Annotated in this window: 35 protein-coding genes and 2 pseudogenes; 17 read left to right on the forward strand and 20 right to left on the reverse strand. The window is 73.5% G+C overall.

Going from position 1 to position 40943, the window contains the following annotated elements:
• Positions 1-198: 198 nt before the first annotated feature.
• Positions 199-3378, reverse strand: a complete 3180-nt coding sequence (locus AB0K37_RS16635; protein ID WP_363981215.1) for a BTAD domain-containing putative transcriptional regulator — start codon at positions 3376-3378, stop codon at positions 199-201.
• Between the two features lie 135 nt (positions 3379-3513).
• On the opposite strand from AB0K37_RS16635, the gene AB0K37_RS16640 reads away from it, so the two are divergent.
• Positions 3514-4938 (forward strand): MFS transporter, encoded by a 1425-nt coding sequence (locus AB0K37_RS16640; RefSeq protein WP_363981218.1) that lies wholly within the window; start codon positions 3514-3516, stop codon positions 4936-4938.
• A gap of 12 nt (positions 4939-4950) precedes the next feature.
• On the opposite strand, the gene AB0K37_RS16645 is transcribed toward AB0K37_RS16640, so the two are convergent.
• Positions 4951-5793: a hypothetical protein gene (locus AB0K37_RS16645; RefSeq protein ID WP_363981221.1), complete on the reverse strand. Its 843-nt coding sequence runs from the start codon at positions 5791-5793 to the stop codon at positions 4951-4953.
• 66 nt (positions 5794-5859) lie between these two features.
• Between AB0K37_RS16645 and AB0K37_RS16650 the strand changes: the two genes are divergently transcribed.
• From AB0K37_RS16650 to AB0K37_RS16670, 5 genes are all read left to right on the forward strand, one after another.
• Positions 5860-6228: a DUF3054 domain-containing protein gene (locus AB0K37_RS16650; RefSeq protein WP_363981223.1), complete on the forward strand. Its 369-nt coding sequence runs from the start codon at positions 5860-5862 to the stop codon at positions 6226-6228.
• Positions 6229-6363: 135 nt separating this feature from the next.
• Entirely contained in the window at positions 6364-8013 is a 1650-nt protein-coding gene (locus AB0K37_RS16655; protein WP_363981226.1) for an AMP-binding protein, read from the forward strand.
• A 56-nt stretch (positions 8014-8069) separates the two neighbouring features.
• Positions 8070-11087 carry an AMP-binding protein gene (locus AB0K37_RS16660; protein WP_363981229.1) on the forward strand — a complete coding sequence of 1006 codons (3018 nt, stop codon included), beginning with the start codon at positions 8070-8072 and terminating at the stop codon, positions 11085-11087.
• 99 nt (positions 11088-11186) lie between these two features.
• Positions 11187-12539: a cytochrome P450 gene (locus tag AB0K37_RS16665; RefSeq protein ID WP_363981232.1), complete on the forward strand. Its 1353-nt coding sequence runs from the start codon at positions 11187-11189 to the stop codon at positions 12537-12539.
• A 2-nt stretch (positions 12540-12541) separates the two neighbouring features.
• A complete protein-coding gene (locus AB0K37_RS16670; protein WP_363981235.1) occupies positions 12542-13351 on the forward strand; it encodes an SDR family oxidoreductase in 810 nt (269 codons plus the stop codon).
• On the opposite strand, the gene AB0K37_RS16675 is transcribed toward AB0K37_RS16670, so the two are convergent.
• A complete protein-coding gene (locus AB0K37_RS16675; RefSeq protein ID WP_363981238.1) occupies positions 13348-14208 on the reverse strand; it encodes an oxygenase MpaB family protein in 861 nt (286 codons plus the stop codon). The two genes, AB0K37_RS16670 and AB0K37_RS16675, sit on opposite strands and share 4 nt — an antisense overlap.
• Before the next feature lie 102 nt (positions 14209-14310).
• Here AB0K37_RS16675 and AB0K37_RS16680 point away from each other — a divergent pair, with 102 nt between their 5' ends.
• Both AB0K37_RS16680 and AB0K37_RS16685 read left to right on the forward strand, forming a co-directional pair.
• Positions 14311-14928: a helix-turn-helix domain-containing protein gene (locus AB0K37_RS16680; RefSeq protein WP_363981241.1), complete on the forward strand. Its 618-nt coding sequence runs from the start codon at positions 14311-14313 to the stop codon at positions 14926-14928.
• Positions 14929-15177: 249 nt separating this feature from the next.
• Entirely contained in the window at positions 15178-16650 is a 1473-nt protein-coding gene (locus tag AB0K37_RS16685) for a carboxylesterase/lipase family protein (protein ID WP_363981244.1), read from the forward strand.
• On the opposite strand, the gene lhgO is transcribed toward AB0K37_RS16685, so the two are convergent.
• The 3 genes from lhgO to hisN all read right to left on the reverse strand — a co-directional run bounded on the left by lhgO (position 16647) and on the right by hisN (position 18966).
• The gene (lhgO, locus tag AB0K37_RS16690) at positions 16647-17837 is read right to left on the reverse strand and encodes an L-2-hydroxyglutarate oxidase (protein ID WP_363981247.1); all 1191 of its coding nucleotides are present in this window, start codon (positions 17835-17837) and stop codon (positions 16647-16649) included. The genes AB0K37_RS16685 and lhgO overlap by 4 nt on opposite strands.
• A 25-nt stretch (positions 17838-17862) precedes the next feature.
• Complete coding sequence (locus AB0K37_RS16695; RefSeq protein ID WP_141577897.1) at positions 17863-18054, reverse strand: hypothetical protein; 192 nt, start codon at positions 18052-18054, stop codon at positions 17863-17865.
• Positions 18055-18162: 108 nt separating this feature from the next.
• Entirely contained in the window at positions 18163-18966 is an 804-nt protein-coding gene (gene hisN / locus AB0K37_RS16700) for a histidinol-phosphatase (protein WP_363981251.1), read from the reverse strand.
• Positions 18967-19101: 135 nt separating this feature from the next.
• Between hisN and AB0K37_RS16705 the strand changes: the two genes are divergently transcribed.
• Positions 19102-19950, forward strand: a complete 849-nt coding sequence (locus AB0K37_RS16705) for a hypothetical protein (protein WP_363981254.1) — start codon at positions 19102-19104, stop codon at positions 19948-19950.
• Here the strand turns inward: AB0K37_RS16705 and AB0K37_RS16710 are convergent.
• Both AB0K37_RS16710 and AB0K37_RS16715 read right to left on the reverse strand, forming a co-directional pair.
• Positions 19947-21434 (reverse strand): FAD-binding oxidoreductase, encoded by a 1488-nt coding sequence (locus AB0K37_RS16710; RefSeq protein ID WP_363981257.1) that lies wholly within the window; start codon positions 21432-21434, stop codon positions 19947-19949. The genes AB0K37_RS16705 and AB0K37_RS16710 overlap by 4 nt on opposite strands.
• Positions 21435-21566: 132 nt before the next feature.
• Positions 21567-21686 (reverse strand): annotated as a pseudogene (locus AB0K37_RS16715) (IS5/IS1182 family transposase); the annotation flags it as partial.
• Positions 21687-21801: 115 nt separating this feature from the next.
• On the opposite strand from AB0K37_RS16715, the gene AB0K37_RS16720 reads away from it, so the two are divergent.
• Positions 21802-22725 (forward strand): zinc-binding dehydrogenase, encoded by a 924-nt coding sequence (locus tag AB0K37_RS16720; RefSeq protein WP_363981260.1) that lies wholly within the window; start codon positions 21802-21804, stop codon positions 22723-22725.
• On the opposite strand, the gene rsgA is transcribed toward AB0K37_RS16720, so the two are convergent.
• The 5 genes from rsgA to AB0K37_RS16745 all read right to left on the reverse strand — a co-directional run bounded on the left by rsgA (position 22722) and on the right by AB0K37_RS16745 (position 27533).
• Positions 22722-23726 carry a ribosome small subunit-dependent GTPase A gene (gene rsgA, locus AB0K37_RS16725; protein WP_363981303.1) on the reverse strand — a complete coding sequence of 335 codons (1005 nt, stop codon included), beginning with the start codon at positions 23724-23726 and terminating at the stop codon, positions 22722-22724. The genes AB0K37_RS16720 and rsgA overlap by 4 nt on opposite strands.
• A gap of 17 nt (positions 23727-23743) precedes the next feature.
• Positions 23744-25015, reverse strand: a complete 1272-nt coding sequence (gene aroA / locus AB0K37_RS16730) for a 3-phosphoshikimate 1-carboxyvinyltransferase (protein ID WP_363981263.1) — start codon at positions 25013-25015, stop codon at positions 23744-23746.
• A 59-nt stretch (positions 25016-25074) separates the two neighbouring features.
• Entirely contained in the window at positions 25075-25800 is a 726-nt protein-coding gene (locus AB0K37_RS16735) for a zf-HC2 domain-containing protein (protein WP_363981266.1), read from the reverse strand.
• Positions 25797-26288 (reverse strand): sigma-70 family RNA polymerase sigma factor, encoded by a 492-nt coding sequence (locus tag AB0K37_RS16740; RefSeq protein WP_218826252.1) that lies wholly within the window; start codon positions 26286-26288, stop codon positions 25797-25799. The genes AB0K37_RS16735 and AB0K37_RS16740 overlap by 4 nt, the downstream gene beginning before the upstream one ends.
• Before the next feature lie 210 nt (positions 26289-26498).
• Positions 26499-27533 (reverse strand): DoxX family membrane protein, encoded by a 1035-nt coding sequence (locus AB0K37_RS16745; protein ID WP_363981269.1) that lies wholly within the window; start codon positions 27531-27533, stop codon positions 26499-26501.
• A 52-nt stretch (positions 27534-27585) separates the two neighbouring features.
• Here AB0K37_RS16745 and AB0K37_RS16750 point away from each other — a divergent pair, with 52 nt between their 5' ends.
• A complete protein-coding gene (locus tag AB0K37_RS16750; protein ID WP_363981272.1) occupies positions 27586-28380 on the forward strand; it encodes an SOS response-associated peptidase in 795 nt (264 codons plus the stop codon).
• A gap of 154 nt (positions 28381-28534) precedes the next feature.
• On the opposite strand, the gene AB0K37_RS16755 is transcribed toward AB0K37_RS16750, so the two are convergent.
• Positions 28535-29329: a methyltransferase domain-containing protein gene (locus tag AB0K37_RS16755; RefSeq protein ID WP_363981307.1), complete on the reverse strand. Its 795-nt coding sequence runs from the start codon at positions 29327-29329 to the stop codon at positions 28535-28537.
• Between the two features lie 191 nt (positions 29330-29520).
• On the opposite strand from AB0K37_RS16755, the gene AB0K37_RS16760 reads away from it, so the two are divergent.
• The 5 genes from AB0K37_RS16760 (at position 29521) to AB0K37_RS16780 (ending at position 34808) form a co-directional block, all read left to right on the forward strand.
• Positions 29521-30306: a sigma-70 family RNA polymerase sigma factor gene (locus AB0K37_RS16760; protein ID WP_363981275.1), complete on the forward strand. Its 786-nt coding sequence runs from the start codon at positions 29521-29523 to the stop codon at positions 30304-30306.
• Positions 30303-30623 carry a mycothiol system anti-sigma-R factor gene (rsrA, locus tag AB0K37_RS16765; RefSeq protein WP_363981278.1) on the forward strand — a complete coding sequence of 107 codons (321 nt, stop codon included), beginning with the start codon at positions 30303-30305 and terminating at the stop codon, positions 30621-30623. The genes AB0K37_RS16760 and rsrA overlap by 4 nt, the downstream gene beginning before the upstream one ends.
• Before the next feature lie 19 nt (positions 30624-30642).
• Positions 30643-31569 (forward strand): NAD-dependent epimerase/dehydratase family protein, encoded by a 927-nt coding sequence (locus AB0K37_RS16770; protein ID WP_363981281.1) that lies wholly within the window; start codon positions 30643-30645, stop codon positions 31567-31569.
• 550 nt (positions 31570-32119) lie between these two features.
• Positions 32120-33469, forward strand: a complete 1350-nt coding sequence (locus tag AB0K37_RS16775) for an HD-GYP domain-containing protein (protein ID WP_363981284.1) — start codon at positions 32120-32122, stop codon at positions 33467-33469.
• A 10-nt stretch (positions 33470-33479) separates the two neighbouring features.
• Positions 33480-34808: an HD domain-containing phosphohydrolase gene (locus tag AB0K37_RS16780; RefSeq protein WP_363981287.1), complete on the forward strand. Its 1329-nt coding sequence runs from the start codon at positions 33480-33482 to the stop codon at positions 34806-34808.
• 50 nt (positions 34809-34858) lie between these two features.
• Here the strand turns inward: AB0K37_RS16780 and AB0K37_RS16785 are convergent.
• Positions 34859-36541, reverse strand: a pseudogene (locus AB0K37_RS16785) (cytochrome c oxidase assembly protein); the annotation flags it as partial.
• 142 nt (positions 36542-36683) lie between these two features.
• Here AB0K37_RS16785 and AB0K37_RS16790 point away from each other — a divergent pair.
• A complete protein-coding gene (locus tag AB0K37_RS16790; RefSeq protein ID WP_363981290.1) occupies positions 36684-38087 on the forward strand; it encodes an SPFH domain-containing protein in 1404 nt (467 codons plus the stop codon).
• Here the strand turns inward: AB0K37_RS16790 and AB0K37_RS16795 are convergent.
• From AB0K37_RS16795 to AB0K37_RS16815, 5 genes are read right to left on the reverse strand one after another with little or no spacing between them, the layout of a single operon-like run.
• The gene (locus AB0K37_RS16795) at positions 38056-39252 is read right to left on the reverse strand and encodes a cytochrome P450 (protein ID WP_363981293.1); all 1197 of its coding nucleotides are present in this window, start codon (positions 39250-39252) and stop codon (positions 38056-38058) included. The genes AB0K37_RS16790 and AB0K37_RS16795 overlap by 32 nt on opposite strands.
• A complete protein-coding gene (locus tag AB0K37_RS16800; protein ID WP_363981296.1) occupies positions 39249-39845 on the reverse strand; it encodes an ATP/GTP-binding protein in 597 nt (198 codons plus the stop codon). Before AB0K37_RS16800 ends, AB0K37_RS16795 begins: the two co-directional genes overlap by 4 nt.
• Positions 39823-40179: a DUF742 domain-containing protein gene (locus tag AB0K37_RS16805; RefSeq protein ID WP_345184993.1), complete on the reverse strand. Its 357-nt coding sequence runs from the start codon at positions 40177-40179 to the stop codon at positions 39823-39825. The genes AB0K37_RS16800 and AB0K37_RS16805 overlap by 23 nt, the downstream gene beginning before the upstream one ends.
• Positions 40176-40610, reverse strand: a complete 435-nt coding sequence (locus tag AB0K37_RS16810; RefSeq protein ID WP_345184995.1) for a roadblock/LC7 domain-containing protein — start codon at positions 40608-40610, stop codon at positions 40176-40178. Before AB0K37_RS16810 ends, AB0K37_RS16805 begins: the two co-directional genes overlap by 4 nt.
• Positions 40607-40759 (reverse strand): hypothetical protein, encoded by a 153-nt coding sequence (locus tag AB0K37_RS16815; protein ID WP_363981300.1) that lies wholly within the window; start codon positions 40757-40759, stop codon positions 40607-40609. Before AB0K37_RS16815 ends, AB0K37_RS16810 begins: the two co-directional genes overlap by 4 nt.
• Between the last annotated feature and the right edge of the window lie 184 nt (positions 40760-40943).

The following is a 40943-nucleotide window of genomic DNA, read 5'->3' on the forward strand; positions in this document are numbered from 1 at the left end:
GCTCCTCGGCCCCCTCCGGCTCCGCTCCTCGACCTCCTCGGGCTTCGCCCCTCGTTTCCCCTCGGGCACCGCTCCTCGGCCCCCTCCGGCTCCGCTCCTCGACCTCCTCGGGCTTCGCCCCTCGTTTCCCCTCGGGCACCGCTCCTCGGCCCCCTCCGGCTCCGCACCTCGTTCCCCTCCGGCTTCGCGCCCCCGGGGTCAGGGGGCGGGGGTGGTGGTGCGGCCTTCCTGCAGTTCGGCGTTCAGGGTCTGTTCGCCTAGGGCGGCTTGCAGCGCCTTCATGGTGCGGTCCACGTCGGTGCCGGCGGCGCTTGGTCCTGGAGCGCCCGTCGCTTCCCTCGCTGCGGTGGCCGCGCCCAGCAGACGCGCGGCCCGGTGGTGCTCACCCGCCAGCGTGTGGGCGGCCGCCAGCCCTTCCAGGGCCAGCGCCGCCGCCCGCGGGTCGCCGGTGCGGCGGGCTACGGCCAGGGCCTCCAGGTGCGCCTCGCGGGCCCTTCCGGCGTCGCCGCGCTGCTCGGCCACGAAGCCCAGTTCGGACAGGGTGAGCGCTACCCCGGGGTCGAATCCGACGCGCCGCTGCCAGTCGAGCGCGTCGCGCAAGAGCTTCTCCGCCACGTCCAGCCGTCCCTGCCGCCGCGCCCCCATCGCCAGGCCCAGTTCGGCGAACACCTCTCCGGGGCGGTTGCTCTGCTCGGTCGCCAGCCGCATGGCCTTCTCGTGGAGCCGATCCGCCCCGGCGAGGTCGCCTGTCATCATCGCGATCCTGCCTAGCCCGGACAGCAGGTACGAGACCTGCGTCCAGATTCCGAGGTCCTCCGCCAGCCGCAGCCCCTCGCGGAGCAACCGGGCGGCGCCCTGGAAGTCGCCGCGGATCTCGGCGAGCCTGCCGCGCAGGTCCGCCGCCCTCAGCCGGCCCCAGCGGTCACCTAGCGCGTCGAAAAGCGCCGCGCCCTGTTCCGTGTGGCGCGCGCAGGCGGCCAAGTCTCCGCGGAGCAACGCGTAGTGGGCCAGCGTGGTCAGCGCGGCCGCCGTGCCCCAACGGTCCCCGGCCCCGCCGAAGGCGGCCAGAGCCCGTCGCGCCAGTCGTTCGCCGGTGGCCGAGTCCGCGCCGCCCAGCAGGATCTCGGCGAGGAACCACTCCGCTCGGGCCCGGCCGTCCGGGTCGTCCAGGCGCTCGTAGGGTTCCAGCGCCGCATCGACCTGCCGCGTCCGGTCGATGCCGTGGCGGCCGAGCATCTCCATGCCCGTCCGCCACGCCCCGGCCGCGGCCCGCGCGGAGGACGGCGCCGTGCCGTCGAGCGTGAGCGCCAGATCCAGCAGGCGGCGCCCCTCGCTGAGCCGGCCCCGCAGAAACCAGTACCACGCCATCGCGTTGACCAGGCGCAGCGCGAGATCCGGACGGTCGTGCCGCACGGTGCTCTCGATGGCGGCGCGCAGATTGGCGTGCTCCAGGTCCAGGTGCTGGAGCCAACGCCGCTGGTCGGGGCCGCGGAGTCGCTCCGCCGCCCGTTCCGCGAACCCGGCGTAGTACCCGTCGCGCCGGGCTCGGGCATGCTCGCACTCGCCGGCCTCCCGCAGGCGCTCGGCGCAGTAGGCGGCGACGGACTCCAGCAGCCGGTAGCGGTGACCGCGCACGTCGTCGGACACCACGACCATGGAACGGTCGACCAGGCGGGACAGCAGCTCCGCGACGTCCTCGACCGCCACCCCGTCCCCGGCGCAGACCGCCTCGGCCGCCTCCAGCGAGCAGCCGTCGGCATGCACCGACAACCGCCGCAGGACGGCGCGCTCCGGCCCGGACAGCAGGTCCCAGCTCCAGTCGATCGCCGCGCGCAGCGTCCGCTGCCGCCGCGGGACGTCCCGACGGCCGGCCGACAGCAGCCGGAACCGGTCGTCCAACCGGGCCGCCAGCTCGTCCGCGCCGAGCGCGCGGACCCGGGTGGCCGCCAGTTCCAGCGCCAGCGGGATGCCGTCGAGGCGGCGGCAGATCGCCGCGACGGCGCGGGCGTTGCCGGCGGTGAGAGCGAAACCGGGAGACGCGGCGGCGGCACGCGCGACGAACAGCCGGACGGCGCTGGACCGGCGCAGGGCCGCCGGGCCCGACTCCTCCGCCTCGCCCGGCGGCTCCAGCGGCGGCACCGACCAGATCGCCTCACCGCCGACCCCCAGCGGTTCCCGGCTCGTCGTCAGGATCCGCACCTGCGGCGCCGCCGCCAGCAGCCGGTGCGCCAGATCCGCCGCGGGCTCGATCAGGTGCTCGCAGTTGTCGAGCACCAGCAGCAGCCGTCTGCCGCGCAGCGCACAGGCGACCCGGTCGGCGGCCGGGACGGCTCCTCCACCAGGGCCCCCCGCGGCGTCATCGCGGACGCCGAGCGTGGCGGCGACCGCGTCCGCCAGCGCGTCCGGCCGGTCGTGACCGCCGAGCCCGACCGACCACACGCCGTCCGGAAACGCGTCGAGGGCCCGGGCGGCGATCTCCAGGGCCAGCCGGGTCTTGCCGACCCCTCCCGGCCCGGTGAGCGTGACGAGACGGTACCGCTCCAGCAGCGCCCGCACCTCGCGGACCGCCTCCTCGCGGCCGATCAGCTCGCCGGGCGGCGCGGGCAGGTTGGTCCGAGGACGCTCGGGGGCCAGCTCCGGGTCCCGGGTGAGGATCGCCTGCCGGAGATCCGCCAGCTCGGGGCTCGGATCCAGACCCAGATCCTCGCGCAGGCGGTCGCGCAGCTCCCCGAAGCTGTCCAGGGCCTCGTTCTGCCTTCCGGCGCCGTACAGAGCGCGCATGAGAGCGGCGTGCAGCCGTTCCCTGAGGGGGTGGCGGGCCACCAGGTCGCGCAACTCGCCCACCAGCGCGCTGTGCTCGCCCAGGGCGAGCCGGGCCTCGACGAGATCCTCCACGGCCGCCAGCCGCTGCTCTTCGAGGCGGATGACCGCGGCGTGCGCGAACGGCTCGTCGCCGAAGGGGGCGTAGGCGGGACCCCGCCACAGGGCCGACGCCTCGGTGAGCAGCGCGGCCCTGGCCCGAGGGTCGGCGGTCTCCCTCGCCCGTGCCACGAGCGCGGCGAACCGGCCCGCGTCCACCGTCTCGGGATCGACCCGCAGCAGATACCCCGGCGGCTGGTACACCACCAGATCCCTGCCGCCCGGCTCGGCGTCCTCCAACGCCCGGCGCAACTGGGACACCTTGACCTGCAGCGCCCCCGCCGCGTCCGCCGGACGCCCCGGCCCCCACAGATCGTCGATCAGCCGGTCCGCCGACACCGGCCGCCCGTCCTGGAGGAGCAGATCGGCCAGCAGCGCCCGGACCTTCAGTCCCCGGACCGCGACCTGGGTGCCGTCGGCCGTCCAGACCGCCAGCGGTCCGAGCACCCCGAAACGCATGATCCCCACGATAACGCCCTGACCGGCGCCTACGACGGCGCGCGGAGGACGGTAGGCGGAGGGAAAGCGGGCGGTAAGCGGCCCGCCGCATAGTCGGGCGACGGCACAAGAACCTCCTACCGAAGAAGGTCCACCATGCGTTCCGCGCCCAGGCCGGGATTGAGCCTGGCCCTGCTGGCGTTCTCCAGCCTCATCACCTCGCTCGACTTCACCATCGTGTACGTGGCGCTGCCCGACCTCGTCCGCGACGTCGGCTTCTCCGAGGGCTCGGCCCAGTGGGTGATCAGCGCCTACGCCGTGTTCTTCGGCGGCTTCCTGCTGCTCGGCGGCCGCTCGGGCGACCTGCTGGGACGCCGCCGCATGTTCGTCCTCGGCATGGTCGCGTTCGGCGGCGCGTCCCTGCTCGGCGGCCTCGCCACGTCCCCGGGCACGCTGGTCGCCGCCCGCGCGATCCAGGGGGTCGGCGCCGCGATCGTGTTCCCCGCCACCCTGGCGCAGGTCAACACCATGTTCGCGGAGGGCCGCGAACGGCTCAGGGCGCTCGGGGTGTGGGCCATGGCCGGCGCCGGAGGGCTCAGCGCCGGAGCGCTCCTCGGCGGCGTGCTGACCCACGCGTTCGGCTGGGAGGCCGTGTTCCTCGTGAACGTGCCGCTGGTGGCCGCCGCGGCCGCCGCCGCGTTCCGGCTGCTGCCCGCGGACGGTCCGGTCGACCGCGGCCGCGGGTACGACCTGCCCGGCGTGGTGACCGGCACCGCGGGCGCCACCCTCCTCGTGTACACGATCGCCGAGGTCCCCGAGACGGGCTGGACCTCCTCGGAGTTCGTCATCGGGGCCCTGCTCGCGCTCGGCCTGCTGGCCGCCTTCCTCGTCGTCGAGGCGCGCAGCCGCAGCCCGCTGATGCCGCTGCGCCTGCTGCGCGACCGCGACCTGGCCCCCGCCCTTGTGATCATCTTCGTGTTCGGGGCGACCATGCAGAACGTCGTGTACTTCCTCACCCTGTACTTCCAGGACGTGCTGGGCTACACGGCCCTGCGGGCCGGGCTTGCGTTCCTCGGCCTGTCCGCGGTGATCGCCCTGGGGAACTTCGCCGCCGGGCGGCTGATGCTGCGCATCGGCATCCGCGGCACCCTCATCACCGCGCTCCTGCTCGGGGCCGCGGGAAGCGCCCTCCTGGCGGCCGGGATGGTGGCCGACGGCTCCTACTTCACCGTCCTGGCCGGGATCGCCGTGTACGGGATGGGCATGGGCACGATCTACCCCACCCAGTTCGCCGCCGCCGCCACCGGTGTGGACGCGCGGGAGCAGGGCATCGCCGGCGGCATGGCCAACACCGCCATGCAGATCGGGGTGGGCGTCGGCCTGGCCGTGCTCGTCGGCGTCGCGGCATCCGGCAGCGGCGCCGCCGACGGCCTGCGCGCCGCCGTCGCGGTGTCGGCCGCCCTGACCCTGGTAGGTGTCATCGCGGCCCTCGCCCTTCCCGGCCGCCCCGCCGGCGGGCCCAGCGGGGAGGTCTCCGGGGGTGCGGCGACATCACCGGCGCCCAAGGTCGGCACGACCTGACGTACGGGCGGCTTACGCGGGCCTTGGCATCCGCACGATCGCATCCGGATTCATCGGCCACTCCGCGGTGGTGAGGCTCAGGCGGTCGTCGTAGGGGAAACGGTCGTGCTCGTCGCGGGGGAGCGCGGTGCGGACGAAGCAGCGGTGCAGCAGCAGCTCCCGGCGCTCGTCCAGCGGGGCCTCCTCGGCCGGGCGGTTCGCCGGGCGGTGCGGAGGGTCCTCGCCGATGTCGATCACGCCGTCCCAGTTGAGGTGCAGGCCGTCCCCGTCGGCGTAGAAACGGTGGAAGCTCGTCCGCCACTGCGAGTTGGAACCCCAGCCGTGCGACAGGTCGTCGGTCGGGCGCGGGTCGCGGCGGAAGGCGAAGTACAGCGTCGAGGTCGTGGCGACCGCGGCGTCGATCAGGTGCCGCGGCGCCCGCACCCGCACGCCGGCGCGGCTGAACAGCAGGTCACCGAACCAGAAACCGGGCCACAGCACCTCCTCCACGGTGACGTGCGTCGCGTCCGGATCCTGCACCACGGCGGAGATCTCGTGGTGGAACGGGGAGAACGCCTCGGCGTGCTCGAACGGGGTCAGCCCGATCTCGGTGAAGAAGCGCGTACGGGTGGCGCCGGCCTCGATCAGGTAGTCGCCGACCCGGCTCAGCGCGTACAGCTTCATGATCCGCCACAGTTGCTCGTCGTCCCCGGTGTAGCCGCCCGGCGGGATGCGCTCACGCTTGCGCAGGGGCGCCAGCGCGGCCAGGTGGGCGGCCGCGGCCCGCCGCCGGCCCGCCAGGAACCGGTGAGGCTCGCCGTCGTGGTCCAGCAGATCCTCGTAGAGGCGGCGGAAGTAGGCCCAGTCGAGGTCCATCGCGCGATGATGGCGCGACCGCTCCCCGGCGGCAAGAGCGCAGGCGAGGGCGCTTAGCCTGGAGGGGTGCGGAAGGTCTTGGGCGGGGTCGTCGACGTTCTCTGCGTGCTCGTTTTCGTCGCCATCGGGCGCGCTTCGCATGAGGAGGCGGCCAGCCTGGGCGGGTTCCTGTCCACGGCTTGGCCGTTCCTCGTGGGGCTCGGCGTCGGATGGGGGCTTCTCCGGGCCTGGCGGCGGCCTGAGGAGGTCTTTCCGGCCGGGGTCGGGATCTGGGTCTCGGCCGTGGCCGTGGGAATGGTGCTGCGGGTCGTGTCCGGGCAGGGCACGGCCCTCGCGTTCGTGATCGTGGCTACGGTGTTCCTCGGCGCCGCGCTGCTCGGGTGGCGGCTCGTGGCCCGGGTGGCGGCGGCTCGGAAGGTGTCCGCCTCCGGGTGAGAGGGCCTGGAGGACGCCCCGGAATGACCGGGCGGTCTCTTTGGCTGATCGAACCGGTTGACGACGTCGCGCCGCCCTGGTGAAGTTACCCGCGGGTTATGTACGGGCGCGAGCCTTTCCTGTGAAGGGGACACGATGCCATCTGCGCTGCGCGACTGGCTGGACAAGCCGAACACCGGACGCGGCGTCCACCTGGCGGCCGACGACGGCGGCTGGGAGTTCCGCGACTACGGTGAGCTGGCGTCGGCCGCGCGGCGCACCGCGGGGGCGCTGATCGAGGAGGGCGTCCGGCCGGGCGACGTCGTGTGCCTGATCCTGCCCACGGACTTCACCTGCGTCGAGACGTACTTCGCGGTGTGGGCCGCCGGCGCCACGGTGTGCCTGATCACTCCGCCGCTGTTCCAGGACGGCGACGACTACGTCGCGCACGTGGCGGCGATCCTGCGGCAGGCGTCGCCGGCGCTGGTCGTGGCCTCCGACGGGCTGGCCGACTACGCGAAGCGGGCCATGGCCGGCGCCGGGCTGGACGGGGAGCCGTGGCGGCCCCGGAAGGCCGGCGAGGAGGCCGAGGTCCGGCCCGCCGGCGAACTCGCCCTGCTGCAGTTCACGTCCGGGTCCAGCGGCTCGCCCCGGGGCGTCATGGTCACCTGGGAGAACCTGGAGGCCAACAGCGATCTGATCGCGCGGGAGGCCGGCTACGAGGACGGGGACGTGGTGGCCTCCTGGCTGCCGCTGTACCACGACATGGGGCTGATCGGCTGCTTCCTCACGCCCATCGCGCGGCAGGGGACGCTGAAGCTGATGCGGCCCGACCACTTCATCCGCGACCCGGCACGGTGGCTGCGGTGCTTCGGGGAGGCGGCGCACACGGCGGCTCCGCCGTTCGCATACGCCTACTGCGCGCGGCGGGTCAAGCCCGAGCAGCTGGAAGGGCTCGACGTGTCCGGGTGGAAGATGGCGCTGATCGGCGCCGAACCCATCGACCCCCACACGCTCGAGGTGTTCGCGCAGCTCATGGAGCCGTTCGGGTTCTCCCGGACGATGTTCAAGCCCGCCTACGGGATGGCCGAGACGACGCTGCTCGTCACCATGGACGACGTCCCGCGCAACCCCCTGGCGGTCCGGCCCGACCCGGAGGCGCTGGCGTTCGGGCAGGCCGTCCGGATCCTGGAGCAGCACCCGCTCGGACCGGAGTCCCTCGGCGCCAAGGCCGGCTGGGTCGTCGGCTGCGGGACGCCCGAGGACGACGTGCCCGTCGCCATCGTCGACGACGAGGGGCGCGAGCTGGAGAGCGGCCTCCTCGGCGAGATCGTCGTGGGGGGACCGTCGGCGTGCCCGGGGTACTTCGCGGGGGCCGAGGCCAAGTCGACCCGGTTCATGGACGGGAAGGTCTACACCGGCGACGCCGGGTTCTTCCACGAGGGGCAGCTGTTCGTCCTCGGGCGCATGGGCGACAGCATCAAGGTGCGCGGGCGCTCGGTCTACGTCGAGGACCTCGAATCCAAGATCGCCGAGGTGAGCGGGCTCGGGAAGGGCCGCATCGTCGTGGTCGGCGTCCCCGGCGCCGGGCGCAAGGGGCTCGCGCTGTTCGCCGAGACGCAGGACGAGGCCTGGATCGGCGGGGTGCGCGAGATGCTGCGGCGGCGGCTCGGAGACGACGTGGAGCTGACCATCGTCGTCGGCACCGGGCTGATCCAGCGCACCTCCAGCGGCAAGCCCCGCCGCAGGTACATGTGGGAGAGGCTGCAGGGCGGCCACCTGGAGGGCGCGCGGATCATCAGCTGATTGCTAAAGCCGGTGATAACAGGACAACATGGCGTTGACGCTGTGAGAGGGCCAAGATGCCGGCTGTTGCCAAGACGCTCCTGAAGCTGGGCTCCCGCCTGGGTTCCACCGCCCAGAACGCCCTGGAGGTCGCCCGGTTCGGAGGGTTCGACACCGACGAGGACGCCTCGCCCTGCGAGGTGGTGACCGAGCAGCGCGTCTACCGGCTGCGGCACTACTTCCCCGGCGCGGGCGGCGGGCCGGTCGTGCTGCTCGTCCCCCCGCTGATGATCACCGCGGAGGTGTACGACATCTCCTCGCGGGTCAGCGCGGTGCGGGTGCTGCGCGACCTCGGCGTCGACCCGTGGGTGGTGGACTTCGGAGCGCCCGAGCGCGAGCCCGGCGGACTGGAGCGGACGGTCAGCGACCACGTGCTGGCCGTCAGCGACGCGGTGGACCGGATCCGGGAGGCCACCGGGCGGGACGTGCACCTCGCCGGGTACTCGCAGGGCGGCATGTTCGTCTACCAGGCCGCCGCGTACCGGCGCAGCGAGGGCATCGAGTCCGTGGTGACGTTCGGGAGCCCGGCCGACACCAGCGTCGGGCTGCCGTTCGGGCTGCCGAGCTGGCTCGCGTCCGAGGGCGTCGAGCGCATCCCCGACGCCCTGCTCGGCGGGTTCGCGGTGCCGGGCTGGGTCACGCGGCTCGGGTTCCAGCTCCTCAGCCCCGTGAAGTCGGTGCGCTCCCGGGTCGACTTCATCCTCCAGCTCCACGACCGGGAGCGGCTCGCGCCCCGGGAGCGCCAGCGCCGGTTCCTGGAGCGGGAGGGCTGGGTGTCGTGGCCCGGGCCCGCGCTGGCGGAGTTCATCCGCCAGTTCATCCAGCACAACCGCATGCTGACCGGCGGGTTCGTCATCGGCGACCGGCTCGTCACGCTCGCCGACATCACCTGCCCCGTCCTGACGTTCGTCGGGGAGGTGGACGAGATCGCGGCGCCGCCGATGGTGCGCGGGATCCGCCGCGCCGCGCCGCGCGCCCAGGTGTACGAGGCGTCCCTGCGCGCCGGGCACTTCGGGCTCGTCGTCGGCAGCCTCGCCATCGCGCGGACGTGGCCGGCCGTCGCCGCGTGGGCGCGCTGGCGGGACGGCGAGGAGGAGCTCCCCGAGATCGTCGTGCCCGTCGCCGGGGACGAGGAGGCCGCGACCGCAGGGCTCCCGGGCGGCCCCGCCGGGTACGGCCTCCAGCTCGCCATGGGCGTCGGGGCGAGCGCCGCCCGGTCGGCGTACCGGACGGCCTCGCGGGCCGTGCACGGGACCCGCCAGCTCGGCGGGGAGGCTGCGCAGAACCTGCCGCGCCTGGCGCGGCTGGAGCGCATCCAGTCCGACACCCGCATGTCCATGGGGCTGCTGCTGGACGAGCAGGCCCGCCGCATGCCGGACGAGGTCTTCTTCCTCTACCAGGGGCGCGGGCACACCCACGACGCCGCCAGGCGCCGCATCGACGCCGTGGTCCGCGGCCTGATCCACATCGGGGTGCGGCGCGGCGACGCGGTCGGGGTGCTGATGGGCACCCGGCCGACCGCGCTCGCGCTCGTCGCCGCGCTCAACCGGCTCGGCGCCGTCGCGGTGCTGCTGCGGCCCGACGGCGACCCGGCCGCCGAGGCCCGGCTCGGCCAGGTCACGCGGGTCATCGCCGACCCCGAGCACGCCGCGGCCGCCGCGAGGCTGGAGGACGTGCCCGGCTACCTGCTGGGCGGCGCGGGACGCGGCGAGCGCGGTCCGCTGATGGACATGGAGGCCATCGACCCGGACCGGGTCGAGCTGCCCGGCTGGTACCGGCCCAACCCGGGCCGGGCCGGCGACCTGGCGTTCGTGGTCTTCCGCGGTGACGGGGACCAGCTGCGCGCCAGCCGCATCACCAACCGGCGGTGGGCCCTGTCGGCGTTCGGGACGGCGTCCTCGGCCTCCCTGTCCTCGTCCGACACCGTCTACAGCCTCACGCCGCTCCAGCATCCGTCCGCGCTCCTGATGAGCCTCGGCGGAGCCGTCGCGGGCGGTGCGCGACTGGCGCTGGCGAGCGCTCACGCCGATCCCGGGGGGAGCGGGGGGTCGTCCCCCCACAAGGAGTACGACCCCGAGACGTTCTGGGACGAGGCGCGGCGCTACGGCGTGACCGTCGCCTCCTACACCTGGACGCTGCTGCGCGAGCTCGTGAACGCGCCGCCGAACCCGGCCGAGCGGCACCACGCCGTCCGGCTGTTCATCGGGTCGGGCATGCCGCGCAACCTGTGGCTGCGGGTCGAGGAGCGGTTCGCGCCCGCGCGGGTCCTGGAGTTCTACGCCTCCACCGAGGGCGAGTCGGTGCTGGTCAACCTGAGCGGCAAGAAGCCCGGGTCGCTCGGGCGGCCGCTGCCGGGCAGCGCCGGGGTGCGCCTGGCCCGCTACGACCTGGAGAACGGCCGGCTCGCCGAGGGACCGGACGGGTTCGCCATCCCCTGCGAGCCCGGCGAGATCGGCATGCTGCTCGCCCGGGTGCGGCTGTCGGCGATCGGGTCGGCGGCCCGCCCCGTGCGGGGCGTGTTCCGGCCCGAGGACGCCTGGACGATCACCGGGGACCTGTTCCGGCGGGACGCCGACGGCGACTTCTGGCTCGTCGGCCGGGAGACCGAGCTGATCCGCACGGCCGACGGCATCGTCCCGCCCGGCCCCATCCGTGACGCGCTGGGCGACCTGCCCTACGTCGACTCCGTCGCCGTCTACGGGATCCCGGTGGGCGACACGGAACTGGCCGCGGCCGCCGTCAGCCTGCGGGCCGCCCAGGGGGTTCCCGCCGAGGGCGCCGTCAAGCCGGTGGACCTGTCCGAGGCGCTGCTGCGGGTGGAGCCGGGGCTGCGGCCCGCGATCGTGCGGATCGTTGACGAGGTGCCCGTCACGGCGGGCCGGCGGCTGCGGACGGCGCCCCTGCGGGACGAGGGAGTCCCCAAGGCGGGGGACGGGCGCGCCTTCTACCGGGACAAGGCGGGCGCGTACCGGCCGCTGACGGACGCCGCGAGGCGGCGGCTCCTCAAGGCGCCGCCCGCCCGCGAGGCCCGCTGACGCCCAAGTCACCGCCGATAAGTCTGGACTTACGGGCGGCCGTTGCGTTAGAACAAAGCAACAGATTTCGCGCATTTGTTGCACGCGTCCGGAGGGGTCATGACGAGTGTTCTCGCGCCGCCGCCGCAGGGCAGCGACCTGAAACCGGTGCCCGGCGTCCCCGGCGTCCCCTACATCGGCAACACGCTCGCGGTGATGCGCGACCCGATCGGGATGGCCCGCAAGCGGTACGCCGAATACGGCCCGGTCGCCTGGGGATGGCTGCTCGGCCAGCGGATGGTCACCGTCCACGGCCCCGAGGCCGCCGAGGTCGTCCTGGTCAACCGGGACAAGGCGTTCGCGAACGGACCCGCGTGGAGCTACTTCATCGGCCCGTTCTTCAACCGCGGCATCATGCTCCTGGACTTCGAGGAGCACCTGCACCACCGCCGCATCATGCAGCAGGCGTTCACCCGCCCCCGGCTGCGCTCCTACATGGACGCGATGGCCCCCGGCATCGTCAGGGGCGTGGAGTCGTGGAGGCCCGGGCAGGGCTTCAAGGTCTACGACCACATCAAGAAGCTCACGCTCGACCTCGCGGTGGACGTCTTCATGGGCGTCGAACTCGACGACGCCGAGCGGGCGCGGGTCAACGGCGCGTTCATCGACGCCGTCCGGGCAGGGACGGCCTACGTCCGCTTCCCGGTGCCCGGCCTGCGCTGGCACAAGGGCCTCCAGGCGCGCAAGGTGCTGGAGGAGTTCTTCTACCGGCACCTCCCCGCCAAGCGCGAGGGCGACGGAAGCGACCTGTTCTCGGCGCTCTGCCAGGCCGAGACCGACGACGGCGAGCGGTTCACCGACGAGGACGTCGTCAACCACATGATCTTCGCGCTGATGGCGGCGCACGACACCACCACCATCACGCTGACGACGATGGCCTACTACCTGGCCAAGTACCCCGAATGGCAGGAGCGGCTCCGCGAGCAGTCCCTCGGGCTCGGCAAGGAGAGCCCCGGCTTCGACGACCTGGACGCCTTCACCGGCATCGACATGGTGATGAAGGAGTCGATGCGGATGGTCACGCCCGTCCCGGCGCTCCCGCGCAAGGTCGTCAAGGACACCTCCATCCTCGGCTTCCACGTCCCCGCCGGAACGACCGTCGTGGTGCCCATGCTCAGCAACCACCACATGGCCGACTGGTGGACCGATCCCGACGAGTTCGACCCCGAGCGGTTCTCCCCGGAGCGCCGCGAGGACAAGGTCCACAAGTACGCCTGGGCTCCGTTCGGGGGCGGCGCGCACAAGTGCATCGGGCTGCACTTCGCCGGGATGCAGGTCAAGACGATCCTGCACCAGATGCTCCTGCGGTACCGCTGGAGCGTGCCCGCGCGCTACGAATGGCCCCTGGACACCACGTCCCTTCCCTCGCCCAAGGACGGGCTCCCCGTCCGCCTCGACCGACTGGAGCAGTGAACATGAGCAAGGTCGTCGCCATCACCGGGGCCGCGCGGGGGATCGGCCTCGCCACCGCCCGCGCCCTCAAGGCCAGGGGCGCCACCGTCGTCATCGGCGACATCGACGAGACCGCCGTCAAGGAGGCCGCCGAGTCGCTCGGCGTCACCGGCCTCGCCCTGGACGTCACGTCCCGCGAGTCGTTCACCGCCTTCCTCGACAAGGCCGAGGAGGCCGCCGGCCCCCTCGACGTCGTCGTCAACAACGCGGGGATCATGCCGATCGGGCCGGTCACCGACGAGAGCGACGCCGACGCCCGCCGCTGCATCGACATCAACGTGCACGGCGTGATGCTCGGCACCAAGCTCGCCCTCGACCGGATGCTGCCGCGCGGCCGGGGCCACGTCATCAACATCGCCTCGCTCGCCGGCGTCATGTTCACCCCCGGCCTCGCGCTCTACAACGCCAGCAAGGCCGCCGTCGTCGGGTTCACCGAGGCGACCCGGCTGGAGGTGGCGGACCGGGGCGTGCACGTCAGCGCCGTCCTGCCCACCTTCACCAACACCGAGCTGACCGCCGGGACGCGCAGCCCGAAGGGGCAGAAGAACTGCGAGCCCGAGGACATCGCCGCCGCCGTCGTCGACCTGATCGGCAGGCCGCGCCCGCAGGTCGCCGTGCCGAAGAAGCTCGGCACGCAGGTCCGGCTCGGCGCGCTGCTGCCCGAGCGGGTCCGGCAGGCGACCTCCCGCCGCCTCGGCCTCGACAAGATCTTCCTGGAGTACGACCCCGAGGCGCGCAAGGGCTACGACGCCCGCATCCGGTCGGGTTCCTAGACCGCTCCGGCCCGCCGCGCCCTGCGGAAGGCACGGCGGGCCGGCGGCAGGTAGCGGACGGACTCGGGCAGCAGCGGCCACACCCGTCCCGCCGCGCGGACGGCCGCCGCGAACCGCCGGTGGCGGCGCTCGTCGGCGGCGCTCCACGGCAGGTCGAGCAGCTCCCGCATGCGCGGGTGCATCCCGCCGACCGTGATGAACCGGGCGACCGCGTTCAGCGGCGGCGACACCGCCCGCCACACCGGCGCCGGCACCCTGGGCGGCGCGGGCAGCCCCTTGGTCACGTACCCGACGCCGTACCGGGCGGTCCTGTGCGCGACGATCTCCTCGTCCAGCATCCGCTTCCAGTACGCCTGGAACGCCTCCCAGTCGTCCGGCATGGCCCGGTCGCTGACCCCGTACATCCGGAACCAGGTCTTGGACTCCTCGTAGATCCGGCGCTTCTCGTCCTCGCCGAGCGGCCGGATGAAGGTCTCGACGCCGTAGAGCATGTTGTCGAGGAAGGTCGCGTGCGCCCAGTAGTAGGTCTCGGGATCGAGCGCGTGGTAGCGGGAGCCGTCCGGCATCGTGCCCTTGATCTCGCGGTGGTAGTCCCGCACCCTGCGGCCCGTCTCACCGGACCGCTCCCCGCCGTACACGGTGTTCAGGATCGGGCCCGCGGACCGCTTGACCCGCGCGAACGTCTCGGTGAAGAACACCGAGTGGTCCAGGACGCCCTGGCCGAGCGCGGGGAGCATGTTCTGCAGCACGCCCGCCCGCGGACCGACGAGGAGCATCCGAGTGTCGCCGAAGTACCGCCAGGTCAGCGAGCCGGGCCCGAGGGGGGTCGGGGTACGCGCGTCGGCCTCGTCCGTCATGTGCACCGCCGGGGATCGGAACGGAACTACAGAACGACGATCATTGTAACTGTGTCCCATCCGGTGGCGGGGTGCCGGGCGCCCGGCGGCTAGGGTGCGGACATGACCACGGACGCGACCATCACGCAGAGGCTGCGGGACCGGCTGGCGGCGCCGGACGCCGGCGCCGACGACCTCGACACCCGCATCCTCGACGCCGCGCTCGCGGAGTTCGAGACCTACGGCCTGCGCCGGGTCAGCGTCGAGGACGTCGCCAAGCGGGCCGGGGTCGCGCGCACCACCATCTACCGGCGGTTCACCAACAAGGACCAGCTGGTCCAGGCCGTGATCCTGCGGGAGTGCCGCCGCTTCCTCACCGCCATCGCCGACGCCACCGAGGACCTCGCCTCCCCCGAGGACGCCGTCGTCGAGGGCTTCGTGGTCGGCCTGCGCAACGCCCGCACCCACCCGCTCATGACGCGCGTCCTGCAGAGCGAGCCCGAGGCGTTCCTGCCGCAGCTCAGCATGAACGGCGGCGCGGTGATGCTCGCGGCCCGCGACATCCTCGCCGACCGCCTCCGCCGCGCCCGCCCCGGCGGCGCCGAAGACCACGACACCGTGGCCGAGGTACTGCTACGGGTCGCGGTCTCGCTCCTCCTCATCCCCGGCGGCGGCCTCGCCCTGAACGACGAGAACGAAATCCGCACCTTCGCCCGCGAATACCTGACACGGTTGTGTTGATGGCAGTGCTCTCCTCCTTCGGGCCTTGAGGGCCCTCCATCGTCGAGCACTGCGGGTGGTCGCTGGCATCGCTTCGACTCGCCTTGCGGCTCGCTGCGCGATCAGGTTCTCGCTTCGCTCGAACCTGCCTTCGGACGCGATCGCAACCGTTGGGGTTGTCGCGTGGTTGCGGTGGTGGCTGAGGTGGTTGCGGGGGTGTGTCCCGTAGGCTCTGGTTGTCGAATTTCGTTCTAGAAGCGGAGGTGCGGCATGGCGGCGGTCGTGCAGACGTCCTACGGGAAGGTCCGAGGCGCGGTACGGGACGGTGTGACCGCCTTCCTCGGGATTCCCTACGCCGCGCCGCCGTTCGGGGCGAACCGCTTTCAGGCGCCGCGCCCGCCCGAGCCGTGGGACGGGGTCCGCGACGCCGTCGAGTACGGGCCGACCGCACCCAAGCCCGGCTATCCACGGGTGTTCGCCGCGCTCCTGCCCGACCCCGCCATCCCGGGTGACGACTGCCTCAACCTGAACGTGTGGACCCCCCGCCTCCCGGACGGCGAGGCGGGCCTTCCGGTGATGGTGTGGATCCACGGCGGCGCGTTCCGGAACGGGTCGGGCGCCGTCCCGGTCTACAACGGCCACAACTTCGCCCGCGACGGCGTCGTCTGCGTGACGATCAACTACCGGCTCGGCGTCGAGGGCTTCGCGTACCTGCCCGGCGCTCCCCTCAACCGCGGGCTGCTCGACCAGATCGCCGCGCTGGAGTGGGTCCGCGACAACATCGCCGCGTTCGGCGGCGACCCCGCCAGGGTCACCGTGTTCGGCGAATCGGCGGGCGCGATGAGCGTCACGACCCTGCTCTCCCTCGACCTCGGCCTCTTCCACCGCGCCGTCGCGCAGAGCGGCGCGGGCAGCATCGCCCAGGACCCGGCCGACGCCCTGCTCGTCACCAAGGAGATGGCGGCCCGCCTCGGCGTCGAGCCCACCGCCGAGGCGTTCGCCGCGCTCGACCCGGCCGCGGTCATTCCCGCCCAGAACGCGGTTGCCGCCGAGGTGGCGGCGCTGCCCGACCCCGGCCGCTGGGGCGCCACCACGGCCGCGGGCGGCATGGCGCTCACGCCCGTCCTGGACGGCGAGCTGATCACCCGGCGCCCCGAGGACGCCATCGCCGCCGGAGCCGGGCGGGACGTGGACCTGCTCATCGGCTACACCACCGAGGAGTTCCGGCTCTTCCTGATGCCGACCGGGGTCGCCGCCGGCCTCAACGACGAGCTGGTCGCCGCCGTGGCCGCGGGCATGGGCGTCCCGCCCGGCCTGCCCGCCGCCTACCGCGCCCACCACCCGGACATGGCGTCCGGCGAGCTGCTGGCGGCGATCATCACCGACAGCCTGTTCCGCGTCCCCGCCCACCGCGCCGCCACCGGGCACGCCGACTCCGGCGGGCGCACCTGGATGTACGAGTTCGCGTGGCGGTCGCCGAACCACGACCTCGGCGCCTGCCACGCGCTGGAACTCGGCTTCGTGTTCGACAACCTCACCGCCGAGGAGGAGGGCCTCACCGGCCCGAACCCGCCGCAGGCGCTCGCCGACCGGATGCACCGCGCCTGGACCCGCTTCGCCGTCGACGGCGACCCCGGCTGGGAGCCTTTCGAGCCGTCAAGCCGCGCCGTGATGGTCTTCGACGACCCCGCCGACGAACTCGTCCACGACCCCCACAGCCACGACCGCGAACTCTGGGACTAGTGCAGCCCTTTTACTACGTGTTCCGCTATGGCTAGGGAGGAGGTGGCGGCGGGGGAGGGGGCGTTGCGGATGGTGGTGATCGGGCCTAGGCGGCCGATGCGGAAGTCGTCCACGAGCGTGCCGTCGGGGTCGACCGCCTGGGCGCGGACGCCGGCGGGTGCCGGGACGACGTCGGCCGTCGTCAGTTCGGGCACGAAGCGGCGGGCCTCGGCGACGAACGCCCGCCTTACCGCCGACCCGTACAGCTCCCGCGCTCCCGTGCGCCAGTGCCGCCGGGCCAGGCGGCGGAAGCCGGGCCAGCGGAGCGCCTCCCACAGGTCCGCGGGACGGACGTCGCGCCGTCGGTAGCCCTCCCTCGCGAGGGCGAGGACGGCGTTCGGGCCGACGTCCACGCCGCCGTCCACGCGCCGGGTGAAGTGGACGCCGAGGAACGGGTAGCGCGGGTCGGGGACGGGATAGATGAGGCCGCGCACGAGATCCGTCCGGGACGGGACGAGCCGGTAGTACTCGCCGCGGAACGGGACGATCGCCGGGGCCGGGGAGTCGCCCGCCAGCCGCGCCACCCGGTCGGACTGGAGGCCGGCGCAGACCACCAGCCGGTCGAAGGCCAGCTCCTCGTGCGGGGAGGCGACCGTGACGCGGTCGCCCGCCCGGCCGATCCGCACGACCTCGAAGCCGAGCCTGACCTCGCCGCCGCCGTCCGCGACGTCCGCCGCGAACGCGCGCGCCACCGCCGGGAAGTCGACGATCGCCGTGGTGGGGGAGTGCAGGGCCGCCACGCCCGCCGCGTGCGGCTCGATCTCGGCCAGCTCGCCGCCGGTCAGCCGCCGCAGCCCGGGGACGCCGTTGGCCGTCGCGCGGCGCTCGATCTCCTCCAGGGCGGCCGTCTCCGCCCCGTCGCGGGCGACGACGAGCTTGCCGCACTCCTCGTACGGCAGGTTCCGGTCCGCGCAGAACTCCTTGAGCAGGCCGATGCCGCGCCTGCACAGGGTCGCCTTCAGCGACCCCGGCGCGTAGTAGAGGCCCGCGTGGGCGACGCCGCTGTTGTGGCCCGTCTGGTGGGCCGCGACGCGGTCTTCCTTGTCCAGGACCGTCACTCTCAGCCCGGGACGCTCCAGCGTCAGCCTGCGCGCGATCGCCAGCCCGACGATGCCCGCGCCGACGACGCCGACCCGTGTCTCCGCCACACCCGCACCCTAGCGGGGGCGCGGCTCAGCTCCCGAGGCGCTTGCGCCCCTGCGCCCGCACCCGCTTGCGCTGGGACGGGTCGAGCATCATGTACCCGACGAGCGGCGCGCCGAGGACGCCGAGGATGATCAGCGCGCTCAGCCACCACGGGAAGACGAACAGGGTCAGGAAGCCGACGACGACGCCGCCGATCACAAGCTTGGTCTGGGTCGACATCTCGCACCTCCGTTGGACGGACCGCCCACTTGTAGAACGGCCGTCGAGCGACCGCTGTTCCACGATATGTCGCGAGTCGGCCCGAGCGCCATGCCGGAAGCGCCCCGGTCAGATGCGCAGGGACAGCTGGCCGCCGCCGAGGGTGCGGAGGACCTCCGCGTGCAGCTTGCCGTTGGTGCACACGACGCTGCCGCCGTCCGGGCCGGGCACGCCGGACAGGTCGGTGAACATGCCGCCCGCCTCCTCCACGATGACCTGGAGGGCGGCGAGGTCCCACAGGGACACCTCGGGCTCGGTGGAGATGTCGACCGCGCCTTCGGCGACCATCATGTGCGACCAGAAGTCGCCGAACGCCCGCGTCCGCCACACCGAGCGGGTCAGTTCGAGGAACCGGGGCAGCCGGTCCTGCTCCTCCCAGCCGCTCAGGCTGGAGAAGGACAGGGACGCGTCGGACAGCTCGCCCACCGACGAGACGCTCATGCGGGACGCGCGGGTCAGGCTGCGGCCCGTCCAGGCGCCGCCGCCCCGGGCCGCCCACCAGCGGCGGTTCAGCGCGGGCGCCGACACCACCCCGACGACGATCTCGTCGTTCTCCATCAACGCGATCAGCGTGGCCCACACCGGGACGCCGCGCACGAAGTTCTTCGTCGCGTCGATCGGGTCGATGATCCAGCAGCGGTTGCCGTAGCCGGTCCTGCCGTACTCCTCGCCGAGGACCGCGTCGCGCGGGCGGGCCCGCTTCAGCGTGCCGCGGATCTGCTCCTCCACGCTCCGGTCGGCGTCGCTGACCGGCGTCAGGTCCGGCTTGGTCTCGACGTCGAGGTCGAGGGCGCGGAAACGCTTGGTCGTGATGTCGTCGGCCCCGTCCGCCAGCACATGCGCGAGACGCAGGTCATCGGAATAGCCCGCCACGGCGAGCCACGCTACCCTGATCACCGCCCGTCGCGACACACGTACCCGGGCCGTTCCGGCGTTTCGGGCGGCCGGGATCGGCGCGCCGGGCGCGATGTCCCGCTTCCCGGCGCGGGTGGTGGCAGCATGGGGGCCATGGCGCACGATCTCCCCGAGTGGGTGGCCGAGCTGACCGATCCCCGCCGGGCGGAGACGCTCGACGAGCTCGCCGACCGCCTCGTCCCCCTGGCCGAGCACGCCATCGACGTCTCCCGTCGATTGCAGGCGCAGCTCAACGAGCTCAACGACCCGTTCAAGCGCGAGGCGCTGTACGGGCGGGTGGAGCGCCTCAAGGCCCGCGTCGGCGAGGCCATGGAGGAGATCACCGCGGAGATCGCCGCATCCGGGGAGGAGCGCATCGAGCGGGTCTTCGCCGACTGGACGGACCGCGCGGGCCCCGCCGGCGACGGCGCCCGGGGGCGGGAGATGCGGCGCCGCCTCGACCGCGACGTCGTCCCGGCGCTGTCCCGGCAGCAGCAGGACGTCGCCGAACGGGTCGCCGAGCGCACCTCCAAGGCCCTGGAGGAGGCGACGCAGCTGCTGCTCACCCGGGTCGAGGAACTCGCCAAGGCGGTCACCGACCTGATCCACGACGTGCTCCCGCTGGCCCGCGAGGGACTGACGCTCGCCAGCCGGATCTCGGCCCTGTCCGGCCACGCCCGCAAGGCGGGGCGGGGGCCGGTCCCGGCCGAGCTGAAGGACGCCGGAGCAGAGACGTCCCGGGCGTTCGACGAGGCCGTGGCGCGGCTGGAGCTGGAGTGGTCGGCGCTCGGCGCCCGCTCCGCGACCGTCCGGGCGGCGCTGCGCGGCGCGGAGGAGGCCGCGTTCAGCCAGGTCACCGAGGAGATGACCCGGTGCGTGGAGCAGCTCGCGCCGCGGCACGTGCAGGCGCTGAACGAGGCCGAGGCCAAGGCGCGCAGCCTGTTCGAGGAGTCGCGGGGCTAGACGGCCTGCGGGAAGCGGAACAGGCGTCCGGGGTCGTGGGCCGCCTTCACCTTCCTGAGCCGGTCCAGGTTGGGGCCGTAGTAGGCGCGGGCCCAGTCCTTCAGGCCGGCGTCGATGTAGTTCACGTAGGCGGCGCCTCCCAGGTGGGGCTCCATCGCGGCGTGCGTGGCCGACAGCCATGCGTCGTCAGGCGCGAGGTACTGGACGCAGAAGAGCCCCTTGCGGTGCGGGAAGGCCGTGTCGCCCGGCCCCACGCGGGCGATCGCGGCGCCCATCGCATCCATGAGGACCGAACGGTTCCGGACGTCGTTGCCCTTGTCGAACCGGTCGAGCAGGGCGCTGATCGCGTCGTCGGGCAGCGGCCTGTAGGCGATGTGCGACTTCCCGGAGTATTCGGTGCGGGGGAAGGCGCCGCCGGGACGCTGCCCCGGCATGGCGCCCCGCCCGTGGCATTGCTCGATCGACTGCCCGGCGCAGCCTCCCATGAACTTCATCGCGTCCATGTAGGACCGGCTCTGTGCGGTGGTCGAGGCGGGATCGGCGCCCACGGCGGCCGTCAGGCGTTCCATGTGGCCGTCGGCGCCGGCGAGCGCGAGGCCCGTCACCTCGACACCGGGAGTGCCCTGGTCGGGGGCGGTGTCGAGGTGCAGGCTCGTCCAGACCTCGCCGGGCGCTGCCGGTGCCCAGCGCTGCCAGCCGCGCACCACGCCGGCCGCGTTCCGCCAGGGCCAGCGCATGCTGAACGGCGTCACGTCGCCGACCTCGTGCGTCCGGAACGTGAACGCCACCGCCACGCCGAAGTTGCCGCCGCCTCCGCCCCGGCACGCCCAGAACAGGTCCGGGTTCCGCTGCGCGTCGCAGGTCAGGACCCGCCCGTCCGCCGTGACGACCTGGACCTCCTCCAGGACGTCGCACGACAGCCCGTACGCGCGGGACGTCACGCCCAGCCCGCCGCCCAGCGTCAGCCCCGCCACGCCGACCGTGGGGCAGCTCCCGGACGGGACGCTCACACCGTCGCCGGCGAGCCCGTCGTAGAGGTCGATCAGCCGGGTCCCGGCCCCGACGGCCGCGCGGTCGCCGTCGCGCTTCACGTCGTCCATGGGGGAGACGTCGACCACGAGGCCCGGGCCCGTCGACCAGCCCGCGTAGCTGTGCCCGCCGGACCGCACCGCCACCGGCATCCGCTTCACCGTGGCGAACGCCACGCATTCCGCGACGTCCTGCGGGGTCTCGCAGTACGCGACGCCTGCCGGGCGGACACGGTCATAGCGCGGGATGTAGAGGCGCCTGGCCTCCTGGTAGGACGCGTCGGACGGGCGGACCAGCTTCCCCTCCAGGCCGCGTTCCAGAGCGTTCCAGTCTGCGGGCCCGGTCGGCATCGGCCTCGGCGGCGCGGACGGAGGCCGGCGCGGGCGCTCATCGGAGCACCCGGCGACGCCGAGCCCGCCTAGGGCCGCCGCCTTGAGCATCGCTCGCCGCTCCATGCGGCCATTGTCGCGCTAGATCACCCTTTGGCGGACGGAACCCGCGGCGCCGCGGCCTAGGTCGTGTCCGGTGGATCATGCGTTGATCCAGAGCAGGGCTGTGACCAGGACGCTTCCTACGCGCTGGTTGCGGGCGAGCTTGTCGAACCGGGTGGCGATGCCGCGCCAATGCTTGAGGCGGCCGATGCGGCGTTCGACCACGTTGCGGAGAGCCGGGTCGAACACCGGAGGCCGCCCGCCGCGCGGGCCGCGGTTCGTCGGCGATTGCGCCGGAGAGCGCGAAGTTACGTCTATCAATAGATTATCCTCAACGAAACTATCTGCTAAGGTCCTGAGTGTTCTAGTCGTTGACTGCTTGGAGATGGCCATGTCCACTCGTGCCCTCATCGTTGACCCCTCCGCTCCTGAGCACATCGGGTTCGGGACGCTCCCCGAGCCCGTTGCAGGGCCGGGACAGGTGCTCATCGAGGTGTCACACGCTTCGCTCAACTACGCCGACCTCAACAACGCACGCAACGGACGCATCCCCGCCGGGGCGCCGGTGGGGTTGGACGCGGCCGGGATCGTTCTGCAGGCCGCGGCGGACGGCTCGGGGCCCGCCGCGGGATCGCGCGTCGTGCTGTTCGCCGACGGAGCGTTCGCCGAAAGGGTGGCTGTCGACACCTCCGCGGTGGCTGAGGTTCCCGACGGCGTCGACCCAGCCCAGGCTGCGGCCCTGCCGACCGCAGGACTCGCTGCGCTGCGCTCACTGCGCGCCGCGCATACCGGGCCTGGTAAGCGTGTGCTGGTGACCGGCGCTTCGGGGGGCGTGGGGCGGTACGCTGTGCGGCTCGCCTCCCGCGCCGGGGCACACGTCATCGCGTCGGTCGGTTCGCTCGCTCGCGGCGACGGCCTCGCCGAAGCGGGTGCCGATGAAGTAGTCGTCGGTCTGGACGACATCAGGGAACCTGTCGACATCGTCGTGGAGACCGTCGGCGGCCCCCATCTGGTCACGGCCTGGCGACTCCTCGCACCGGGCGGCAACCTGCAGTCGGTCGGCTGGACTTCGGGAGCGTCGGCCGTCTTCCCGCCCTATGCGACCGTCGGTCCACCCAAGACCCTCACGTCCTACGTCAACGAGTTCGCGGCCGCCGATGACCTGGCCGAGCTGGTGCGGCTCGTGGCCGACGGCGGGTTGGTCCCGGAGATCGGCTGGCGGGGCTCATGGGAGCGCTTCGCCGAGGCGGCCGACGCGCTGCGCAGCCGCCGCGTGGCAGGCAAGGCGGTCTTCGATCTTCCCTCCCACCGCTAGTCGGGCTCGCCCTCGCGGGCGGCGAGAAGGCGGCGCAGGGAGTCCAGGCGGGCCCGGCTGGCGTGGCCCTCCTCGACCCAGCCGTCCAGGCCGCAGTCGTCCTGGAGGTGGTCGCAGCGGGGCGGGCAGCGTTCGGCGGCGCCCTCGGCGAGGTCGTCGAACGCGCCGAGCACGTTCTCCGGGTCGACGTGCGCGAGGCCGAAGCTCCGCACGCCCGGGGTGTCGATGATCCAGCCGTCGCCGCCGGGCAGCTCCAGCGCGAGCGCCGAGGAGGAGGTGTGGCGGCCCCGGCCGGTGACGGCGTTGACGTGGCTCACCGCGCGTTCGGCGTCCGGGACGAGGGCGTTCACCAGCGTCGACTTGCCGACGCCGGAGTGGCCCACGAGCACGCTCGTGCGGCCGGCGAGGCGGCGGCGCAGCTCGTCGAGGTCGCCGCCGCGCTCGGTCACGACATAGGGGACGCCGAGCGGGGCGTACTCGGCGACCAGGGCGTCCGGGGACGCGAGGTCGGCCTTGGTGAGGCAGAGCAGCGGGGCCATTCCGGCGTCGTAGGCGGCGACGAGCTGCCGGTCGATCATGCGGGGCCGCGGCTCGGGGTCGGCCAGCGCCGTCACGATGACCAGGCTGTCGGCGTTCGCGACGATGATCCGCTCGAACGGGTCGGTGTCGTCGGCGGTGCGGCGCAGCGCCGAGGTGCGCGGCTCGACCCGCACGATGCGGGCCAGGGTGTCCTGGGCGCCGGTGACGTCGCCGACCAGCGCGACGCGGTCGCCCACGACGACGCCCTTGCGGCCGAGCTCCCGGGCCCGCATCGCGGTGACGGCGCGCTCGTCGCCCGTGCCGGGGTCGGCCAGGCACCGGTACCGGCCGCGGTCCACGGCCGTCACGAGCCCGGGCGAGGCGTCCTCGTGCGCGGGACGGCGGCGGGTGCGCGGCCGCGACCCGCGGCGCCCGGGCCGCACCCGGACGTCGTCCTCGTCATAGTCGTGTTTTCGTGCCAGTGGTCCGTTCCCTGCTGTCAGGCGGACGCCAGCATCGACGTCCACTGCCGGGTGAAGTTCGGAAGAGTCTTGCCGACGGTGCCCGGATTCTCCACTTCGATGCCGGGAACGGCCAATCCGAGCAGGGCCGCCGCCATCACCATCCGGTGGTCGTCGTAGGTGCGGAAGACGCCGCCGCGCAGCGGGCGCGGGCGGATCTCCAGGCCGTCGGGCAGCTCCCGGACGTCGCCGCCCAGCCCGTTGATCTCGGCGACCAGCGCGGCGAGCCGGTCGGTCTCGTGGCCGCGCAGGTGCGCGATGCCCGTCAGCCGGGACGGCGAGCCGGCCAGCGCCGCGAGGGCCGCGAGCACCGGCGTCAGCTCGCCGACCTCGTGCAGGTCGGCCTCCAGGCCGCCGAACCCGTCCCCGCCGCGCACGGTCAGCCCGTCCGGCCCGCGGGTCACCTCGGCGCCCATCGCGGCGAGCAGGCCCCGCAGCGCGTCGCCGGGCTGGGTCGTCTCGGCCGGCCAGTCCGGGACGGTGACGCGGCCCCCGGTGACCAGCGCCGCGCCGAGGAACTGCGCCGCGTTCGACAGGTCCGGCTCGATCATCACCTCGCCGCCGCGCAGCGGACCGGGCGCCACGCGCCAGACGTTGTGCCGCGCCTCGACCTCGGCGCCCGCCGCGCGCAGCATCTGGACGGTCATCGCCAGGTGCGGCGCCGACGGGACCGGCGGCCCCTCGTGCCTGACCTCCACGCCCTTGTCGAACCGCGGCGCGGCCAGCAGCAGCCCCGACACCAGCTGGGACGACGCCGACGCGTCGATCGTCACCCCGCCCCCGGCGACCGAGCCCGAGCCACGGACGGTGAACGGGAGCGCGTCGCGCCCCCCGTCGTCGATCTCGGCGCCGAGGGCCCGCAGCGCCGTGATGATGGGGCCCATCGGCCGCTCGCGGGCTCGCGGGTCGCCGTCGACGAACACCTCGCCGGACGCCAGGGCGGCGACCGGCGGCAGGAACCGCATCACCGTCCCCGCCAGCCCGACGTCGACGCGCGCCGGGCCCTCCAGGCGCCCCGGCAGCACCTGCCAGTCGGCGGAGTCCTCCCCGATGCCGGCGCCGAGCGCGCGGAGGGCGCCGGCCATCAGCTCGGTGTCGCGGCTGTGCAGGGGCCGGGTGATGCGGGTGGGCGCCTCCGCGAGCGCGGCGAGGATCAGCGCCCGGTTGGTCATCGACTTCGAGCCGGGCAGCGGCACGGTGGCGTCCACCGGGGCATGGGCGACCGGGGCGGACCAGTGCGGAGAGGACATGCCCCAAGGTTATCGGGCCGTCGACGGAGGGAGCGGGGCGATCGGGCGGCCCCCCGCGATCAGAGAGGGATCGTCAGGAGCGTTCCGCCGCCGTCCAGGCGGACCTCGAAGTGGCCGATCTCCTGGCGGCTGAGCCCGGTCCCGCCCTGCATGACGAGCGGCTTGGGCTGGTCGGGGACGCCGTAGCCCTTGTCCGGGACGCTCCACCCGGCGACGACGCTGCGCTCGCCGGTCCGCGACACCGCCTCCAGGTGGCACTTCAGCGGCCCCCGGACGCCCTTCAGCTCCAGCCCGACCTGCGTGCCCCAGCCCTTGTCGACCAGCGCGACCGTGCCGGACGCGCCCGTGCTCGCGTTGGCCGCGTGGAACTTCTGGCCGGTGAGGGCCTGCGTCACGGGCGGTTTCGGGGCGGGGGCCTCGTCGTTCACGGCCGCGCCGATGCCGATGCCCGCGGCGAGCGCCGCGGCCGCGGCGGCCGTGCCCGCGAGGTACGCGCCGCGCCGGAACCGCTGATCGGCCCGCCGCCTGCGCCGCATCATGTCGATCACCGGCGCCGGGGGCGCGGACGGCTCGCCGGCGCCCTCCCATCCGGGCCCGCCCGGGACCGGCCCGGCCGCCGCGGGCGACAGCCCGGCCAGGGCGCCGGCCGCCCCGGACAGCTCCCTGAGCTCGGCCTGGCACGACCCGCATCCCCGCAGATGCGCCTCGAACGCCAGACGGTCGCCCTCTTCGAGAAGGCCCAGCGCGTACGCGCCGACATCGGTGTGCTCGACCTGGGAACTCATGACGTCACACCCCTCTCCTCCAAGGCGACCCTCAAAGCGCGCAACGCGTAGTACACGCGGGACTTGACCGTCCCCACCGGGATGCCGAGGTGCTCGGCGGCCTGGTTCACCGTCCGGTCGCGCAGCACCGTCTCCGTCAGCGCCTGCCGGTGCGCGGGGGAGAGCGACTCCAGCGCCTCGGTCACCACGACCTTGCGCAGCAGCGCGTCCATCTCGTCCGCCATCGGGAGGTTCTCCAGGGGCCCGTCGCCGACCTCCGGCGGCCTGACCTCGCGCTGCCGCCGGTTGTCGATCACGATACGCCGGGAGACCGTGGCCAGCCACGGCATCAGCGAGGACGTCCGGTCGTCGAGCCGGTCCGCGCTGCGCCAAGCCCGGATCATGGTCTCCTGCACCACGTCCTCGGCCCACGGGCGGTCACCGCCCGTCAGCCGCAGGACGAACGCGAGGAGGGGCCGATGGTACTCGCGGTACAGCTCGGCCGCCATCTCCTCGTCGGCCGCGGTCTGCGCGGCCCGCGCCGCGCCGGGGCGGCGGAGCAGGCTCCGCAGGCCGCCGCCGGGGCGGCCGGTCGATCCGGGAACTGCCATGGCCGGGGCGTCTCCGTCGTGCTGGAAGGGCGGTCATCTGGCAGTACGGGACCGCCCCGGCCTCTGGTTCAACGCCCTTGAGACTCTTTTAAGGTTCTCTTCGGGAAGTCAGCGTTTGACAGCGTGCAGAGCCTTGCCCGCCTGCGCGGCGGTTCCGGCCTTGACCACCCGGCCGGCCTTGGCGGCCTTCGCCGCCTGTGTCGCCGTCCCGGCCTTCACGGCCTGGCCCGCCCGCGCGGCCTTGCTCGGCTTGGAAGCGCGGCCGAGCTTGAACGCGCTCCCCGCGGCCAGGGCGCCCTTGAGCGCCCCGCCTGCCCTGCCGCTTTTCTTCCTGCCCCGGGCCTTACCGGCCTTCTCGGCCGCCTTGCCCGCCATGAGGGCGCCGCCCGCGCCCGCGCTCCTGAGCGCGCCGCCGGCCTTGCGGGCCGCCTTGCCTCCGGCCTTGCCGCCCGCCTTGCCGGCCTTCAGCGCGCCGCTCGCCGCCCCGGCCGCCGTGAGCGCGCCGCCCGCCTTGCCACCCGCCTTGCCCAGCCGGAACATGCCGCCGGACTTGGCGGACTTGGCGCGGCCGGACGCCTTGGCGGCCTTGCGCCCGCCCTCGGCGCGGGCGACGCGAACCTGCCGGGACGCCTCGCGGCGCGCCTCCCGCAGCGTCGCGGCGGCCTCGCGGCGCATCGCCTTGGCCTCCGCGCCGCTCCTGATCTGCGTCTCCCGCACGGCGCGGCGCAGCTCGGCCGTGCGCGGCGCGCGGCGGGGCTCGGTCGCCACCATCAGCAGCGCGCCGAACATGCCGGCGTTCTTCAGCAGGTGGGAGCGCTCGTTCGCGCGGCGTTCGGGGTCGTCCTCGGTCCAGTAGCGGTGCTCGGTCGCCAGCGCGGGGACGAGCTGGGCGGCGAGCACCAGCGTCGTGAGCCGCCGGAACTTCCCGGTCAGCAGCAGCGCGCCGGTGCCGAGGCTGAGCGCGCCCTGCAAGCGGACGAGGGTCTCGGGGTCCTTCGGCAGCCAGTCGATCCGGTCGGCGACCGGCTTGACGGCCGGGCCCACCCGCTCGGCGCGTTCGCGCGGGTCGCGGAGTGCCTCCAGGCCGGTCATGATGTACGGCGCCGCCACGAACGGGCGGGCCAGGGTCGTGAAGGGTCGCATAGCCCGCTACATGCCCAGCGCGCCGCGCCTCAAGCGCGGCAGGATGGGACCCATGTGCGGACGCTACGCCACCTCCCGCGCGCGGCAGGAGCTGCTGGACGAGTTCCAGGTGCAGCTCGACGCGGCGGACGGGGACATTCAGGCCGACTACAACGTCGCTCCCACCAAGCAGGTCCCGGTCGTGCTCGACCGGCGGCCGAAGGACGAGCCCGACGAGGCGGCCGCGGTGCGCCAGTTGCGCACGGTGCGGTGGGGGCTCGTGCCGTCCTGGGCCAAGGACCTGTCCATCGGGTCGCGCATGATCAACGCTCGGGTCGAGACGGTGCACGAGAAGCCGTCCTACCGCCGGGCGTTCGCCAGGCGGCGCTGCCTGCTGCCCGCCGACGGCTACTTCGAGTGGTACACGCTGCAGGACCAGGGCGACGGGGGCGACCCGGCAGAGGGGGAGAAGAAGGCGAAGAGGAAGCCGCAGAAGCAGCCGTACTTCATCCGTCCCAAGGACGGCGCGGTCATGGCGATGGCGGGCTTGTACGAGTTGTGGAAGTCACCCGAGGACGAGTGGGTGTGGACCTGCACCGTCATCACCACCAACGCGCCGGACGACCTCGGCCGCATCCACGACCGGATGCCGATGGTCGTCGAACCGGACCGGTGGGACGCCTGGCTCGACCCCGCGCTCACCGACACCGAGCAGGTGCGCGGCCTCCTCGTTCCCGCCATGGCCGGGACAATGGACGCCTATCCCGTCTCGAAGGCCGTCAACAACGTGCGGAACAACGGCCCGGAACTTATAGAACCGGCAAATTCCGGGGATGGTTCCGGCAACCATTCCGAGGGGCTCTTCTGACGCGGGGCCGCGCCGGAGGGGCCCGGCGCCATTCCGCTCGGGGAGCGCCCCGGGCGCGACAATTCCGCCACCGGCAGCGTGACCGCGTGACGGCGTGACGGCGTGACGGCGTGACGGCGTGACGGCGTGACGGCGTGACGGCGTGGCGCGCCGGCTAGCGCAGCCGGGCGCTGGCCAGGAGGTGGATGCCGAGCGACTCGTCGGTCTGGCGTGCGCCCATCTCCGTGCGGACGAGTCGCTGCAGCGCCCGCGGGGACTCGCCGAGGACGTGCTCGACGGTCGAGGGGGACAGCACCGTGCGCGGCCGGATCCACTCGACCTCCAGGCCGGCGTCGGCGAGCAGCTCGCGGAGCTGGTGCGAGGAGAACGAGCGGGTGATCGTCCCGTCCGGCCAGGGCACGAGGACGACCTCGGCGCTGGGGACGTCCGACAGGTGCGCCCAGTAGTTGCGCTCGGCCAGCAGCGCCATGCCGAGGGTGAGGGAGTCGACGCACAGCAGGACCCGGCCGCCGGGGCGCAGCACGCGGGCGATCTCGCTGATCGTGGCCTCGGTGGCCAGGTGCCGCGACAGCACGCGGTTCTCGGCGATCACGGCGTCGACGCAGGCGTCGGCGAGGTAGGACAGGGTGCCGGAGTCGGCGACCACCGGGACCGTGGGGGCGGTCCGCCCCGCGCCGCCGGGGCGCCCCGGCGCCGGACGGCCCCGGCGTTCGGGGTCGCGCACCTCCAGCACCGTGTGGCCCGCCGCGGCCGCGCGGGCGGCGCTGTGCCCCTGCCCGCCCGAGATGTCGAGCACGCGGGACGGCCTGCGCGGCAGCCACCGGGCGAGCTGGGCGTCCGCCACCGCCTCGTAGAAGGTCCAGTAGCGCGCCAGGGAGTCCCCTGACCCGTCACCGGAGGTGTCCCGCAGGCTGGCGATGGTGGGCTCGGAAGGTTGCGCCGAAGGCACCGAGTGCACCAATTGCTCCTGTTCTAGCCGTGTATGTCACATCTTTCCCCGTCCGGGGCCGGTCATCACCCTGAGTGAGGGACGGGACCCGGCGACACGGTCGCGGCGCGCCCGCCCCCGCCCGGGAATCGGCGGGGGCGTTCCGGTGTTGCACCCTCTCACAGAGCAGCGAAAGCGGAGGTGCGAGCCGGATGACCACAGCCGTCGCCGATCAGCAGCGGAGAGCCGGCACGGCGGCGCCCCGCGGCGACGCGCGGGCCCCCGCCCGCGTCGGAGGGCCGCGCGGACCGATATCGTCTGTGGGGTCGATATCGTCTGAGGGGTACGGCGCCGCCCGGCCGGTCAAGGCCACGGGCGCCAGAGCCGAGGGGGTGGGTCAGGTACCGGGCACCGCGGAGACCGTGGAGCAGCGGCAGGAGCGCTTCCAGCGCGACGTGCTCCCGTTCTTGGACCAGCTGTATTCGGCCGCGCTGCGCATGACGCGCAACCCGGCCGACGCCGAGGACCTCGTCCAGGAGACGTTCGCCAAGGCGTTCGCGTCCTTCCACCAGTTCAAGGAGGGGACGAACCTCAAGGCCTGGCTCTACCGCATCCTGACCAACACGTTCATCAACTCCTACCGCAAGCGGCAGCGCCAGCCGCAGCAGGCGGCCACCGACGACATCGAGGACTGGCAGATCGCGCGTGCCGAGTCGCACACGTCGAGCGGTCTGAAGTCGGCCGAGGCCGAGGCGCTGGAGCACCTGCCCGACTCCGACGTCAAGCGGGCGCTCCAGGAACTGCCGGAGGAGTTCCGGATCGCCGTCTACCTCGCCGACGTCGAGGGGTTCGCCTACAAGGAGATCGCCGAGATCATGGGCACGCCCATCGGCACGGTGATGTCCCGGTTGCACCGGGGCCGGCGCCAGCTGCGCGGCATGCTTGAGGACTACGCCGACGAGCGCGGGCTCACCCGCGCGAGCAGGGGGTCGACATGAGCTGCGGCAACCACCACGACACGCCCTGCGACGAGGTGCTCGCCCGCGTGTACACCTACCTCGACGGCGAGCTCGACCAGGGCGGCTGCGGCGAGGTGCGCCAGCACCTCGACGAGTGCGGCCCGTGCCTGCGCGAGTACGGCCTCGAAGAGGCCGTCAAGAAGCTCGTGAGCAAGTCGTGCGGGTGCGAGCAGGCCCCGACCGACCTGCGCGCCAAGGTGCTCGGCCGCATCGAGGAGATCTGCGGCGAGATCCAGGCGTCCGGGGCCGGCGAGGTCCCGGCGTCCGGTGGCGCCGGCAAGCCGGAGAGCGCCTGACCACCGGTATCTTTCCGGTGTGCTGACACTCGTCACCGGCGCGGCCGGATTCATCGGGTCCCATCTCGTCGACAGGCTCCTCGCGGACGGCCACGAGGTCGTGGGAGTGGACGACATGTCGTCGGGCGCGAACGCCCGGCCCGGGGTCGAGCTGTGGGAGATGGACGTCGCCGACCCGGCGCTCGCCGAGCGGGCGGCGGTCCGCCGCCCCGAGGTGGTCTTCCATCTCGCCGCGCAGGTGAGCGTGCGGGTCAGCGTGGGCGACCCGCTGGGCGACGCCCGCACCAACGTGGTCGGGACGGCCAACGTCCTGGAGGCCGCGCGGGCGGCGGGGGCCCGCAAGGTCGTGTTCACCTCCAGCTGCGCCGTGTACGGGGTGCCGGACGCGCTGCCCGTCCCGCCGGACGCCGAGCTGCGTCCCGCGTCGCCGTACGCGGCCTCGAAGGTCGCCGGCGAGGTGTACGCCGGGATGTACCGGCGGCTGCACGGGATCGACTTCACGACGCTGACGCTGGCGAACGTCTACGGGCCGCGGCAGACGCCGGAGGGCGAGGCGGGGGTCGTCTCGATCTTCACGGACGCGCTGCTGGCGGGCCGCCCGACCAGGGTCTTCGGCGACGGCACCCAGACCCGCGACTACGTCTACGTGGGGGACGTGGTCGACGCGTACGCCCGGGCCGCGGGCGAGGCGGGCGGCGGGCTGCGCCTGAACGTGGGCACCGGCCTGCAGACGACCGACCGCGAGCTGCACGCGCTCGTCGCCGAGGCGGCGGGGGCGCCGGACGACCCGGAGTTCGCCCCGGCCCGGCTGGGAGACCTGCCGGCGATGTCGGTCGATCCGGGCCCGACGCGGGAGGCGCTCGGCTGGAAGCCGGCGGTCGGACTGTCCGAAGGGCTTGCGGAGACGGTCGCCTGGGCGCGGGAACGGAACCCCGTGCGCCGCTGATTGGTCTCCGCTTCCTCAAGCTTCGGGGCCTCGTTTCGCCGACCTTTAGGAAATGACGTGGATGCATTTGCGGATGCACGTGCATTGAGATTGTGCAGCGGGATTGTGCAGCCGGTTTGTGCAGGCTGGATTGAGCGGCGATGATTGGATTTTCAACCAGGACAATTGATCACCTAAGGTGACGATTGGTTCACGCTTTGCTCACGTTTTCCTGCACGCCTGTGTGACCTGGGCAGTCCGCGTTAGGCTTATGCCGAAATCAGTGACGGAGCGCGTGCACTCCGAGGAATTCGGGGTACGTGCTCGCCCGGGAGACCTGGACCGACGCCGGTCCCGGTGGCCGGCCGCGAGGCCGGCCGGCCCGGCTCGGCTGGGGGGAGGCAAGGAGCCATGCACAAGCGCGTGACACCGCATGGACACGGGCGGCGCCCGAGCGTCCCGTCGTCGTCGTCGCTGATGATGACCAAGGGCGTGTCCTGGGTCTAGGTGCCGGCAGGCACATGTGAGCCCGGTGGCGGCCTGCCAACTCGTCACTCCCCGAGGGGCGGCAATGCGTGGACTACCTCTCGCTGCCTGGGCGTACGTCTGCGGTGTGGTCGCGCTCGCGGCGGGCCTCATCGCGACGTCGTCCTTCACGGATATCGACTGGACGAAGCTCGCCGTCCTGGCGCTGCTGTTCCTGATCTGCGACTCGGCGCCCGCGCGGCTGAACATCACGCGGGCCAGGGTGTCGCTGAGCTTCGCCGCCAGCCTGGCGTCGGTGGTGCTGCTCGGCCCGGTCGGCGCCGCGCTGCTCGGCCTGTGCGCGCTGGTCACCGGGCAGCGGATCTTCGCCCCGGTCAAGCGGCTCTTCAACGGCGCGCAGTTCGCGCTCAGCGGCTTCATGGCCGGGACGGTGTTCAACCTCCTCGACGGCGACCGGTTCCACCCCGAGAAGGCCCGCTGGGTCGAGAACGTCATCGGGCCGTTCCTCGGCGCGCTGGTCGCCTTCGTGCTCGTGAACCTGATGCTGATGGCGGGGGTGCTGCTGCTCAGCCGGCAGGCCGCGCCGCGCGAGCTCCTGCGCGAGAGCGGGCAGCTCGCGATCGGCTGCCTCGGCTACGGCATGGTCGGCCTGCTGATCGCCGGGCTCTGGCCGCGGGTGGGCCTGTTCGCGGCGATCCTCGTCCTGCTCCCGCTGTTCATCGCCCGCTGGGCCATGGACCAGGCGTACGCGCAGCAGCAGGCGCACGCCGCGACGCTCGCCGCGCTGTGCCAGGCGGTCGAGACCAAGGACTTCTACACCCGCGGCCACTCCGAGCGCGTCTCCCGCGGCTCGGTGATGATCGCCCAGGAGATCGGGATGCGCGCGGACCGGGTCGAGGCCATCCGGTACGCGGGGATGCTGCACGACGTCGGCAAGCTCGGCGTCCCGACCAAGGTGCTGCAGAAGTCCGGCTCGCTCACCGAGGAGGAGTTCGCCGCGATCCAGCTGCACCCGATGCGCGGGCTGGAGATCGTCCGCGAGATCGGCTTCCTGGACGAGGCGCTCGCCGGCATCATGCACCACCACGAGAAGATGGACGGGCGCGGCTATCCGATGGGCCTCGCGGGCGACGAGATCCCCGAGTTCGCCCGGGTCATCTCCGTCGCCGACGCGTTCGACTCGATGACCTCGACGCGCTCCTACCGGGCCGCCCGCACCAAGGACGAGGCCGTCGAGGAGCTGCGCCGCGGGATGGGCGACCACTTCGACCCCGCGATGGTGGAGGCGTTCCTGCGGGCGCTGGAACGGGAGGGCTGGGAGCCGCCGCGGCCGGTCGTGCTGCCCGACGACGACGTCGTCGAGACCACCCAGCAGGACCACGACGACCCGAGCGCGCCGCTGCGCGTCGCCGGCGGCGACGAGGTGCGCCAGTGAGGGGGCGACGGTGACCGGGGAGGCGCGCGCCCGCGACCGGGCCGCGTGGCAGACCATCGACTCCGGCCAGCTCCTGCTGATCGCCACCGCCGGGCTGTTCGTGATCGTCGCGATCGCCGAGGTCGGGTCCGTCGGGCTGCGCCAGCCCGACGTGGCGATCATCTTCGGCGTGCTGATCGCGCTCGGCGAGCTGTTCCGCATGGTGATGCCGGGCAACCGGGAGGTCGCGCCGATCGCCAGCGCCGGCGCGATGGGGTACGCGATGCTGGTCGGCGTCGGCCCGGAGGGCGCCGCGCCGGACGCGCCGCTCGGCGTCGTGGCCGCCGAGCACTCCGCGCTCCAGGTCGTCGCGGTCACCGCGGCCGGGATGCTGGTCGGCTCGCTGCCGCACATCGCGGTCGGCCGGTCGCCGCGGCCCGACGCGATGGCGCGGCGGCTGTTCACGGTCGCGGTCGTCGCGCTGTGCTTCCGGCCGCTGCTGTCCCTGCACCTGCCCTGGCAGCTGCTGCTGGCCGTCATGTGCTTCGTGGTGGTGCTGTCCTGCTTCACCGACATGCTGATCGCCGCGATGATCCGCGCGGAGGCCGTGCGGGCGCGGTTCGGCATCGCGCTGCGCGACGAGATCGACGCGAAGATGGCGCTGTGCGCCGCGACCAGCGCGACCGCCATGCTCATCGCGGTCTCCACGACGGCGATGGGCGAGGCCGCGCTGCTGATCTTCACGGTGCCGATCCTGGTGACGCAGTTCGCGTTCCGCCGCTACGCCGGGATCCGCGCCACCTACCTGCAGACCGTCCGGGCGCTGTCGCGCGTCACCGAGGTCGGCGGCTACGTGGAGGCGGGGCACTCGCACCGGGTGTCCAAGCTCGCGGTGGCGATGGGGCGCGAGCTCGGGATGTCGGAGGAGGAGCTGCTCGAACTGGAGTACGCCGCCCTCATGCACGACATCGGGCAGCTGTCGCTCGGCGACCCGATCCCGGGCGGCGCGACGGTGCTGGCGTCCCCGGCCGAGCAGCGCCGCATCGCCGAGCTCGGCGCCGAGGTGATCAAGCAGACCGGTGTCCTGGACCGGGTCGCGCACATCGTCCAGCTGTCGTCGCATCCCTACCGGACGGGGCGCGAGCCGTCCGGGGACTCCGGGGAGCGGCCGCTCCCGCCGCCGCTCGCCGGCCGCATCATCAAGGTCGCCAACGCCTACGACGACCTGGTCGGCGACTCCGCCGACCGCGACCGGGGCGCGGCCGTGCTGGAGAGGCTGCGGCTGGACTCGGCCTCCGAGTACGACCCGACGGTGGTGGAGGCGCTCAGCCGGGTCGTGGACCGGGGGCCCCGCCAGTAGAGCCCGTGGGCCGCCGCCACGGCGACGGTGACGGCGGCGGCCGCAGTCACCAGCAGCAGGGCGCCGAAGTGCTGGTCCTCCAGCGGTGACGCGCCCCAGCGGCGGTCGAGGTGCTCGTACCAGCCGCCGAGGACGTTCCCGTTCCGCGCCAGGGCGGTCCCGGCGATGGCGTGGAGCGGCAGGAGGGCGAACGGCATCGGCGTCCCGGTCGTCCCGTGGAAGTAGGCGAGCCCGACGGCCAGGAAGGCGGCCAGCGCCAGCGAGTGCAGGGCGTGGTTGCCGAGGGACGCCCCGAACAGCGGCGAGCCGTAGAACCCGTAGAGGCTGAGCAGGAGCAGCACGGACGCGGCGGCCGGGTCCGTGAGCACCCTGAGTCCCCGGCTTCCGGCAGCGGCGGCGAGCAAGGCCCTGCCCTCGCCGCGCGTCGCCTCCAGCGCCAGCCGCAGAGGCGCCCCGTGGAGCAGCAGCACCGGCGCCACCAGGCCGATCAGAACGTGCTGGACGGCATGGGCGCTGAACAGGACCATGCTGTACCGGGAGATCCCTCCGCAGGAGGCGAGAAGGACGACGAGAAGCCCGGCGGCCCAGGACAGGCTCCGCCGGGGCGGCCAGCCGCGCACCCGCGCGACCCCCGTCCCGTACAGGACGGCGCCGCCGACGACGAGCACGAGGAACAGCGGGTCGATCCACCAGTCGAGCAGAAGCGGCCCGGCCCCGGCGGGACCGGGCAGCGGGAACCCGAGCCGCAGCGCGACGGCGTCCAGCGTGCCCGGCGCGACCTCCGGCGGCGGCGTGCGGGACAGGCCGGTCGCGAGCGCCATCGCCGCCGCCATCACGAGGATCTCGACGGCGGCGAGCCGCAGGAAGGGCCGCGCGCCCTTCCCGCCGCCGAGGGCGGGCAGGGTGGCGCGGCGGTGCCGCCGGCCGATCGCGCCGAGGACGGCGAGCGCGGCGGCCTTCGCGACGACCAGCGCCCCGTAACGCGACCCGAGGTGGGGGCCGCCGAGCCGCACCCACGCGTTGACCGCGCCGCTGGCGCCGACGACGGCGAACGACACCAGCGCCAGCCGGCTGTAGCGCTCGGCGACGCGGGGGAGCCGGTCGCCGACCGCCGGGGCGAGGGTGACCAGGGCGACCAGGCCGCCGGTCCACAGCGCGACGCCCGCGATGTGGGCGACCAGGCTGTAGACGGCGAGGGCGTGGTTCGCGCCGCTCGCGGCGTGCCCGGTGAACAGCGGCGGCAGCATCCCGGCGAGCGCGCCCGCCAGCAGGTACCCGGCCCCGCCGGCGGCGCGGGGGAGCCTCGCCGCGACCGACACGGCGACCGCGGCGGCGAGGACGAGGAACAGGGCCCGCCCCTGCGGCAGCTCGACGAGGAACATCCGCATCATGTCGCCGGTGACCTTGGTGACGCCCACGCCGAACAGGTCCAGGACGGTGCACACGATCAGCGCCAGCGTGCACGCCGCCCAGGCCGCGGCGGTGAGCGACGCGGCGCGCAGGCACCTCCGCGCGGCGTGCGTGCCGGGCACGAACACGGCCGCGACCAGCAGCCACCCGACCGTCAGGACGGCGGCGGCGTCGCCGCCCAGCCGCGCCGTCACCAGGCCGGTCTTGGCCAGCGCGCCCGCCTGGGAGAGCCCCGGCGCCGCGGCCTCGCCGAACGCGCCGCCGAGCCGCACGGCGAGCGCGAGGACGACCAGCGCGATCGCTCCCGCTCCGAGCGCGAGCATCGGCAGGTCCGTCCCGGCCGCTTCCCGCCGTTTCCCTTCGCGCGTCGCCGTCGCCTCATGTGCTGCCACGACCGCAAATACGCACGCATCAAAGCAAAAGGTTCATTAATGTATCGGCCACACCGAATTCCGGGGGAGCGAGATGAGCGCCTCAGACCAGGGCAACAGTTATCTGGACAAGGTCGTCGCGCAGCAGGCGGTGCTGGAGGACGACCTGAAGGCGCGGCGCTCCCCGCCGCCGCCTCCCGGCGCGCCCGGCGCGGTCCCGGCGCCGGGACCGCTGGCCAAGCGCGACCGCGCGCTCGGCGGCGCGGCGCCCGCCGACCGCCCCGGCCCGGGTCCGGTGGACGTGCGGATCAGCGGGTTCTGGCGATGGAGGAACGTGCTCGTCCCGCCGAACGCGTTCGTCGTCCACACCCGGCGCGGGCGCGCCGAACCGCTGCACATCGGCCTCGGGGTGTCGTTCCGCTTCAACCCGTCCACCGACTCCTTCCTCGTGGTGCCGGGCGCGACGCAGACGATCCTGATCAACGCGTACTGCATCTGCCGGGAGCTGCAGGGCGTGCTCGTTCAGGGCTACGTGCAGTGGATCATCCAGGACTTCGGCACCGCCTACCGCAAGCTCGACTTCGGCGGCGACGACCCGATGCGGCTGGTGAACCTCCAGCTCCGCGAGCAGGCCGAGGCGGCGATCAAGGACAAGGTCGCCACGATGGGGGTGCGCGACGTCCTCAGCGACAAGCAGCCGATCATCGAGGAGCTGACGGCCCGGCTGCGCGCGGTCGCCGAGGGCGAGGACAACAGCGACCAGGGGCTCGGCCTGCGGATCGTCACGGTGCAGATCAAGGAGGCCGTGGTCAGCTCGTCGCGGCTCTGGGAGAACCTGCAGAAGCCCTACCGGGCCGAGCAGGGGCAGATCGCGCGGCTGGCGGAGCTGGAGGCCGAGGAGGCCGTCGCGCAGCGCGAGATGGCCGCCGCGCGGATCAAGGAGACGCAGCGGCTGGAGCACGAGCGCGAGCTCGCCGAGCTGCGCGCCCGCAACGAGTCGCAGCTGTTCGACACCGAGGCGGCCGAGAAGCTGCGCCGCACCCGGCGCGAGCACGACGACTCCCGCGAGTTCGCCGAGCTCCAGACCGAGACCACCCGGCACGCGCTGCGGATGGAGCGCGAGCGGCACGAGGAGGAGGCCGAGACGGGCCGGCTGCGCATCGAGCGCGACCACGAGCTGGCCCGGCTGCGCACCGAGGGCGAGCTTGCCCTCGCCGACCTGCGGGCCCGGTCGCGGCACGAGCAGGCGCTGCTCGACCTGGAGCGGGACGCCGCCCGCGCCGCGCTGGAGAACGAGCGGACGCCCGCGGCCGTCCAGGCGCGGCTCATCGCGTCGCTGCCGGAGATCATGGCGAGGCTGCCCAAGCCGGACGAGCTGCGCACCGTCACCGTCAACGGCGCCGACCAGGCCGGCGTCGCCGGCCTGGTCACGCAGCTCGCCGCCGTCATCGGCGCGCTGCGCGCCGCTACGGAAGGGCCCGGTCCGGAGGGAAGGTGACCGGGAGGGCGGTGAGGGCCCGGTGGAACGGGCCCGGCCGCCATTCCAGGTGTTCCACGGGGACGGCCAGCTCCACGTCCGGCAGCCGGTCGAGGAGCTTCTCGATCGCGACGGACGCGATGAGCCGGGAGTGGCTCCTGGCCGGGCAGCTGTGCGGGCCGCCCGCGTACGACAGGTGGGCGCGGTTGCCGCGGCGGTCGGCGATGCTCCGGGACGGGTCGGTGTTCGCGGCGGCGTAGCTGATCAGGATCGGCTGGTGGGCGGGCAGCCGGTACCCGTGGAAGTCGACGTCCTGGCGGGGGAAGATCGACGCGTAGTTGGCGATCGGGGGGTCGGTCCAGAGGATCTCGTCGAGCGCGTCCTCGACGGGCAGGGCGCCGCCGGACAGGTCGCCGCCGAACCGGTCGTCGGAGAGCAGCAGCAGGATGCCGTTGGCGATGATGTTCTGCTCCGGCTGGGTGCCGGCCCCCATCAGCAGGATGACCTGGTGGGTCGTCTCCAGGTCGTCGAGCCCGGCGGGGTGGCTCAGCATCCAGGACGTCACGTCCGCGCCCGGGTTGGCGCGCTTGTACGCGATCAGCTCGCCGGCCGCCTCCCCGAGCAGCGCGTTGCCCTCCTCGGCGGAGACGGTGTCGAAGATGGCGTTCATGCCGCGCAGGAGCTTGTCGCCGATCTCGGGCGTGCAGCCGAGGAGCTCGTTGAACACCAGCAGCGGCAGCATGCGGGCGTACTGGCCGAGGATGTCGGCCTTGCCGTCGCCGCTGAACCGGTCGATGAGGGTGTCGGCGCTGCGCTCGACGTTCTCGCGCAGCGACACCGGGTCGACCCGGTCCAGGCTGTCGACGATCACCGATCGGAGGCGGGCGTGCACGGCGCCGTTGGTGAACAGCGCGTTGGGCCGCGACATCATCATCGGCAGCACCGGGCACTCGGGGCCGACCGCCTCCTCCCACACCTCGCTGCAGCGCGGGAACGTGGCCGGGTCGCGCAGGATCTCCAGGGCGGCGTCGTAGCCGAGGACGAGCGTCGCCGGCACGCCCGGCGCCAGCTCGACGGGCGCGAGGTCGCCGTACTCGCGCATCCGGGCGTAGGTGCCCTGCGGGTCCCTGGCGAACTCCGGCCCGTACAGCGGGACGCGTCCGGTCGCGGTGCGGTCGATGGTCATGGCTGCTCCCCGTCCAGGGTGAGGAGGTGGTCGACGAGGGAGATGAGCGCCTCGGTCGAGGAGACGCGGTCGCGGGCGTCGCAGCTGACGAGCGGCGTCGACGGCGTGAGGTCGAGGGCCTCGCGCACCTCGGCCTCGGGGAACCGCGGCGCGCCCTCGAAGTGGTTGACGGCGACCGCGTACGGCAGGCCCTGCTTCTCCACGATGTCCATGACGGCGAACGACTCCTGGAGGCGGGCGGTGTCCACCAGGATCAGCGCGCCGAGGGCGCCGCGCGCGAGGTCGTCCCACAGCCGGGTGAAGCGCTGCTGCCCCGGCGCCCCGAACAGGTACAGCACGAGCTCGTCGCTGAGGGTGAGGCGGCCGAAGTCCATCGCGACGGTCGTGGTCGTCTTGTCCCTGATGCCGGCGAGGTCGTCCACGGCCGCCCCGGCCTGCGTCATCCGCTCCTCGGTGCGCAGCGGGCGGATCTCCGAGAGCGTCCCGACATAGGTGGTCTTGCCGACCGCGAAGTGCCCCACGATGAGGATCTTGACGGCGGTCCGGACGCTCTCGCGCAGGTAGGGGGTCTCAGAGGCGAGCGCGGAGTCCATCGAGCACCTCCTGAAGGAGCCGGGCCTTGGACTGCTGGGCGGAGGGCGCGGCGGCCCGGGTGGAGAGGTGCCCGCTGTCGACGAGGTCGGACAGCAGCACCTTGGTGAGCCCGACGGGCAGGCTCAGATGGCCGGAGATCTCGACCACCGACAGCGCGCCGCCGCGGCACAGCTCGACGATGCGCGTCTTCTCCGGGGACAGGCCGGTGCGCGGCAGGTCGCCGGTCGCGGTCACGAGGGTGACGAGGTCGAACACGTTGCGGGTGGGGTGGGCCCGCCCGCCGGTGACGACGTGCGGGCGGACCAGGGCCCGCCTGCTGCGGCGCGGGGTCATGCGGGACGGCCGGCGCCCGGACGCGGCGGGGTGGTCAACTCCTTGCCCAGCCGCTGCACGAGTTCCTGGAGCCGGAACGAGACGGTCTCCATGTCGACGTGCTGCGTCGCCGACACCGCCAGGTAGGCGCCCGGGCCGGCGGCGACGAGGAAGACGTACCCGTCGTCGAACTCGTTCACGGTCTGCCGCCAGGTCGTGCCGGCGTCCCCGCAGAACTCGGCGGTGCTGCGGGCGAGCGACTGCAGGCCCGCCATGCCGGCGGCCTGCCGTTCCGCCTCGTCCCGGTTGATCCGCTCGGAGTGCGCCATGAGCAGCCCGTCGGCCGACAGCAGGATCGCGTAGCGGGTCTCCGGCATCCGCAGCGCGTCGTCCAGCATCCAGCCCAGCCGGTTCGTACCGTCGTCCATCGCGCCGTTCCATCCCTCGTTCATGGCCGCAGGTCCTTGCTCTCGATGCCGGGGCCCTCACCGTCGGACGGCGTCGAAGCGCGGCCGGACCGCGTCCCGCGCTGCCAGGCGCCGAGGCCCGCGGCGGTCTCCCGGGCCGGCCTGAGCGGCGGCGGCGCCCCCGCGTCCGGCACGGCGGGCGGCTCTTGTTCTCCGGCGGGGCGTTCGGCGACCGCGACGCGGGTGCGTTTCGGCAGCCCGCCGGGGGTGGCGGGGGCGGCGGCGCAAAGTAGTTATATCGCCGGAATCCCCACTAGAGTTTGTTCTGGTGGGGCTTCTGAGCCGTCGACGGCAACGGTGACGGCAACGTCAGCGGAC

Source organism: Actinomadura sp. NPDC049753 (assembly GCF_040674655.1).
Classification (GTDB): Bacteria; Actinomycetota; Actinomycetes; order Streptosporangiales; family Streptosporangiaceae; genus Spirillospora; species Spirillospora verrucosospora.

Coding starts and splice junctions, on each gene's coding strand:
- AB0K37_RS16635 (WP_363981215.1), bottom strand. CDS start 3,378: ATGCGTTTCGGGGTGCTCGGACCGCTGGCGGTCTGGACGGCCGACGGC.
- AB0K37_RS16640 (WP_363981218.1), top strand. CDS start 3,514: ATGCGTTCCGCGCCCAGGCCGGGATTGAGCCTGGCCCTGCTGGCGTTC.
- AB0K37_RS16645 (WP_363981221.1), bottom strand. CDS start 5,793: ATGGACCTCGACTGGGCCTACTTCCGCCGCCTCTACGAGGATCTGCTG.
- AB0K37_RS16655 (WP_363981226.1), top strand. CDS start 6,364: ATGCCATCTGCGCTGCGCGACTGGCTGGACAAGCCGAACACCGGACGC.
- AB0K37_RS16660 (WP_363981229.1), top strand. CDS start 8,070: ATGCCGGCTGTTGCCAAGACGCTCCTGAAGCTGGGCTCCCGCCTGGGT.
- AB0K37_RS16665 (WP_363981232.1), top strand. CDS start 11,187: ATGACGAGTGTTCTCGCGCCGCCGCCGCAGGGCAGCGACCTGAAACCG.
- AB0K37_RS16670 (WP_363981235.1), top strand. CDS start 12,542: ATGAGCAAGGTCGTCGCCATCACCGGGGCCGCGCGGGGGATCGGCCTC.
- AB0K37_RS16675 (WP_363981238.1), bottom strand. CDS start 14,208: ATGACGGACGAGGCCGACGCGCGTACCCCGACCCCCCTCGGGCCCGGC.
- AB0K37_RS16680 (WP_363981241.1), top strand. CDS start 14,311: ATGACCACGGACGCGACCATCACGCAGAGGCTGCGGGACCGGCTGGCG.
- AB0K37_RS16685 (WP_363981244.1), top strand. CDS start 15,178: ATGGCGGCGGTCGTGCAGACGTCCTACGGGAAGGTCCGAGGCGCGGTA.
- AB0K37_RS16695 (WP_141577897.1), bottom strand. CDS start 18,054: ATGTCGACCCAGACCAAGCTTGTGATCGGCGGCGTCGTCGTCGGCTTC.
- AB0K37_RS16705 (WP_363981254.1), top strand. CDS start 19,102: ATGGCGCACGATCTCCCCGAGTGGGTGGCCGAGCTGACCGATCCCCGC.
- AB0K37_RS16710 (WP_363981257.1), bottom strand. CDS start 21,434: ATGGAGCGGCGAGCGATGCTCAAGGCGGCGGCCCTAGGCGGGCTCGGC.
- AB0K37_RS16720 (WP_363981260.1), top strand. CDS start 21,802: ATGTCCACTCGTGCCCTCATCGTTGACCCCTCCGCTCCTGAGCACATC.
- aroA (WP_363981263.1), bottom strand. CDS start 25,015: ATGTCCTCTCCGCACTGGTCCGCCCCGGTCGCCCATGCCCCGGTGGAC.
- AB0K37_RS16735 (WP_363981266.1), bottom strand. CDS start 25,800: ATGAGTTCCCAGGTCGAGCACACCGATGTCGGCGCGTACGCGCTGGGC.
- AB0K37_RS16740 (WP_218826252.1), bottom strand. CDS start 26,288: ATGGCGGCCGAGCTGTACCGCGAGTACCATCGGCCCCTCCTCGCGTTC.
- AB0K37_RS16745 (WP_363981269.1), bottom strand. CDS start 27,533: ATGCGACCCTTCACGACCCTGGCCCGCCCGTTCGTGGCGGCGCCGTAC.
- AB0K37_RS16750 (WP_363981272.1), top strand. CDS start 27,586: ATGTGCGGACGCTACGCCACCTCCCGCGCGCGGCAGGAGCTGCTGGAC.
- AB0K37_RS16760 (WP_363981275.1), top strand. CDS start 29,521: ATGACCACAGCCGTCGCCGATCAGCAGCGGAGAGCCGGCACGGCGGCG.
- rsrA (WP_363981278.1), top strand. CDS start 30,303: ATGAGCTGCGGCAACCACCACGACACGCCCTGCGACGAGGTGCTCGCC.
- AB0K37_RS16775 (WP_363981284.1), top strand. CDS start 32,120: ATGCGTGGACTACCTCTCGCTGCCTGGGCGTACGTCTGCGGTGTGGTC.
- AB0K37_RS16790 (WP_363981290.1), top strand. CDS start 36,684: ATGAGCGCCTCAGACCAGGGCAACAGTTATCTGGACAAGGTCGTCGCG.
- AB0K37_RS16795 (WP_363981293.1), bottom strand. CDS start 39,252: ATGACCATCGACCGCACCGCGACCGGACGCGTCCCGCTGTACGGGCCG.
- AB0K37_RS16800 (WP_363981296.1), bottom strand. CDS start 39,845: ATGGACTCCGCGCTCGCCTCTGAGACCCCCTACCTGCGCGAGAGCGTC.
- AB0K37_RS16805 (WP_345184993.1), bottom strand. CDS start 40,179: ATGACCCCGCGCCGCAGCAGGCGGGCCCTGGTCCGCCCGCACGTCGTC.
- AB0K37_RS16810 (WP_345184995.1), bottom strand. CDS start 40,610: ATGAACGAGGGATGGAACGGCGCGATGGACGACGGTACGAACCGGCTG.